43 protein-coding genes and 1 pseudogene are annotated in these 50,989 nt (G+C 71.4%); 24 read left to right on the top strand and 20 right to left on the bottom strand.

All coding sequences use genetic code 11. The annotated features are described in order from the left end of the window. A partial coding sequence (locus ABT297_RS31830; protein ID WP_350556106.1) for a diflavin oxidoreductase occupies nt 1–1,653 on the top strand: 1,653 nt, incomplete at its 5' end. Between the two features lie 38 nt (nt 1,654–1,691). Here ABT297_RS31830 and ABT297_RS31825 read toward each other — a convergent pair. From ABT297_RS31825 to ABT297_RS31800, 6 genes are all read right to left on the bottom strand, one after another. Continuing rightward, nucleotides 1,692–2,084: an RrF2 family transcriptional regulator gene (locus ABT297_RS31825; RefSeq protein WP_350556105.1), complete on the bottom strand. Its 393-nt coding sequence runs from the start codon at nt 2,082–2,084 to the stop codon at nt 1,692–1,694. Between the two features lie 11 nt (nt 2,085–2,095). Beyond that, nucleotides 2,096–3,055 carry a sulfate/molybdate ABC transporter ATP-binding protein gene (locus tag ABT297_RS31820; RefSeq protein WP_350556104.1) on the bottom strand — a complete coding sequence of 320 codons (960 nt, stop codon included), beginning with the start codon at nt 3,053–3,055 and terminating at the stop codon, nt 2,096–2,098. After that, the gene (locus ABT297_RS31815; protein ID WP_350556103.1) at nt 3,055–3,843 is read right to left on the bottom strand and encodes a sulfate ABC transporter permease; all 789 of its coding nucleotides are present in this window, start codon (nt 3,841–3,843) and stop codon (nt 3,055–3,057) included. The genes ABT297_RS31820 and ABT297_RS31815 overlap by 1 nt, the downstream gene beginning before the upstream one ends. Further along, nucleotides 3,836–4,693, bottom strand: a complete 858-nt coding sequence (gene cysT, locus ABT297_RS31810) for a sulfate ABC transporter permease subunit CysT (RefSeq protein ID WP_350556102.1) — start codon at nt 4,691–4,693, stop codon at nt 3,836–3,838. The genes ABT297_RS31815 and cysT overlap by 8 nt, the downstream gene beginning before the upstream one ends. Next, nucleotides 4,690–5,739, bottom strand: a complete 1,050-nt coding sequence (locus ABT297_RS31805; RefSeq protein ID WP_350556101.1) for a sulfate ABC transporter substrate-binding protein — start codon at nt 5,737–5,739, stop codon at nt 4,690–4,692. The genes cysT and ABT297_RS31805 overlap by 4 nt, the downstream gene beginning before the upstream one ends. Before the next feature lie 98 nt (nt 5,740–5,837). Further along, nucleotides 5,838–7,439 (bottom strand): Na+/H+ antiporter, encoded by a 1,602-nt coding sequence (locus ABT297_RS31800; protein ID WP_350556100.1) that lies wholly within the window; start codon nt 7,437–7,439, stop codon nt 5,838–5,840. 390 nt (nt 7,440–7,829) lie between these two features. On the opposite strand from ABT297_RS31800, the gene ABT297_RS31795 reads away from it, so the two are divergent. Further along, the gene (locus tag ABT297_RS31795) at nt 7,830–8,450 is read left to right on the top strand and encodes an adenylate kinase (protein WP_350556099.1); all 621 of its coding nucleotides are present in this window, start codon (nt 7,830–7,832) and stop codon (nt 8,448–8,450) included. Between the two features lie 22 nt (nt 8,451–8,472). Next, a complete protein-coding gene (locus tag ABT297_RS31790) occupies nt 8,473–9,456 on the top strand; it encodes a Gfo/Idh/MocA family protein (RefSeq protein ID WP_350556098.1) in 984 nt (327 codons plus the stop codon). Between the two features lie 61 nt (nt 9,457–9,517). Here the strand turns inward: ABT297_RS31790 and ABT297_RS31785 are convergent, their stop codons facing one another. Next, nucleotides 9,518–10,381 carry a flagellin N-terminal helical domain-containing protein gene (locus tag ABT297_RS31785; protein ID WP_350556097.1) on the bottom strand — a complete coding sequence of 288 codons (864 nt, stop codon included), beginning with the start codon at nt 10,379–10,381 and terminating at the stop codon, nt 9,518–9,520. A 235-nt stretch (nt 10,382–10,616) separates the two neighbouring features. Between ABT297_RS31785 and ABT297_RS31780 the strand changes: the two genes are divergently transcribed. After that, a complete protein-coding gene (locus ABT297_RS31780) occupies nt 10,617–11,372 on the top strand; it encodes a PP2C family protein-serine/threonine phosphatase (protein WP_350556096.1) in 756 nt (251 codons plus the stop codon). Here the strand turns inward: ABT297_RS31780 and ABT297_RS31775 are convergent. Further along, nucleotides 11,365–12,534, bottom strand: coding sequence for an MFS transporter (locus ABT297_RS31775; protein ID WP_350556095.1), 1,170 nt, complete (start codon nt 12,532–12,534; stop codon nt 11,365–11,367). The genes ABT297_RS31780 and ABT297_RS31775 overlap by 8 nt on opposite strands. A gap of 296 nt (nt 12,535–12,830) precedes the next feature. On the opposite strand from ABT297_RS31775, the gene lon reads away from it, so the two are divergent. Together lon and ABT297_RS31765 are read left to right on the top strand one after the other, a co-directional pair. Continuing rightward, entirely contained in the window at nt 12,831–15,209 is a 2,379-nt protein-coding gene (lon, locus tag ABT297_RS31770) for an endopeptidase La (protein WP_350556094.1), read from the top strand. Between the two features lie 84 nt (nt 15,210–15,293). Continuing rightward, on the top strand, nt 15,294–16,403 hold the full coding sequence (locus ABT297_RS31765) for a DNA glycosylase AlkZ-like family protein (protein ID WP_350556093.1): 1,110 nt from the start codon (nt 15,294–15,296) through the stop codon (nt 16,401–16,403). On the opposite strand, the gene nth is transcribed toward ABT297_RS31765, so the two are convergent. Both nth and ABT297_RS31755 read right to left on the bottom strand, forming a co-directional pair. After that, nucleotides 16,396–17,094: an endonuclease III gene (gene nth / locus ABT297_RS31760; RefSeq protein WP_350556092.1), complete on the bottom strand. Its 699-nt coding sequence runs from the start codon at nt 17,092–17,094 to the stop codon at nt 16,396–16,398. The two genes, ABT297_RS31765 and nth, sit on opposite strands and share 8 nt — an antisense overlap. Before the next feature lie 71 nt (nt 17,095–17,165). After that, nucleotides 17,166–18,155: a malate dehydrogenase gene (locus ABT297_RS31755; protein WP_350556091.1), complete on the bottom strand. Its 990-nt coding sequence runs from the start codon at nt 18,153–18,155 to the stop codon at nt 17,166–17,168. A 307-nt stretch (nt 18,156–18,462) separates the two neighbouring features. On the opposite strand from ABT297_RS31755, the gene ABT297_RS31750 reads away from it, so the two are divergent. The 11 genes from ABT297_RS31750 to dinB all read left to right on the top strand — a co-directional run bounded on the left by ABT297_RS31750 (nt 18,463) and on the right by dinB (nt 31,397). Further along, nucleotides 18,463–18,723, top strand: coding sequence for a metallothionein (locus ABT297_RS31750; RefSeq protein ID WP_350556090.1), 261 nt, complete (start codon nt 18,463–18,465; stop codon nt 18,721–18,723). Nucleotides 18,724–18,811: 88 nt separating this feature from the next. Further along, nucleotides 18,812–19,573 carry a polyphosphate--glucose phosphotransferase gene (ppgK, locus tag ABT297_RS31745; protein WP_350556089.1) on the top strand — a complete coding sequence of 254 codons (762 nt, stop codon included), beginning with the start codon at nt 18,812–18,814 and terminating at the stop codon, nt 19,571–19,573. A 65-nt stretch (nt 19,574–19,638) separates the two neighbouring features. Then, a complete protein-coding gene (locus tag ABT297_RS31740; protein ID WP_350556088.1) occupies nt 19,639–21,258 on the top strand; it encodes a serine/threonine-protein kinase in 1,620 nt (539 codons plus the stop codon). 377 nt (nt 21,259–21,635) lie between these two features. Continuing rightward, entirely contained in the window at nt 21,636–22,655 is a 1,020-nt protein-coding gene (locus ABT297_RS31735) for a LacI family DNA-binding transcriptional regulator (RefSeq protein WP_350556087.1), read from the top strand. A gap of 145 nt (nt 22,656–22,800) precedes the next feature. Next, on the top strand, nt 22,801–24,456 hold the full coding sequence (locus tag ABT297_RS31730; RefSeq protein WP_350556107.1) for an ABC transporter substrate-binding protein: 1,656 nt from the start codon (nt 22,801–22,803) through the stop codon (nt 24,454–24,456). 97 nt (nt 24,457–24,553) lie between these two features. Next, the gene (locus ABT297_RS31725) at nt 24,554–25,681 is read left to right on the top strand and encodes an ABC transporter ATP-binding protein (protein WP_350556086.1); all 1,128 of its coding nucleotides are present in this window, start codon (nt 24,554–24,556) and stop codon (nt 25,679–25,681) included. Then, the gene (locus tag ABT297_RS31720) at nt 25,678–26,658 is read left to right on the top strand and encodes an ABC transporter permease (protein ID WP_350556085.1); all 981 of its coding nucleotides are present in this window, start codon (nt 25,678–25,680) and stop codon (nt 26,656–26,658) included. Before ABT297_RS31725 ends, ABT297_RS31720 begins: the two co-directional genes overlap by 4 nt. Before the next feature lies 1 nt (nt 26,659). After that, on the top strand, nt 26,660–27,703 hold the full coding sequence (locus ABT297_RS31715) for an ABC transporter permease (protein WP_350556084.1): 1,044 nt from the start codon (nt 26,660–26,662) through the stop codon (nt 27,701–27,703). Then, nucleotides 27,700–28,713 carry an ABC transporter ATP-binding protein gene (locus ABT297_RS31710; RefSeq protein WP_350556083.1) on the top strand — a complete coding sequence of 338 codons (1,014 nt, stop codon included), beginning with the start codon at nt 27,700–27,702 and terminating at the stop codon, nt 28,711–28,713. Before ABT297_RS31715 ends, ABT297_RS31710 begins: the two co-directional genes overlap by 4 nt. A 63-nt stretch (nt 28,714–28,776) precedes the next feature. Continuing rightward, entirely contained in the window at nt 28,777–30,186 is a 1,410-nt protein-coding gene (locus tag ABT297_RS31705; RefSeq protein WP_350556082.1) for a GH1 family beta-glucosidase, read from the top strand. Nucleotides 30,187–30,206: 20 nt separating this feature from the next. Continuing rightward, nucleotides 30,207–31,397 carry a DNA polymerase IV gene (gene dinB, locus ABT297_RS31700; RefSeq protein ID WP_350556081.1) on the top strand — a complete coding sequence of 397 codons (1,191 nt, stop codon included), beginning with the start codon at nt 30,207–30,209 and terminating at the stop codon, nt 31,395–31,397. Between the two features lie 128 nt (nt 31,398–31,525). On the opposite strand, the pseudogene ABT297_RS31695 reads toward dinB, so the two are convergent. Further along, nucleotides 31,526–32,252, bottom strand: a pseudogene (locus tag ABT297_RS31695) (nucleotidyltransferase family protein). Between the two features lie 148 nt (nt 32,253–32,400). Between ABT297_RS31695 and ABT297_RS31690 the strand changes: the two are divergent. The 3 genes from ABT297_RS31690 (at nt 32,401) to ABT297_RS31680 (ending at nt 34,138) form a co-directional block, all read left to right on the top strand. Next, a complete protein-coding gene (locus ABT297_RS31690; protein WP_350556080.1) occupies nt 32,401–32,592 on the top strand; it encodes a hypothetical protein in 192 nt (63 codons plus the stop codon). 10 nt (nt 32,593–32,602) lie between these two features. Further along, a complete protein-coding gene (locus tag ABT297_RS31685) occupies nt 32,603–33,079 on the top strand; it encodes a hypothetical protein (RefSeq protein ID WP_350556079.1) in 477 nt (158 codons plus the stop codon). Between the two features lie 132 nt (nt 33,080–33,211). After that, on the top strand, nt 33,212–34,138 hold the full coding sequence (locus tag ABT297_RS31680) for a hypothetical protein (RefSeq protein ID WP_350556078.1): 927 nt from the start codon (nt 33,212–33,214) through the stop codon (nt 34,136–34,138). A gap of 94 nt (nt 34,139–34,232) precedes the next feature. Here ABT297_RS31680 and ABT297_RS31675 read toward each other — a convergent pair whose 3' ends face one another. Together ABT297_RS31675 and ABT297_RS31670 are read right to left on the bottom strand one after the other, a co-directional pair. Next, the gene (locus ABT297_RS31675) at nt 34,233–35,666 is read right to left on the bottom strand and encodes an ATP-binding protein (protein ID WP_350556077.1); all 1,434 of its coding nucleotides are present in this window, start codon (nt 35,664–35,666) and stop codon (nt 34,233–34,235) included. After that, nucleotides 35,663–37,324, bottom strand: coding sequence for an NAD(P)/FAD-dependent oxidoreductase (locus tag ABT297_RS31670; RefSeq protein ID WP_350556076.1), 1,662 nt, complete (start codon nt 37,322–37,324; stop codon nt 35,663–35,665). The genes ABT297_RS31675 and ABT297_RS31670 overlap by 4 nt, the downstream gene beginning before the upstream one ends. A 125-nt stretch (nt 37,325–37,449) precedes the next feature. Here ABT297_RS31670 and ABT297_RS31665 point away from each other — a divergent pair, with 125 nt between their 5' ends. Further along, on the top strand, nt 37,450–37,713 hold the full coding sequence (locus ABT297_RS31665; RefSeq protein ID WP_350556075.1) for a UBP-type zinc finger domain-containing protein: 264 nt from the start codon (nt 37,450–37,452) through the stop codon (nt 37,711–37,713). Nucleotides 37,714–37,720: 7 nt separating this feature from the next. Here the strand turns inward: ABT297_RS31665 and ABT297_RS31660 are convergent, their stop codons facing one another. Beyond that, on the bottom strand, nt 37,721–38,596 hold the full coding sequence (locus tag ABT297_RS31660) for an NAD(+)/NADH kinase (RefSeq protein ID WP_350556074.1): 876 nt from the start codon (nt 38,594–38,596) through the stop codon (nt 37,721–37,723). Nucleotides 38,597–38,877: 281 nt separating this feature from the next. Here ABT297_RS31660 and ABT297_RS31655 point away from each other — a divergent pair, with 281 nt between their 5' ends. Next, nucleotides 38,878–40,041 carry a methyltransferase gene (locus ABT297_RS31655; protein WP_350556073.1) on the top strand — a complete coding sequence of 388 codons (1,164 nt, stop codon included), beginning with the start codon at nt 38,878–38,880 and terminating at the stop codon, nt 40,039–40,041. Between the two features lie 66 nt (nt 40,042–40,107). Here ABT297_RS31655 and ABT297_RS31650 read toward each other — a convergent pair whose 3' ends face one another. Then, nucleotides 40,108–41,409, bottom strand: coding sequence for an MFS transporter (locus ABT297_RS31650; protein ID WP_350556072.1), 1,302 nt, complete (start codon nt 41,407–41,409; stop codon nt 40,108–40,110). Between the two features lie 110 nt (nt 41,410–41,519). Here ABT297_RS31650 and ABT297_RS31645 point away from each other — a divergent pair, with 110 nt between their 5' ends. After that, the gene (locus ABT297_RS31645; RefSeq protein ID WP_350556071.1) at nt 41,520–42,377 is read left to right on the top strand and encodes an aminopeptidase; all 858 of its coding nucleotides are present in this window, start codon (nt 41,520–41,522) and stop codon (nt 42,375–42,377) included. 110 nt (nt 42,378–42,487) lie between these two features. Here ABT297_RS31645 and ABT297_RS31640 read toward each other — a convergent pair whose 3' ends face one another. The 4 genes from ABT297_RS31640 to ABT297_RS31625 all read right to left on the bottom strand — a co-directional run bounded on the left by ABT297_RS31640 (nt 42,488) and on the right by ABT297_RS31625 (nt 49,438). Further along, the gene (locus ABT297_RS31640) at nt 42,488–43,027 is read right to left on the bottom strand and encodes a dihydrofolate reductase family protein (RefSeq protein WP_350556070.1); all 540 of its coding nucleotides are present in this window, start codon (nt 43,025–43,027) and stop codon (nt 42,488–42,490) included. Nucleotides 43,028–43,357: 330 nt separating this feature from the next. After that, entirely contained in the window at nt 43,358–44,887 is a 1,530-nt protein-coding gene (gene ahcY, locus ABT297_RS31635) for an adenosylhomocysteinase (RefSeq protein ID WP_350556069.1), read from the bottom strand. A gap of 167 nt (nt 44,888–45,054) precedes the next feature. Further along, nucleotides 45,055–45,843: an SWIM zinc finger family protein gene (locus ABT297_RS31630; RefSeq protein ID WP_350556068.1), complete on the bottom strand. Its 789-nt coding sequence runs from the start codon at nt 45,841–45,843 to the stop codon at nt 45,055–45,057. After that, nucleotides 45,836–49,438, bottom strand: a complete 3,603-nt coding sequence (locus tag ABT297_RS31625) for a DEAD/DEAH box helicase (RefSeq protein WP_350556067.1) — start codon at nt 49,436–49,438, stop codon at nt 45,836–45,838. The genes ABT297_RS31630 and ABT297_RS31625 overlap by 8 nt, the downstream gene beginning before the upstream one ends. A 314-nt stretch (nt 49,439–49,752) precedes the next feature. On the opposite strand from ABT297_RS31625, the gene ABT297_RS31620 reads away from it, so the two are divergent. Then, entirely contained in the window at nt 49,753–50,673 is a 921-nt protein-coding gene (locus ABT297_RS31620; protein ID WP_502885679.1) for an SMI1/KNR4 family protein, read from the top strand. 28 nt (nt 50,674–50,701) lie between these two features. On the opposite strand, the gene ABT297_RS31615 is transcribed toward ABT297_RS31620, so the two are convergent. Further along, nucleotides 50,702–50,989: ATP-binding protein (locus ABT297_RS31615; RefSeq protein WP_350556065.1), on the bottom strand; the 288-nt coding region annotated here is incomplete at its 5' end.

Raw genomic sequence — 50,989 nt, 5'->3', positions numbered from 1 at the left:
GCCTCCTGGGTCGACGGCTTCCTCGCGGGCACCTACCACCGCACGGGCACGCCGCCGCCGGCGCCCGCCGGTGGATCCGTGCGCACCATCGAGATCCTCTGGGCGTCGCAGACCGGCAACGCCGAGGAGTTCGCCGCCCACGTCGGCCGCCGCCTGGCGGACGAGGGCTGGCAGGCCAACCTGCGGGACATGACGGCCGCGGCCGGGGAGCTGCTGCGCGGCGGCAACGACCTGCTCGTCGTCACCAGCACCTTCGGCGACGGCGACGCCCCCGACAACGGCATCGCCTTCTGGGAGTCGCTGCAGGGCGACGCGCCGCGCCTCGACGGGCGCCGCTACGCCGTGCTCGCCTTCGGCGACTCCAGCTACGCCGACTTCTGCGGCCACGGCCGGCGCCTCGACGCCCGGCTCGCCGAGCTCGGCGGCGTGCGCCTCGCCCCGCGCGTCGACTGCGAGCCCGACTTCGCCGAGGCCGCCGACGGCTGGCTGGACGCGGTGCTCGCGGCGCTGCGCGAGCCCGCCGCACTGCGGGCCGCGCCGCGCTCCGGCCGCGGCGAGACGGTCACCGCCACGCTGCGCGGCAACCGCCTGCTGAGCCTGCCCGGGTCGGCGAAGGAGGTACGCCAGTTCACCTTCGACGTCGGCGAGGACTTCGGCTACGCGGCCGGCGACGCCCTCGGCGTGTTGCCGCGCAACTGCCCGTCCCTGGTGGAGGAGTGGCTCGAGGCGACCGGCCTCGACCCGCTGTCGACGGTGGACGTCGGCGGCGAGACCGAGCTGCGCGAGGCGCTGCTGCATCGGCTCGACATCACCCGGATCACGCCCGAGCTGCTGCGCTTCGTCGCCGACCGCGGCCACGACTCGCCGCTGCGCGCGCTGCTGCGCCCGGACAACCAGGGGGAGCTGGCGAAGTACACCTGGGGCCGGCAGGCCGTCGACGTCATCGCCGAGCACGCGGTGAAGGCCGGGGCCGGCGAGTGGGTCCCGCTGCTCAAGCGGCTGCAGCCCAGGCAGTACTCGATCTCGTCCTCGCCGCTGCTGGCACCCGCCCAGGTCTCGCTCACCGTGTCCGTGGTCCGCTTCGACAACGGCCACGGCCGCATCCGCAAGGGCGTGTGCTCGACGTTCCTCGCCGACGCCGCCCCGAACGCGCCGGTGCCCGTGTTCCTGCAGCGCTCCCCGAACTTCCGCCCGCCGGCCGACGACTCCGTCCCCATGATCATGGTCGGCCCCGGCACGGGCGTCGCCCCGTTCGTCGCGTTCCTGCAGGAGCGCCACGCCCGCGGCGCCCGCGGCCCCAGCTGGCTGTTCTTCGGCGAGCAGCGCCGCGCCACCGACTTCTACCACGCCGAGGAGCTCGCCGAGCTGCGACGAAAGGGCACGCTGACCCGCCTCGACCTGGCGTTCTCCCGCGACCAGCGGGCCAAGGTGTACGTCCAGGACCGCATGCGCGAGCACGGCGCCCAGCTGTGGTCGTGGCTGCGGGACGGCGCGTACTTCTACGTCTGCGGCGACGCGACCCGCATGGCCAAGGACGTGGACCTGGCCCTGCGGGAGATCGTCGCCGCCCACGGCCACCTGGACGAGGGCGGCGCCGCCGCGTACGTCAAGCAGCTGTCCGCCGAGAAGCGCTACCTCCGCGACGTGTACTGAGCCGCTGGACCCCCGGCGCGGGTCGCCGGGGCCGGCGGTCAGGAGCCGTGGTTCATGATGTCGGCGAGGGTCACCGCGTCCAGGTAGTCGAGGCGGACGCGGTTCGCCCGCTCCCACAGCTGGCGCAGGCGCTCGATGGAGCGGTCGTCGGCGCGGCCGCCCGGGGGTGGCTCGGCACCGGGTCCGTCCAGGCGGCGCACGATCTCGCCGAGGGTCAGCTCGGCGGCCGGGTAGGCGAGCAGGTAGCCGCCGCCCGTGCCGCGGTGGACCTGCACCAGCTCGGCGCGTCGCAGGTCGGCGAGCAGGTCGTACAGGTAGCCGGGAGGGATGTCCTGGGCGTCGGCGACATCCTGAGCCTTGATTGTCTGTGGTGCGGCGCCGGCCAGCACGACCAGGGCCCGCACCGAGTACTCGATGCGCTTGGGCAGCATAGTACGGCGGCTCAGGCGGCCGCGAGGGTCCTGGCGTCGGTCTCCGGGCTGAAGTACACGGTATCGCCGGGCTTGACGTCGATGGCCTTGGCGCCGGCGCGGGTCAGCTGCGCCCACACGTCCACCTCGCCGGCCTTCGCCTCGATCCGCACCTCGAAACCCAGCGGCACGACCCGGGTCACGACCGCGGCGGTGGCACCGGCGCCGGGTTCGCGCGACAGCGCGACGTCGTGCGGGCGGACCAGCTGGCCGTCGAGCTGGGTGACCGGGCCGAGGAAGCTCATCACGAACGGGTTCGCCGGGTTCTCGTAGATCTGGTGCGGGCTGCCGACCTGCTGCACGACGCCGTCGGCGAGCACGACGATCTCGTCGGAGACGTCCATCGCCTCCTCCTGGTCGTGGGTGACGAAGACGGTGGTCACGTGCACCTCGTCGTGCAGGCGGCGCAGCCACGTGCGCAGCTCCTTGCGGACCTGGGCGTCCAACGCGCCGAAGGGCTCGTCGAGCAGGAGCACCTGCGGCTCGGGGGCCAGGGCGCGGGCCAGGGCCATGCGCTGGCGCTGCCCGCCGGACAGCTGCGCGGGGTAGCGGTCGGCGAACTGGTCGAGGTGGACGAGCTCCAGCAGCTCCATGACGCGCTTGCGGATGTCGGCCTTCGGGCGGCGGCGGACCTCGAGGCCGAAGGCGACGTTGCGGTACACCGTCATGTGCTTGAACGCCGCGTAGTGCTGGAACACGAAGCCCACGTTGCGCCGCTGGGGGGTCAGCCGGGTGGCGTCGACCTCGTTGATGCGCACGCTGCCGGTGTCGGGCTGCTCGAGGCCGGCGATGACCCGCAGCAGCGTGGACTTGCCGCCGCCGCTGGGGCCCAGCAGCGCGGTGAGCGACCCGGAGGCGATGTCGATGGAGACGTCGCGCAGCACCGGCGTCTTGCCGAACGACTTGTTCACGTCGCGGACTTCGATGGCCATCAGTCGTTCTCTTTCGGCCGCAGGAGTTTGGTGATGAGCAGGATGAGGATCGCGATGAGGGCCAGGGCGCTGGCGGTGGTGAACGCCGCGGTCTGGTCGTAGTTCTGGTACCGCTCCTCGACGAACAGCGTCGCGGTCTGGGTCTGCCCGACGAGCCGGCCGGAGACCACGGCGACGGCGCCGTACTCGCCCAGGGACCGGGCCAGGCACAGCACCACGCCGTAGCCGAGCGCGGCGCGGATGCCGGGCACCGTGATGCGCCGGAACGTCTGCCAGCGGCTCGCGCCGAGGGTGTGCGCCGCCTGCTCCTGCTCGTCGCCCATCTCCTCCAGCACGGGGACGATGGCCCGCACGACCAGCGGCAGCGACACGAAGATGGTGGCGAGCACCATGCCGGGCAGCGAGAAGATGATCTGGAAGCCGTTGCGCTCCAGCCAGCCGCCGATGGGGGCGAACTTGCCGTACACCAGGATCAGCGCGAGGCCGACGACGACCGGCGACACGGCCAGCGGCAGGTCGATCAGCGCGCCGAGGAGGCGCCTGCCGGGGAAGCGGTGCCGCACGAGCAGCAGCGCGGCGCCGACGCCGAACACGGTGTTGGCCAGCACCGCCCACACCGCCACCGACAGCGTGACGGCGAACGCGTGGGTGAAGTTCTCCGACGTCAGCACGTCGGCGATCGGCTGCAGGCCCTTTTCGAAGGTGCGCCAGACGACCAGGCCGACCGGGAGCACCAGCAGGAACAGCAGGTACACCAGGGCGAGGACGCGCAGCGGGTACTTAGCCACGGCGGGCACTCCAGCGCTGGAAGAGGTCGAGGAGGATGAGCACGATGAAGGCGACGACGAGCAGCACGGTGGAGATGGCCGCCGCGGCGGTGGTGTCGTCACTCTCGATGCGGCCGAAGATGTTCACCGCGGACACCTGGGTCTGGAACGGGATGCTGCCGGTGAGCAGGTTCGTCGAGCCGTACTCCGCGATCGCCCGGGTGAACGCCAGGCCGGCGCCGGAGATCATGGCGGGGGCCAGGTTGGGCAGGATGATGCGCCGGAACGTCGTGATGGGGGAGGCGCCCAGGGAGTAGGCGGCCCGCTCCATGTCCCGGTCCAGCTCACGCAGCACGGGCTGCACCGTTCGCACGACGAACGGCAGGGTGACGAACAGCAGCGCGACGCCGACGCTGACCCGGGTGTAGGCGAGGTTGATGTTCAGGGGGCTGCTGGTGCCGTAGAGCGCGAGCAGCACCAGGCCGGCCACGATCGTCGGCAGCGCGAACGGCAGGTCGATGAGCGTGTCGACGACGCTCTTGCCGGGAAAGTTGTCGCGGACCAGGACCCAGGCGATGACGGTGCCCATGACCACGTTGATCAGCGCGACCAGGAGCGACGCGCCGACGGTGAGCTCCAGCGCCGCCCACGCGTCCGGGGTACGCACCGCCCGCCAGAAGGTGTCCCAGCCGCCCTCGGTGGAGCGCCACACCACCGCGGCGAGCGGGATGAGCACGATGAGGCTCAGGTAGAGCACGGCGGTGCCCAGCCCGAGCGCGGTGCCGACCGGCGGGCGCCGGCGCAGACCGCGCCCCGCCGGGCCCGGCGCGATGCCGGACCCGGCGGGCTTGACGGCGGTGTCCGTCGTCATTTCTTCGACGCGGCGGGGCTGGGAGCGGCGGAGGTGGACACGCCGAGCTTCTGCTCGATCGAGGCCATCACGCTCTGGCTCGGGTCGAACAGCTCCTTGTTCACCTTCGACCAGCCGCCGAGGTCGCCGACGGTGAACAGGCCGGACGGGTTGGGGAACGTCGGGCCGCCGGCGTCCTTGATCACCGGGCGGTAGCCGTTCTCGGCGTAGATCTTCTGCGCCGCCGGCGTGTGCAGGAAGTCCAGGAAGGCCTTGGCCTCGGCCGGGTGGGTGCTGTTGCTGGTCACCGCGATCGGGTTCTCGATGAGGATCGTGTCGTCCGGCACGGTGTAGTCGACGGACTGGCCGTTCTTCTGCGCGAAGAGGGCCTCGTTCTCGTAGGAGATGAACGCGTCACCCTTGCCGCTGGTGAAGGTCTGCAGCGACGCTCGGCCGCTGTTGTCCTGCACCGGCACGTTCTGGAACAGCGCGTCGAGGTAGGCCGCGCCGGCCTCCTTGTCGGTGCCCTTCTTCGACTTGGGGCCGTAGGCGGCCAGGATGTTCCACTTCGCGCCGCCCGACGTGAACGGGTTGGGCGTCAGCACCTGCACGCCCGGCTTGGTCAGGTCGTCCCACGTCTTGAGGTTCTTCGGGTTGCCCTTGCGGGTGCCGATGACCGCGACCGAGTGGGTGATCATGCCCTTGTACTGGTCGGCGTTCCAGCTCGCGTCGACCAGCTTGGCGGTCACCAGGCGGGTGATGTCCGGCTCCAGCGAGAACGCGACAAGGTCGGCCTTGAGGCCGTTGACGACCGCGCGGCTCTGGTCGCCGGAGGCGCCGTACGACTGCGTGAACTTGATCTTCTTGCCGGCGTCGGTCTTCTGGAACGCGGCGATGAGCTGCTCGTACGCGGCCTGCGGGGTCGAGTAGGCCACGAGTGCGAGGGTGACGTCGCCGCCGCTGTCGGAGGAGTCGGAACTCTTCGCGGTGCCGGCGCAGGCGCTCAGCGCGGTCCCGGAGAGGAGGAACGCCGCACTGACAGCGAGCACGCGGTTACGCAGCTTCACGGAACCATCCTTGGAGTGAAAGTCTATGTTGCCTACTTAGTGAGTAGGTAATGTAGTAAAGATGGCACCCGCGCGTCAATCCCACTCAGCCCGTAGGGTTACCCGGGTCGCTCCGGCAGGACCCGCTCCTCGTGATCGAGCTCCCGCTCGAGCCGGCGCAGGCCCTCGTCGGGCAGCGTGCCGGCGTCGCGCCAGCGCAGCAGCTCCTCACGCTGCGCCTCGATCGTCAGCCGCCGGATGCGCAGCGCCGCCTCGTAGCGCTCCGACACCGGAACCTCGTCGGACTCGGCGCTCTGCAACATGTCGAGGCGGTGCTCGTAGCGTCGCAGCTGCTCCTGCATCCGCGTGCGCAGCGACTCGACGGCGGCCGTGTCGGCGGGCTCGTCCTGCTCCAGCTCGTCGAGGCGGTCCAGCGCGGCGCGCACCGACGCGATCCGCGCCTCGTTGCGCAGCCGGGCCTCGTCGACCTCGTTGGCGCGCAGCCCGAGCGCCCGCACCAGCGGCGCGAAGGTGACACCCTGCCCGACCAGCGTGACGAGCACCACCGTGAACGTGCAGAACAGCAGCAGGTCCCGGTCCGGGAACGGCGCGCCCGACGCCGTCGTCAGCGGCAGCGTGAACACCGCGGCGAGACTGATCACGCCGCGGGTCCCGGCCCAGCTCAGCACCACGATCTCGCGGGCGCTGAGGCCCTGGTCCTCGCGCCGCAGCAGCAGGTGCGCCGCCTGCGTCAGGGCCAGCCACACGGGCCGCAGCAGGAGCGTGACCCCGATCGAGACGGCGACCGCGATCACGATGGTCGAGATCTCGTACTGCTTGAGCCCGCGGATCACCGCCGGCAGCTGCTGGCCGATGAGCAGGAAGACGAACCCCTCCAGCAGGAAGTCCACGAGCCGCCACACCGCGGTCGTCTGCAGCCGGCTCGCGCCGGTGCCGGAGCGCGGCGTGTCGTGCCCGACGATGAGGCCGGCGACCACCACCGCCAGCACCCCGGAGACGTGCAGCCGCTCGCCGGCCAGGAACGCGACGAACGGCGTCGCCAGGGAGATCGCGTTGGCCGGCAGCGGGTCGCGGGCAAGGGGGCGCAGCAGCCGTACGGCGAAGGCGACGACGACCCCGACCGCGGTGCCGCCGGCCGCGGCGAGCAGGAACAGCCAGCCCGCCTTCGACTCGGAGAACTGCCCGCCGACGGCCGCGGCGACCGCCACGTTGAGCAGGGTCAGCGCGGTGGCGTCGTTGAGCAGCCCCTCGCCCTGGATGATCGTGATCAGCCGGGGCGGCAGCCCCACCTTCCGCCCGACCGCGAGCGCCGCGACCGGGTCCGGTGGCGCGATCGCGGCCCCGACGGCCACCCCGGCGGCGAAGGTCGCCCCCGCCACGAACAGCGCGAACCCGAGCCCGACCAGCAGCGCGGTGGCGAAGACGAGCAGCACCGACAGCCCGATGACGATGCGCAGGTGGGCCCGGATCGCCAGTAACGAGGAGTCCAGCGCCGCGCTGTACAGCAGCGGCGGCAGCAGGAACGTCAGCACGAAGTGCGGGTCGAGCGCGACATTGGGGCCGGGCAGCAGCGCGTAGAGGATGCCGATCACCGTCAGCAGCGCGGCGGCCGGCAGCCCGGTGCGCCCGCCGATCCACCGTGCCGCCACGACGATCGCCGCGGCCCCGAGCCCCAGCAGCAACCACGTCTCAGGGTTCACTCGTCGACCTTAGAGCGACCGTCACTTGGCTGGCAGCGGCAGCCCGCGAGCAAAGTCTCCGCGGTCATGCGCCTCGGCGCCTACGGTTCACGGGTTCTCCATGATCACGGAGCGAACGTGCTGCTTTTTGTGCATTTTTACTCCGTGTTCATGGAGAACACGATAATCGGTCGACGCAGATCGCGGGCACGGACTGCGCCGCCCGAACTCGGCTTCTCGCGATGCCAAGCGCCCAATCTAAGTCGGACCCGGCGACCATCCGGGGTACCTTCATGATCATCGCTCCCGGACCGGGTCCCGGCCGGGTTCGCGCGGCGCGCGGGTCGACGGCGAGCAGACGGCCGCGCGTCCCGGACGCGCGGTCTCCCGGCGTGGGCTAGCGTGGTGGCCGTGCGGGTGCTGATGGTTGCGCCGCCCGGCGCTGGCAAGGGCACGCAGGGTGCCGCTATCGCCGCGCATTTCCGGATCCAGCACCTGGCCGTCGGTGACCTCCTGCGCCGCCACGTGCTCGAGGGGACCGAGATCGGCCGTGACGTGCGGGGACATCTCGACCGCGGCGAGCTGGTGCCCGACGGGATCGTGCTCGAGCTGCTGCGGCAGGGGCTCACGGAGGCGAAGCGCAACGGCGGCGGGTATGTCCTCGACGGCATCCCGCGCACGATGGACCAGGCCGTGGCCGCATACCGGGTGGCACTGGCGCTGGGGATGACCGCCGACGTCGCGCTGCACCTGGAGGCCGGCGACGAGGAGCTCATGCGGCGGCTGCGCAAGCGGGCCGCGATCGAGCACCGCTCGGACGACGACGAGGCGGTCATCCGCCGGCGCCTGCAGCAGTACCACGAGGTCACCCAGCCGGTCCTGGCGTTCTACGCCCAGCGCGGCATCCTGCTGACCGTCGACGCGACGCCCCCGGCCGACGTGGTGACCCGCGACGTGCTCGCGGCGCTGACGGCCCGCGCGGCCCGGACCGGCGCGGCGGGTCGCGTGCCCGGGACGCATCGACCGGGGTAGGCAGCCGCGGTACAGTCGCGGCATGCTGCGCATCGGCGTGCTCGGCGCCGCCAGGATCGCCCCCGCCGCGCTCGTCAGGCCCGCGCGCGCCGTGCCGTCGGTGCGCGTCACCGCGGTCGCCGCCCGCGACCGCGCCCGGGCCGAGGCGTTCGCGGCGAGACACGGCATCGGCGTCGTGCACGCGGGCTACGCGGAGCTGATCGCTGACCCGGACCTCGACGCGGTGTACGTGCCGCTGCCCAACGGCCTGCACGCGCGGTGGACCCTCGCCGCGCTCGAGGCCGGCAAGCACGTGCTGTGCGAGAAGCCGTTCACCGCCAACGCGGCCGAGGCGCGCGAGGTGGCCGAGGCCGCGCGGCGGACCGGCCTGGTCGTGATGGAGGCCTTCCACTATCGGTACCACCCGTTGCTGGCCCGCGCGCTGGAGCTCCTGCCGACGCTCGGCGAGCCGCGGCGGGTCGAGACCGCGCTGTGCTTCCCGCTGCCGAGGTTCGGCGACATCCGGTACGACTTCGCGCTGGCCGGCGGCGCGATGATGGACGCCGGCTGCTACGCCGCGCACGCCCTGCGCACCCTCGGCGGCGCCGAGCCCGAGGTCGTCAGGGCCGGCGCGCTGCTGCGCTCGCCCCAGGTCGACCGGGCGATGACCGCCGAGTACCGCTTCCCGGGCGGCGCCACCGGCCGCACCGTCGCCAGCCTGTGGTCCCGCCGGCTGCTGAGCCTCTCCGCCAGGTACACCGGCAGCGAGGGATCGCTGAAGATCTTCAACTACCTGCTGCCGGGCGCGTACCACCGCCTGACGTTCACGCGGGCCGGCCGCACCACCCACGAGCGCGTCCCCGGCGAGGCCACGTACACCCACCAGCTGCGCGCCTTCGCCGCCGCGGTCCTCGAGGGCGGCCCCAACCTGACCCCGCCCGAGGATTCGGTGCGCACGATGGAGCTCATCGACGCCGTGTACCGCGCCGCGGGCCTGTCGCCGCGCGGCGCGAGCGGGTCCGAGTAGCCGCTGCCCGGGCCCGGCGGGGAGCGGACCACGTCGTGCGCTCCCCGCCGGTCCCCGTCGCCTACCGCAGCAGTGACAGCACGCTCTGTGGTGCCTGGTTGGCCTGGGCGAGCATGCTGGTGCCCGCCTGGGTCAGGATCTGCGATCGGGTGTACGACACCATCTCCTGCGCCATGTCCGTGTCCCTGATGCGCGACTCGGACGCGGACAGGTTCTCCACCGCGACGTTGAGGTTGTTGATGGTGTGCTCGAATCGGTTCTGGTACGCACCGAGCGTCGCCCGCGCGGTCGAGACCCCCTTGATCGCGGTGTCGATCGCGTCGATCGCCGCCGTGCCGGACGTGGTCAGATCGATGCTGCCCAGGCCGAGCCCGGCCGAGTCGAAGCCGGAGACGCTCGCGCCGCTGCCGAACACCGGTGAGCCGAGGCTGATGGTGATCTGGTCGGCCGCGGCGGTGTTGGCGCCGACCTGGAAGGTGCCGAGGTAGGAGTTGCTGCCCGAGGTGTCGAGCAGCTTCTGCCCGCCGAAGCTGGTGGTCGTCGCGATCCGGTCCAGCTCGGCGCTGAGCTGCGAGAACTCGGTCTGCGCCGCGGTGCGGGCGTCGGAGTCCTGCGAACCGGTCGAGGACGCCTGCACGGACAGGTCGCGCATGCGCTGCAGAATCGAGTGGGTCTCGGTGAGCGCGCCTTCCGCGGTCTGTACCACGGAGATGCCGTCCTGCGCGTTGCGCACCGCGACTTTGAGCCCGCCGATCTGCGAGCGCAGGCCCTCGGAGATGGACAGCCCGGCCGCGTCGTCGGCGGCCCGGTTGATGCGGAACCCGGAGGAGAGCTTCTCCAGCGACTTGCTCATCTGGCCGTCGGTGACCGACAGGTTGCGATACGCGTTCTGGGCGGCGATGTTGTTGTTGATGCGAAGACCCACGTTGTCCTCCTTGGATCGGGTCCGGCGGTCGGCCCTCCCTGGCCGCTTCCGTGCCAACGCCATCGCCCGGCCGGGCGAGCGGATGAGCGGTTCGCGCGGGGTCTTCGCGAAATGCCCGACCGGATGACAGCGCGGAGCTCGGCCCGGGACAGCGACGAAGGTCACTGGTCGACCCTGAACGGTGGGTGAACGCGGGGCCGCGAGGACGCCGCGGCAACCGTTACGCTGTCGGGCGATGACGATGACGATCGAGGTCCACGGCGCCGGGCGGCAGCTCAGCGTCGCGGCCGCCACCGAGGTCGGCCGGCGTTATCCGGCCAACTTCGACGTGGTGTATGCCGCCGAGCTGGAGCGCCGGCCCGGCCTGTGCGCCGTCGTCGCCGACGGCATGGGCGCCGGTGAGGGCAGCCGCACCGCCGGGCGGGTCGCCGTCGAGGTCTTCACCACCGCCGTGCAGCGCCACCGCGGCCCGTTCGAGCCCACGCCCCTGTTCGCGGCGATCGCCGACGCCCAGCGCCTGGTCCGCGCGGCCGGTCGGGAGCTGCGGGAGCTCACCGGCTGCACGCTGACCGCCCTGGTCGCCGACGCGACCGGCGCGTGGGTGACCCAGATCGGCGACTCCCGGGTGTATCGGCTGCGCGGCGGCCTGCTGGAACTGCTCACCGTCGACCACACCGCGGCCTGGCTCGGCGCCGTCCACGGGTGGTATCCGGCGGATTCCCCGCAGGCCGCCGCCGCCCGCTACCAACTGCACCGCTTCATCGGGCATCCCGGCCTGCCCGAGCCCGACGTGCTGAGCGTGACCATGTTCCCCGGTGATGTCTACTGCCTGTGCACCGACGGCATCGCCGAGCAGGTGGAGTATCGGTTCATGGAGCGCACGCTCGGCTCCGGCGCGCCCCCGGACGTGATGGCCTCGGCGCTGGTCTCGGCGTCGCTGGAGGCGGGCGGCCGCGACAACGCCACCACGGTCGTGGTCAAGGTCAACTGACGCCCCGGGCGTCGGGAGGCGGCGGGATCGTGCGGGCGCGGCCGGACAGGATCGCGAAGGGCGCCATCACCGCGGCCAGCCCGCACAGCACCGCGGCCGGCAGCGTCCAGCCGCCGCTCGCGTCGCGCAGCGCGCCGATCAGGACCGGGCCGCCGGCGGCGAGCAGGTAGCCGATCGACTGGGCCATCGCCGACAGCGCGGCGGTCTGCGACTCGTCGCCGGTGCGCAGGCTGAACAGCGACAGGCACACCACGATCGACATGCCGGCGCCGAAGCCGCTCAGCAGGATCGCGGCCAGGGCGAACCCGGCCGTCCACGGCAGCCATTGCAGCCCGGCGGCGCCCGCGCCGATGCAGGCGGCGCAGGCCAGGCCGATCAGGCGCTGGTCGGGCAGGCGGCGGATGAGTACCGGGACCGTCAGGTTGGCGGCCACGGCGGCGGCGAGATACGCGAACAGGTGCCAGCCGGCCACGGCCGCGGGGATACCGTGCTCGCGCTCGAGGGTCGGCAGCCACGCGACCAGCACGTAGAAGCAGAGCGACTGCAGGCCCATGAACAGCGTGACCTGCCAGGCGAGGGCGCTGCGCCAGGGCAGGGCGGCGCGCCGGGCGGCGCGGGCGGGGCCGGGGCCGGTGCGCACCTGGGGCGCCCAGACCGTGGCGGCGGCCAGGACGGGCAGCACCCAGCAGGCCAGCGCGAGGCGCCAGCCGCCGGCCAGGGCGGCGAGCGGGACCGCGGTGCCGGAGGCGACCGCGGCCACGACGCTCTGCGTGGCCGTGTAGCCGCCGGTGAGCTGGGCGACGCGGTCGGGGTAGTCGCGCTTGACGACGCCGGGCAGCAGCACGTTGAAGCAGGCGATGGCGGCGCCGACGGCGACCGTGCCGGTCCACAGCTGGGCCGGTAGGGACCGTACGACGATCCCGGCGGCCAGCAGCGCCAGGGCCAGCCCGAGGCTGCGCTCCAGCCCGACGCGGCCCGCGATGCGCGGCGCGAGCAGCGAGAACCCGGCGAAGGCCAGCAGCGGCAGGGTGGTGAGCAGGCCCGTCGCGGCGGAGGACAGGCCCAGGTCGTGCCGGATGTCGGCGACGAGGGGGCCGACCGAGGTCAGCGGCGCGCGGCCGACGGCGCCGACGAGCAGCACGCCGGCCACGAGGAGCGCCACGGCGCGGCCCGTCACGGTGACGCCGCGCCGCCGTGTGGCGCCGGGTCGTGTCAGGGGGTCCGGAGGGGTGTGCGCGGGGTCCTCCATCAGGGACGGGGCGATCGCGCGCGGCGCGGCGGTGGTCGTATGGGCGCGGCATGGACATCCTACGAGCCGGCGGCCCCGACCCCGGCCCGACGCCGGTCCGGTACCGGTCCAGGTGGCCTGGGTCACACGGGAGGCACCGTTGGGAACATAGGGCACGGTTTGTAACTTAAGCCTGGCACGCTCAACCTACTGATGGCAGGTGTGTCCAGATGGCAACGCTCCCGGTTCTCCCGCTCAACGACGACGTCCTGCTTCCTGGCATGGTCATCCCCGTGACGCTCGACGCCTCCACGCAGGCGGCGGTCGACGCGGCGCGCGCCGCCGGCGACGAGCAGGTCCTCGCGGTACCGCGGGTCGACGGCGAATACGGTTCCTTCGGTGTCGTCGCCGTGCTCGAGAAGGTCGGTCGGCTGCCCAGCGGCCAGCCGGCGGCCGTCATCCGAGGCCTGGACCGGGCCCGCATCGGCGCCGGCGTCCCCGGCCCCGGCGCGGCCCTGTGGGTCGAGGCCACGCCGCTGAGCGAGCCCGCACCGGCCGGCAAGGCCCGGGAGCTGGCGCGCGAGTACAAGGCCCTGGTCATCGGCGTGCTGCAGGAGCGCGGCGCGTGGCAGGTCATCGACACCGTCGAGAAGATCACCGACCTGTCCGAGCTGGCCGACTCCGCGGGCTACGCGCCGTGGCTGACCCTGGTCCAGAAGATCAAGCTCCTCGAGGCGCCGGACGTCACCGCCCGCCTCGAGCTGCTCGTCGAGTGGGCCCGCGCCCACGCCGCCGAGCAGCAGGTCAACGAGAAGATCAACAACGACGTGCGCGAGGGCCTGGAGAAGACCCAGCGCGAGTTCCTCCTGCGCCAGCAGCTGGCCGCGATCCGCAAGGAGCTCGGCGAGGACGAGCCCGACGGCTCCGCCGACTACCGGACCAGGGTCGAGGCCACCGAACTGCCCGAGAAGGTCAAGGAGGCGGCGCTGCGCGAGGTCGGCCGGCTCGAGCGGGCCAGCGACCAGTCGCCGGAGGCCGGCTGGATCCGCACCTGGCTCGACACCGTGCTCGAGATGCCGTGGAGCGTGCGCACCGAGGACAACACCGACCTCGCCGCCGCCCGCGCCGTCCTCGACGCCGACCACGCGGGGCTGGCGGACGTCAAGGACCGCATCCTGGAGTATCTCGCCGTGCGCAACCGCCGCGCGGAGAAGAACCTGCAGGTCGTCGGCGGCCGTGGCTCCGGTGCCGTGCTGGCCCTGGCCGGCCCGCCCGGGGTCGGCAAGACCAGCCTCGGCGAGTCGGTCGCCCGGGCGCTGGGCCGCAAGTTCGTCCGCGTCTCGCTGGGCGGCGTCCGCGACGAGGCCGAGATCCGCGGCCACCGGCGCACCTACGTCGGCGCGCTGCCGGGCCGCATCGTGCGCGCCCTGCGCGAGGCCGGCTCGATGAACCAGGTCGTGCTGCTCGACGAGGTCGACAAGCTCGCCGCCGGCTACGCCGGCGACCCGGCCGCGGCCCTGCTCGAGGTGCTCGACCCGGCGCAGAACCACACGTTCCGCGACCACTACCTCGAGGTCGACCTCGACCTGTCCGACGTGCTGTTCCTGGCCACCGCCAACGTCGTGGAGACCATCCCCGGCCCGCTGCTGGACCGCATGGAACTGGTCACCCTGGACGGGTACACCGAGCAGGAGAAGGTCGCCATCGCCCGCGACCACCTGCTGCCGCGGCAGCAGGAGCGCGCCGGCCTGGAGCCGGCCGACTTCACGATCACCGACGAGGCGCTCGCCCGCATCGCCGGCGAGCACACCCGCGAGGCGGGCGTGCGGCAACTGGAGCGTGCCCTGGCGAAGATCCTGCGCAAGGTCGCGGTCGCGCTGGCGGGCGACCCGGCGCCGGTGCGCGTGGGCGTCGACGAGGTCGCGAAGTACCTCGGCCGGGCCCGGTTCACGCCCGAGTCGGCCGAGCGCACCGCCGTGCCCGGCGTGGCGACCGGCCTGGCGGTGACCGGCGCCGGCGGCGACGTGCTGTTCATCGAGGCCACATCGATGGAGGGCGAGCCCGGCCTGACCCTCACCGGCCAGCTCGGCGACGTCATGAAGGAGTCGGCGCACATCGCGCTGTCCTACCTGCGCTCCAACGGCCGGCGGCTCGGCATCGACCCCAACCGGCTGGCGGGGCGGCGGATCCACCTGCACGTGCCCGCGGGCGCGGTGCCGAAGGACGGCCCGAGCGCCGGCATCACGATGGTCACGGCGCTCGCGTCGCTGGCCACCGGCCGCCCGGTCCGCCCGGAGTTCGGCATGACCGGCGAGGTCACCCTGGCCGGCCGGGTCCTGCCGATCGGCGGCGTGAAGCAGAAGCTGCTCGCCGCCCACCGCGCCGGCCTGACCGAGGTCATCATCCCGAAGCGCAACGAGCCCGACCTGGACGACCTGCCCGAGGAGGTGCGCGGCCGGCTGACCGTGCACGCCCTGTCGGACGTGGCCGACGTCCTGGCCGTGGCCCTGCGCCCGGCCACCGATGTCGCTGACACCACCGACGCCGGCCCCGGCAGCGACGGCGCCGACGGTCCGGCCGTCCCGGACTACGTCCCGGTCGGCATCTGAGCACCTCATCGGCATCACTCCGGCAAACACGCGCGGGGCCCGCACGGGCCCCGCGCTCGTGGCGGTGACCGGTACGGTGGCGGCATGACGCTGTCGATGCGCTGGGATGACGTGCTCGCCTGGCGCTGCCGCCAGCAGCTGCTGCACCGGCCCGCCGAGGCCGCCGACCCCGTCGTCGTGGTGCGGGCGCTCGCCGGGGTGCAGGCCCAGGTTGCCTCCAGCGCCGAGCTGGCCGTCGCGGCGCGGCAGGAGGTCGCCGACCCCGCGTCCGTGCGCGCGGCCGTGCGGGACAGGCGCCTGGTGAAGACGTGGGCGGCGCGCGGCACGCTGCACCTGCTCGACGTCGAGCAGGCCCCCGCCCACCTGGCGCTGCTCGCCGCGGCGCGCACGTGGGAGAAGGGGTCCTGGCAGAAGACGTACGTGACCGCCGGCCAGATGCAGAAGATCGCCGAGGCGGCGCACGAGGCGCTCGACGGGGCCGTGCTGACCCGCGAGCAGCTCACCGAGGCGATCGTCGAGCACGCCGGCGACGCGTCACTGGCCGAGCACCTCGGCTCCGGGTGGGGCGTGCTGCTCAAGCCCCTCGCCTGGCAGGGCGTGCTCGTGTACGGGCCGAGCGGCGACGGCGACAACCGGGTCACGTTCACGCGGCCCGACACCTTCCTGCCGGGGTGGACCGGCCTGCCGGAGCCGGGGGACGCGGCGGGGGTCGTCATCCCGGCGTACCTCGGCGCGTACGGGCCGGCGTCGGCGGAGACGTTCGACCAGTGGCTGTGTCGCGGTGCGTCGAAGAAGGCGGCGCTGCGCGGCTGGTTCGCGCGGCTGCTGGCCGACGGCGTGCTGGCCGAGGTCGACGTCGAGGGGGAGCGGCTGTTCGCGCGGGCCGGCGACCTGGAGTCGCTCGCCGCGGCGGAGCCCTTCTCCGACGTACGCCTGCTGCCCGCCTTCGACCAGTTCGTGCTCGGCCCGGGTACCGCCGACGAGCGGATCGTGCCGAAGGACCGCCGGCCGGCCGTGAGCCGCGCCGCCGGCTGGATCTCGCCCGTGGTCGCCTATCGCGGCCGGGTCGCGGGAGTGTGGGACGGCGAGGACGTCACCCTGTTCGAGGAGCGGGGCCCGGTCCCGGCCGCCGGGATCGCGGCCGAGCTGCGCCGGCTGTCCGCCGTGCGCCTGAGCGGCACGGGAGCTATTTGAGCAGCGCCCGCGCCTTCTCCGGGTCGGTCTCGCCGATGCCGGCGGACGGGCACTCGGCCGCGAGCGGGCAGGCGCCGCACGCGGGCCGGCGGCGGTGGCAGGTGCGCCGCCCGTGCAGGATCAGCAGCAGGTTGACGGTGACCCAGTCCTTCTTGTCGAACAGCGCCTGGATCGCCGCCTCGGTCGCGTCGACGTCCTTCTCCGGGCCCCACCCCAGCCGGTGCGCGACCCGGGACACGTGCGTGTCCACGGAGATGGCCGGCGTGCCGAACGCGTTGCCGAGCACCATGTTCGCGGTCTTGCGCCCCACCCAGGGCAGCGCGACGAGCTCCTCGATGGTGCCGGGCACCTCGCCCTCGTGCCGTTCGACGAGGGTCGCCGCGAGCTTGATGACGTTGCGGGTCTTCTGCCGGTAGTACCCGACCGGGACCAGGATCTGCTCCATCTCGGCCGGGTCGGCGGCGGCGAGGTCGGCCGCCGCCGGATACCGCTCGAAGAGCACCGGGGTGACCGCGTTGACCCGCTCGTCCAGCGTCTGCGCCGCGAGCGTCGCCGCGACGAGCAGCTGCAGCGGCGAGGAGAAGTCGAGCTCGAGGCGGTGGTCGGGGTATCGCGCGGCCAGCAGGCGCAGGGTCCGCCGGGCGCGGCGGACCTCCGCGATGCCGGGCCCGACCGGAGAAGTCTCTGGCACCCGACGAGCCTACGCCGCGAACGACGGGAGGGCGGCCCCCGCGGACCGCCCTCCCGTGTGGATCGTCGACGTCAGATCAGGCCGAGCCGCTCGACCGCCGCGCGCTCCTCCGCGAGCTCCGCGACCGAGGCGTCGATGCGGGCGCGGGAGAACTCGTCGATGTCGAGGCCCTGGACGATCTCCCAGCGGCCGTCCCGCGAGGTGACCGGGAAGGAGGAGATGAGCCCGGCGGGCACGCCGTAGGAGCCGTCGGAGACGATCGCGGCCGAGGTCCAGTCGCCCTCCGGGGTGCCGTTGACCCAGTCGTACACGTGGTCGATCGCGGCGGAGGCGGCCGACGCGGCGGACGAGGCGCCACGGACCTCGATGATCTCCGCGCCGCGCTTGGCGACCCGCGGGATGAACTCGTCGGCCAGCCACTGCTGGTCGTTCACGGTCTCGGCGGCGTTCTTGCCGGCCACCTCGGCGTGGAAGAGGTCCGGGTACTGCGTGGCCGAGTGGTTGCCCCAGATCGTGACCCGGCGGATCTCGGAGACCGGCACGGAGAGCTTGCGGGCCAGCTGCGCGACGGCGCGGTTGTGGTCGAGGCGGGTCATGGCGGTGAACCGCTCGGCCGGGACGTCCGGCGCGTGCCGCTGGGCGATGAGCGCGTTGGTGTTGGCCGGGTTGCCCACGACGAGGACCCTGATGTCGTCGGCGGCGCCGGCGTTGATGGCCTCGCCCTGCGGCTTGAAGATGCCGCCGTTGGCCTCCAGCAGGTCGCCGCGCTCCATGCCCTTGGTGCGGGGTCGCGCGCCGACGAGCAGGGCCACGTTCGCACCCGAGAAGGCCCCCTTGGGGTCGTCGAACACGTCGACGCCGGCCAGCAGCGGGAACGCGCCGTCCTCCAGCTCCAGGGCCGTGCCCTCGGCGGCGCGCACGGCCTGCGGGATCTCCAGCAGCCGTAGCCTGACCCGCGTGTTCGCGCCGAGCAGCTGCCCGGAAGCGATGCGGAACAGCAGCGCGTAACCGATCTGGCCGGCCGCGCCGGTCACGGTGACGTTGACGGACGAGTCGCTCATGAGAGTTCTCCTGGCAGCAACGGCGGGTGTGCTCTTCGCCTCCAAACTATCCTCGCCACCCCGCCGGCCGTTCACCGTCCGGTCACTGCGTGTGGCTTACGGCACTCGATCAGGTAGCGGGGTCGTCGCGGCTACCACCCCGCGGCACGCCAGCTACCCCCTTCAACCTAGTGTCCTAGGATGCCTTGCGGGAAGTGGCCGGGGACACCGCGCGACGGCGATTCGGCGGGGGATTTCCGGCTGAACCGGTTGTGCCGTGCCGCTCGCCCGGCGAGGCTGCGGGTAAGGCAACCACGGGGGGATTGACATGGCGGTCTGCGAGACCTGCGGCAACGAGTACTACATGGCCTTCGAGGTGCGTACCGCCGGCGGTGGCACGCACATGTTCGACTCGTTCGAGTGCGCCATCCAGAAGCTGGCGCCGGTCTGTGAGCACTGCGGCACCCGCATCGTCGGGCATGGTGCGGAGGTGTCGGGCCGGTTCTTCTGCTGCGCGCACTGCGCCCGTTCCGCCGACTCGGTGGCCGGGATGGAGATCCGCGACGCGGTGGGCGCCTATCCGGGGTGACGCGCTTCCCCCGGCGATCATCGCTGGTGCACGCCATGATTGGGTTACCGCTAGCACATTGGAGCCTGACGCGGTGTGAGGAGCAGCTGTGGTCGTCCTGGGAATCGACATCGGTGGTTCGGGCATCAAGGGGGCGCCGGTCGACCTGGCCACCGGTGTGTTCACGGCCGACCGGGTCCGGATCGAGACGCCGCAGCCGGCCGACGTGGCCAGCGTGGTCAGGACCGTCGAGTCGGTCGCCGGTGCGTTCGACCCGGCGGTCAGCATCGGCATCACGTTCCCGGCGGTGGTGCAGCACGGCGTGACGAAGACGGCGGCGAACGTGGACGCGTCGTGGGTCGACGCGCCCGCGGAGCGGCTGTTCACCGAGGCGCTGGGCCGGCCGGTGACGGTGCTCAACGACGCCGACGCGGCCGGGGTGGCGGAGCTGGAGTACGGCGCGGGCAAGGGCGTCGGCGGCCTGGTCGTCATGGTCACGTTCGGCACGGGCATCGGCAGCGCGTTGTTCATCGACGGCCGGCTGGTGCCCAACACCGAGCTCGGCCATGTGCAGATGAGCGGCCTGCACCTGCACGGCGGCGACGCGGAGGACTACGCCTCGGATCGCGTCCGGGAGGCTCACGGCCTGGGCTGGGCGGAGTGGGCGGAGCGGGTCCAGACGTACCTGCGGCACCTGCACGCCCTGCTGTGGCCGGACCTGATCATCATCGGCGGCGGGGTCAGCAAGAAGGCGGACCGGTTCCTGCACCTGGTCGACGTGCCGACGAGGGTGGTGCCGGCGACGCTGCAGAACAACGCCGGCATCGTGGGCGCCGCGCTGCTGGCCGCGCGCAGGGCCGGGGCCGCCTGAGGTTCGTGTGCCGCTTTCGTGCGGTGGTTCCACCCGTTGTGCGCGGGTGAGGCACCATGACATCCATGGGGGACTCGCCCGCGCCGTTGCGCGCCGGTGACCCGGCCACGGTCGGGTCGTACCGGCTGCGCGGCGTGCTCGGGGTCGGCGGGATGGGCACCGTGTATCTGGCCGAGGCGCCCGACGGCCGCCGGGTGGCGCTGAAGGTCATCAACCCGTCGCTGCACGGCGACGCGATGTTCCGGCACCGCTTCGCCGCCGAGGCCGAGGCCGCGTCGCGGGTCGCCGGGTTCTGCACGGCGCGGGTGCTCGACGTCGACCTCGACGGGTCGGTGCCGCACCTGGTCACCGAGTATGTCGCCGGCCCGTCGCTGCACGACTACGCCACCGCGAACGGGCCCCTGGCGGGGCAGGTGGAGGCGGTCGCGGTGGGGGTGGCCGCGGCGCTGACCGCGATCCACGCCGTCGGGCTGGTGCACGCCGACCTGAGCCCTCGCAATGTGCTGCTGTCGCCGTTCGGGCCGAAGGTCATCGACTTCGGGGTGGCGCGGCTGCTGGGGCAGGTGGCCGAGTCTGGTCCGAGCTCCGGTCCGAGCTTCGGCACACCGGGCTGGCTCGCGCCGGAGCAGGTGCGTGGGTGGCCGCCCAGCCAGGCCAGCGACGTGTACGCCTGGGGCCTGCTCGTGTCCTGGGCGGGCACCGGGCGCATGCCGGTCGGCGAGCACGGCGGCGGTGAGCCGGACCTGGCCGGCCTCGACGAGTCCCTGGCGGGGGTGGTGCGCCGGGCGCTGCACGCGGATCCGCGGGACCGGCCGACCGCGCGGCAGGTGCTGCTGGCGCTGGTCGGCCAGGACGACCCGGCGGCGGCGCGGGTGGCCGCGACCGTCCGTACCACCGCGGCCGCGGCGAAGCCGCCTGCGAAGGTCGTCGCCAGGGGCGCCGATGGCCGAACGTTCGCGCCCGGGTCGGCCGCGATTCCGTCGCCGCCGACCCAGCGCTTCGAGGTGGCCGGTCCGGTCTCCGGGACGCGGATCGACCCGACCGGCGCCGGCTGGCCGGTGCCGCTGTCCCCACAACCCCCTCAGCCGGCCGCGCTGCTCTCTCGGCCGCCGCGGCGCCGCTCGCGGCGGGCCGGGAGCGGGGTCGTCGCCGGCGTCGGTCTGGTAGCGCTGCTGGCGTGCCTGCTGGGCGGGCTGATGCTGGCCGAGAACGCGGGCCGGGGCGGGTCGGGCGCGCAGCAGCAGAAGCCGCCGTCGCCGCCGTCGCCGTCGCGCTCGCCGTCACCGTCGCCGAAGTCGAGCCCGGTCGCCGCCGAAGGCAAGCTGCGTTTCACCCTCGCGAGCTTCTCGTGTGGCGCGAAGCAGCTGGGGGACTGGCCGCTGGTCAGGAAGCCGAAGGGGCAGTTCTGCCTGGCCGAGCTGAAGGTGGAGAACACCGGCGACGGCACGGGCCGGCTGTGGATCGGCAATCAGAAGCTGCGCGACTCCGGTGGCACCGAGTACGGGCCGGACGAGTGGTCGTTGCTCTACTACGACAGGACCCGGCCGCTGGCCAACGACATCGCGCCGGGGGCGTCGGTGACGGGCACGCTCGTCTTCGACGTGCCGGCCGGGCTCACGTTCACGGAGCTGCGGGTCAAGTCGGGTCTCGTGGGCGGCGACAGCAGCGCGCTCAGGCTGCGCTGACGCCGGGTTCTTGGCACCGCGGACCCGGCAGGAAGGCGCTCCGGCGCCGACCGGTGTCTGACGGGAGCGACGGTCGTGCCTTGCACGGACCGGAGTCGGGAATGGAAACTTCGACGGCCGTGAGAGCGCTCTATGGGAGCGATTCCAGATAATCCTTCGTGGGGGCCGCCGGTGCGGCCGCACTCGCATCGACGGTGGTCCCGAGCAAACACCATGGACAGCCGCTTGGCAAGGGTTTCGACACCGTTAAGTTTCGTTACATCCGTGTTATTGACACCACTGTCCGCGATCCGATTTAGTGTGCCGGAACCGGTTGCGGAACCGGTTCCAGAACACGCTCTCTTGCCAGAAAGCGCTCTCACCGGAAGGATCGCGGCGTGCCGATGACCATCGCCGATGTCGCGGCGCGAGCGGGGGTCAGCAAGACCACCGTCTCGCGGGTGCTCAACGGCAAAGGAGAGGTCGACGAGGCGACCGCGGCACGGGTGCGCAGGGTCATCGACGAACTGGGCTACGTGCCCAGCGCCCGGGCGGTCAACCTGGCCCGGGGCCACACCCGGGTGATCGGGATGCTCGTGCCGTCGCTGACCTGGCCGTGGATGGGAGACATAGTGCAGGGCGCGGTGGACGTCGTGGAGTCGGAGGGATACGGGTTGCTGCTGTTCACGTGCAACCGCGGCGCCGAGTCCATGCGCCAGTTCTCCGCGCAGGTGTCCGGCAAGGCGTTCGACGGCCTGCTGGCCATCGAGCCCGAGGGGACCCTGGACTACCTGGCCGACCTCTACGCCGGCGGCCTGCCGGTGGTGCTCATCGACGACCGCGGCGACAAGCCGCTCATGCCGTCGGTGGCCACCACCAACCGGGCGGGCGGATCGCTCGCCGCCCGGCACCTGCTGGAGATCGGCCGGCGGCGGCCCCTGGTCATCACCGGCTCCGAGAAGTTCGGTTGCACACAGGATCGGCTCGGCGGCTTCGCGGACGTGTTCGCGGCGGCCGGCGCGCCGATCGACCCCCGGCTCGTCATCGAGGGGGACTTCACCTACGAATGCGGCGTCCTCGCCGTCCGGCGCGCGCTGGACGAGGGCCTGGAGTTCGACGCCGTGTTCGCGCACAACGACCTGTCCGCCGCCGGCGCCCTGCAGGCGCTGCGGATCGCGGGCCGATCGGTTCCGCGGGACGTCGCCCTGGTGGGTTTCGACGACATCCTGCACGCGGGGCACACCGAGCCGCCCCTGACCACCGTCCGCCAGCCCATGCGCCAGATGGGTGAGATGGCGGCCCGCCGGCTCATCGCGCATTTCGACGGCACGCCGTTGACGGTCGAGCCGAACATCCTGTCCACCACGCTCGTCGTGCGCGGTTCCACCGTGCCGGCGCAGCCCGAGCGCACCACCTGAAGTCACGTCACGTCGCACCACTGGGCGGGACCGGTCGCAAAGGTCCCGTCGTCATACCCCGATTTGTTTACTGTCCGCCCCACCTGTCGATCCAGGTCCAAAAGGAGACACCCCCGTGTTGACCAGACGCTCAGTACTGCTCGGCATGGCCGGGTTGCTGGCCACGACGACCACCCTGGCCGCGTGCGGCGACTCGCCGAACGAGCAGAACAAGAACAACGGTGCCAAGACGACGGTCCTGACCATCGGCATGCCGAACGGTCCGCTGACCGAGAACGAGAACCCGTTCCTCACCACGTCGGCCGGCGCCAAGGACGGCTACCGCTGGGTGCTCTATGAGCCGCTGATGATGTGGAACCCGGTCAAGCCGGCCGACGAGATGAAGCCGTGGCTGGCGACGGCGGCGAAGTGGAACCAGGACTACACCTCGGTCGTCGTGACCATCCGGGACAACGCCACCTGGTCCGACGGCCAGAAGGTCACCGCCGAGGACGTCGCGTTCACCTACAAGCTGATTCGTGACAACGAGGCGCTCAACGAGCAGGGCGTGCCGATCGTCGACGCCACGGTGAACGGCTCCGACGTCACCATCACGTTCAAGATCTCGCAGTTCGTCAGCAAGCAGAAGGCGATCGCGAAGATCCCGATCGTGCCCAAGCACATCTGGGACAAGATCTCCGACCCGAAGGCCGAGGCCAACAAGAACCCGATCGGCTCCGGGCCGTACAAGCTGAAGTCGTTCACGCCGCAGACCACGACCCTGGTGGCCCGCGAGAGCGGATACTGGCAGGCGGCGCCGCAGGTCAAGGAGCTGCGGTACACCTCCTACAACGACAACGGCGCGCAGACCACGGCGCTGGCCAACGGCGAGTGCGAGTGGAGCTTCGTCTTCATCCCCAACGTGAAGACGGTCTTCATCGACAAGGACGCGGCCAACCACAAGATCTGGGCGCCGCCGGTGCTGGGCATCCACGGTCTGTACATCAACACCACCAAGGCCCCGTTCAACGACCCGAAGCTGCGCGTCGCGATGAGCATGGTCATCAACCGCGAGGACATCTTCAACACCGCCGAGGCCGGCTACTTCCACCCGCTGATCAAGAGTGTGACGGGCCTGCCCTCGCCCGCCGGTGACGCGTACATCGCCGACGAGTACAAGGGCAAGGAGTTCAAGATCGACGTCGAGGGCGCGAAGACGCTGCTCGCCAGCGCCGGGTACAAGCTCGAGGGCACCACGCTGAAGGACCCGTCCGGCAAGCCGGTCACCCTGACGCTCACCGACCCGGCCGGCTGGTCGGACTACCAGACGTCGCTGGAGATCGTGAAGGCCAACCTGGCCCAGATCGGCATCGCGGCCACGGTCGACAAGGCCAACCAGGACGCGTGGTTCAAGAACGTCGAGGCCGGCCAGTTCGACGCGACGTTCCGCTGGACCGAGGGCGGCTCGACCCCGTACGACATCTACCGCACGGTGATGGACGGCGAGCAGCTCAAGCCGATCGGCACCGCGTCGCCGGCCGGTAACTTCGGCCGCTTCGACAGCAAGGAGGCCACGGAAGCGCTGCGTGCCTACGCCAGCGCGACCGACGACGCCGCCCGCAAGGCCGCGCTCGCGACCCTGCAGAAGGTCTTCGTCGAGCAGGCCCCGATGCTCCCGGTCGGTGCCGACAACATCGGCGGCGCCTACAGCACCAAGCACTGGACGGGCTGGCCGGACGACTCCAACCCGTACACCGCCGGGCAGCCGACCCAGCCGAACTCGCTGGAAGTCATCCTGAACCTCAAGTCGGCCGGCGCCTGACAACCGGATCGCACCGACACCGCTCCCCGGGCGACGCTCGCGCCGCCCGGGGAGCGGTACCCCGTCACGACGCCATTCCCAAGACAGGATCATCGGCATGACGTTGAGCGAGAGCCCGGCGGCGCCGGTCGGCGAGGTGGTGCTGGAGGCCGAGGGCCTGACCAAGCACTTCCCAGTCCGGCGGAAGCTGAGCGACATCTTCACCGGCAAACGGGCCGTTGTTCACGCCGTGGACGACGTGTCCTTCACCCTGCGCCGCGGCAGGGTCACCGCCCTGGTCGGCGAGTCCGGCTCCGGCAAGTCCACGGTCGCCCGCCTGCTGACGCAGCTGTACCCGCGAACCGGCGGTGACATCCGGCTGCACGGCGAGACCACCCGGGTGCGGGGCGGGCGACGGTTCCGCGAGTACGTCAGCCGGGTGCAGCTCATCTTCCAGGACCCGTTCGGCTCGCTCAACCCCGTGCACACGGTCCGCTACCACCTGACCCGCGCGTTGAAGATCCACGGCAACGCCGGCAAGAACGCCGAGGAGCTCGAGGCCGCCCTGGCCGCGCTGCTCACCCGGGTGGCGCTCACCCCGCCCGAGCGCTACGTCGACAAGTTCCCCCATGAGCTGTCCGGCGGCCAGCGCCAGCGTGTCGCGATCGCGCGTGCGCTCGGCGCGGACCCGGAGGCGCTGCTGGCCGACGAGCCAGTGTCGATGCTGGACGTGTCGATCCGCCTCGGCATCCTCAACCTGCTGCGCGACCTCAAGGAGCGGCTCAACCTCGCCATCCTGTACATCACGCACGACATCGCCTCGGCGCGGTACTTCGCCGACGAGACGCTGGTGATGTACGCCGGGCGCATGGTCGAGGGCGGCGACTCCGAGTCGGTCACGCAGAACCCCGCGCACCCGTACACCCGCCTGCTCATCGACTCGGCCCCCGACCCGGACCGCATCGCGGGCGTCGCCGAGGCGTCCACGAAGGACCGCGGCAACGGCGAGCCGCCGAGCCTGATCCGGCCCCCGGCCGGCTGCCGGTTCCACCCCCGCTGCCCGCACGCGATGCCGCGCTGCAGCGTCGACCTGCCGCCGCGCCTCGAGGTCGGCGGTGAGCCCGGGCACTGGGCGGCCTGCTGGCTCTACGACGCGCAGACCGTCGCCAAGGAGGGCGTCGGCTCCGTCGCCGATCCGTCGATCCCCACGCCGCCGGCCCTGACCGCGCCGGAGGAGGCACGATGAGATTCCTGCTGCAACGCCTGGCGTTCTACCTGTTCACGGCGTGGGCCGCGATCACGATCAACTTCTTCGTGCCGCGGATGATCCCCGGCGACCCGATCAGCTCCTTCCTCGCGCGCAACCAGGGCCAGGTGTCCGCCGATTCGATCCAGTCGCTGAAGGTGCTGTTCGGCCTCGACCAGGAAAAGAGCCTGTGGGATCAGTACCTCACGTACTGGAACCAGCTCTTCCACGGCGACCTCGGCCTGTCCTTCACGTTCTTCCCGTCGACGGTCTCCGAGGTGATCGGGCACAGCCTGCCGTGGACCATCGGGCTGGTCGGCATCACCACCGTGCTGAGCTTCATCATCGGTACGACGCTGGGCATCGGCGCCGGCTGGAGGCGCGGGACCTGGATCGACGGCCTGCTGCCGGCGACCACGTTCCTGTCGTCGGTGCCGTACTTCTGGCTCGGCCTCGTCGCCATCGCCGTGTTCACCGGCCCGGGCAGCTACTTCCCGTCCTCCGGCGGCTTCACGCCGGGCCTGGTGCCGGCCTGGGACCAGTACTTCATCGGCTCGGCGATCAACCACAGCGTGCTGCCCGCGGCCACGATCCTCGTCTCGTCGATGAGCGGCTGGATCCTCGGCATGCGCAACATGATGGTCACCGTCTCGGCGGAGGACTACATCACGGTCGCCCACGCCAAGGGCCTGTCGGAGCGGCGGGTCGCGTTCAGCTACGCCGCCCGCAACGCGCTGCTGCCCAACGTGTCGGCGTTCGCGCTGTCGCTGGGCTTCATCGTCGGCGGCACCCTACTGGTCGAGATCGTGTTCTCGTACCCCGGCGTCGGCTTCCAGCTCTTCCAGGCCGTCGGCGCGCATGACTACCCGCTGATGCAGGGCATCTTCCTCGTCATCACCATCTCGGTGCTGGTGGCCAACCTGCTGGCCGATGTCGCATACCTGCTGCTCGACCCGCGCACCCGAAAGGCTGGTTGAGATGACCGTCACTCCCTCCAGCATCGAGCAGGTCATCCCTGGACAGGGCTCGATGGCGCAGCCGGAGTCCGCGCCGGGCAAGAAGGCCAAGCGCAAGCGGTTCCAGTTCATCGCCAACGGCAAGGCCGCCACCGGCCTGGTGATCCTCGCCATCTACGTGCTGTTCGCGATCATCGGGCCGTGGGTCGCGCCGTACGACCCCGACAAGATCACTCCGGACGCGCTGCAGTCGCCGTCGGCGCAGCACTGGTTCGGCACCTCGCACCTCGGCCAGGACATCTTCAGCCAGATCCTGGCCGGCACCCGCAGCGTGGTGATGGTCGGCGCGGTCGCCGGCATCGTGGCCACAATCCTGTCGGTGCTCGTCGGCGTCACCGCCGGATACCTCGGCGGCATCGTCGACGAGATCCTGTCGGTCCTGTCCAACGTGTTCCTGGTCATCCCGGGCCTGCTGCTGATCATCATCATCTGCACCTCGCTGCCGCGCGTGAACGACCTCACCGTGGCCCTGGTGATCGGCTGCACGAGCTGGTCGTGGGGATCGCGGGTGCTGCGGGCGCAGACGCTGTCGCTGCGCGGCCGCGACTACGTCGAGGCCGCCCGGGCCACCGGCGAGAAGACCTGGCGGGTCATCTTCTTCGAGGTCATGCCGAACCTGACCGCGATCATCGCGTCCGGCTTCGTCGGTACCGTCATCTTCGCCGTGCTGTCGGAGATCACGCTGGCGTTCATCGGCATCTCGTCGGTGTCGTCGTGGAACTGGGGCACGATCCTGTTCTGGGCGCAGGGCCAGCAGGCCCTCGCGCAGGGCGCCTGGTGGTGGTTCGTCCCGGCGGGCCTGGCCATCGCCATCCTGGGCACGGCCCTGAGCCTGGTGAACTTCGGCATCGACGAGTTCGTCAGCCCGCGGCTGCGCACCTCCGGCACCGGCCGGGCCCGCACCGCCAACGGCGACAAGGTCCGGATGAAGGTCGGCTTCACCCCCGTCGTGCGCCCCGCCGAGCCGCCGGCGAAGATCGAGATCAGGGACGGTGCCAAGCAATGACGCAGGTCCTCACCCGGCCGCTGCTGGAGATCAAGAACCTCAACGTCGACTACGGTCTCGGCGAGGCGTCCGTGCGGGCGGTCCGCGACGTCAACCTCACCATCCACCGCGGCGAGGTCGTGGGCCTGGCGGGGGAGAGCGGCAGCGGCAAGTCGACGCTGGCCTACGGCGTCACCCGGCTGCTGCCGCCGCCCGGCGTCGTCACCGGCGGCACGGTCACCTACCACCCGCCGACCGGCGACCCGTACGACGTGCTCAACCTCTCCGACGCCGAGCTGCGCAAGTTCCGCTGGGCGGAGACGTCGATCGTGTTCCAGGGCGCGATGAACTCGCTCAACCCGGTGCACAAGATCGACGTGCAGATGATGGACGCGATCAAGGCGCACGAGCCCAGCCTGAGCCGTGCCGCCCGCCTCGACCGGGCCAAGGAGATGCTGCGTCTGGTCGGCATCGCCGAGGACCGCCTCGACGCGTTCCCGCACCAGCTCTCCGGCGGCATGCGCCAGCGCGTCATGATCGGCATGGCGCTGGCGCTGGAGCCGCAACTGGTCATCATGGACGAGCCCACGACCGCGCTGGACGTGGTCATGCAGCGGCAGATCCTCGGCCAGCTCGTCGAGCTGCGCGAGCGGCTGGGCTTCTCGGTGCTGTTCATCACCCACGACCTGTCGCTGCTGGTGGAGTTCAGCGACCGGATCGCGATCATGTACGGCGGGCGCATCGTCGAGGAGGCGCCGTCCGCCGACATCTACCGTGAGCCGCTGCACCCCTACAGCACCGGCCTGCTCCGCTCGTTCCCGGCGCTGCGCGGCGCCCGGCGGGAGCTGGCCGGCATCCCCGGCTCCCCGCCGGACCTGCGCGGCATGCCGAGCGGTTGCGCGTTCCACCCGCGCTGCCCGAAGCGGCTCGAGCAGTGCGACAAGGAGATCCCCGTTCTGGGCAAACCCGACGACCACGTCGGGCGGGCCCGCACAGTGGCCTGCTGGCTGCATCCGGTGACCGCCGGATAGCCCGCACCGCGCACCATCCGACCCAGCCGGTACACGATCCGGCTGACAGCACCCGGGAGAACCATGGACACGACCGCGACGCCCCTCGATCGAGCGAACCCGATCGCCACGCTTCCACCCTCGTTCCGCTGGGGTGTGGCGACCTCGGCCTACCAGATCGAGGGCGCGGTCGGCGAGGGCGGGCGGACCCGGTCCATCTGGGACACCTTCTGCGAGGTTCCCGACGCGATCGACAAGGGCGACACCGGCGAGGTCGCGTGCGACCACTACCATCGCATGCCGCAGGACGTGGCCCTCATCCGCGACCTGGGGGTCGACCTGTACCGCTTCTCGGTGGCCTGGCCGCGCGTGCAGCCGCGCGGCCGGGGCCCGGTCAACCCGGAGGGGATCGGCTTCTACGACCGGCTCACCGACGAACTGCTGGCCGGCGGCGTGGAGCCGTGGGTGACGCTGTACCACTGGGACCTGCCCCAGGAGCTCGAGGACGCCGGCGGCTGGCCCAACCGCGACACCGCCTACCGCTTCGCGGACTACAGCATGCTGGTCTTCGACGCGCTGCGGGACCGGATCAAGACCTGGACCACGCTCAACGAGCCGTGGTGCTCGGCGATGCTCGGCTACGCCTACGGCGCGCACGCCCCGGGCCGGCGCGACTTCGCGGCCAGCATGCGCGCCGTGCACCACCTGCTGCTCGGCCACGGACTGGCCACCGAGCGGATGCGCGCGGCCGGCCAGGACACCGAAGGGCGGGCCGGGCACGAGTTCGGCATCACCCTGAACATGGGCGTGTCGACGCCGCAGACCGACTCCGCGGCCGACCGTGACGCGGCCCGCCGCGCCGACGCCCTCAGCACCCGCATCTACCTCGACCCGCTGGTGCACGGCCGCTACCCGGCCGACCTCGTCGACGACCTGGCCCGGCAGGGCATCACGCTGCCGGTCGAGGACGGCGACCTCGAGCTCATCCGCACTCCGCTGGACGTGCTCGGCGTGAACTACTACTTCTCCGAGACCGTCTCCGGCGTCGACGAGGACGGCAACGACACCGACCCCGACGGCCTGCCGGTCACCCGGGCCATCCCGACCGGGCGGCCGATCACCGCGATGGGCTGGGAGATCGTCCCCGAGGGCTTCACCCAGCTGCTGGTGCGCCTATACAACGACTACCGCCTGCCGATCTACGTCACCGAGAACGGGTCAGCGTTCGACGACGTGCCCGACGAGACCGGCTACGTCGACGACGAGGACCGGGTGGCGTACTTCGACTCGCACATCGGCGCCGTCGCCCTCGCACGCCAGCAGGGCGCCGACATCCGCGGCTACTTCGCCTGGTCGCTGATGGACAACTTCGAGTGGGCGTACGGCTACGACAAGCGCTTCGGCATCGTCCGCGTCGACTACGACACGCAGGAGCGCACCCCGAAGCGGTCGGCGTACTGGTACCGCGACACGATCCGCTCCCTGCGCGGGTAACTTCGTGCGAACATATGTTCGTGTCGGGTGGCGCGAACATCCTGCACGCTGACCTCGACGCGTTCTACGCCTCGGTCGAGCAGCGTGACGACCCCCGCCTGCGTGGCCGCCCGGTCATCGTGGGCGGGGGAGTGGTGCTGGCCTGCAGCTACGAGGCGAAGCGCCGCGGCGTGCGCACCGCGATGGGCGGCCGGCAGGCCCGTGCCCTGTGCCCGGAGGCGGTCGTGGTGCCGCCGCGCATGTCGGCATACATGGCCGCCTCGAAGGCCGTCTTCGAGATCTTCCGCGACACCACCCCGGTGGTCGAGGGCCTGTCGATCGACGAGGCGTTCCTGGACGTCGGCGGCCTGCACCGCATCGCCGGCGCCCCGGTAGGCATCGCCGAACGGCTGCGCGAGCGGGTCCGCCGGGACGTCGGCTTGGCCATCACTGTGGGCGTGGCCCGCACCAAGTTCCTGGCCAAGGTCGCCAGCGGCGTCGCCAAGCCCGACGGCCTGCTGCTCGTGCCGCCCGCGGACGAGCTGGACTTCCTGCACCGCCTTCCGGTCGAGCGCCTGTGGGGCGTCGGCACCGTGACCGCGGCCAAGCTGCACGCCCATCGGGTGAGCACGGTCGGGCAGGTCGCCCGCCTCGGCGAGGCGACGCTGATCTCGATGCTGGGCGAGGGGCAGGGCCGCCACCTGCACGCGCTGGCGCACAACCGCGACCCGCGCCCGGTCGTCGTGGGCCGCCGGCGCCGCTCGATCGGCGCCCAGCGCGCCCTGGGCCGGGGCCCGCACCCGCGGCCGTTCCAGGAGGCGGTCCTCGCCGAGTTCGTCGACCGGGTCTCGCGGCGGATGCGCGCGGCCGGCCGCACGGGCCGCACCGTCGTGCTGCGGCTGCGCTTCGCCGATTTCAGCCGGGCGACGCGCTCGCACACCCTGGCGCGGCCCACGTCGCACACGCAGACCCTCCTGGACGCGGTACGCCGCCTGCACGCCGCCTCGGCCTCGGACATCGCCAACCGGGGCCTGACCCTGATCGGCGTCGCCGTGGCCAACCTGGACGACGACGGCTCGCGGCAGCTGGAGCTGCCGTTCGACGTGACCTCGGGCGCCGAGCTGGACACCGCGCTGGACCTGGTCCGGGACCGGTTCGGCGCCTCGGCGCTGACGCGGGCGTCCCTGCTGGGCCGCCGCCAGGGCCCGACAGTCCCGCTGCTGCCCGACTGACCCGCTGTCAGGGGCGCCGTGCGGGCCGGAGGATGGCCTCCATGTCTTCGAGGGCGGCCAGGTGCTCGGCGACCTTGCCACCGGCAGCCTCGGGCCCACCCGGGCTATCACGAGTGCGGACTCCGGGATCAGAGGGCGCGTCTGGCGTGAGCGACTGTCCGGCGGGCGTCGCGCCAGGCGACGAAGGCCATCCGTATTCGGGGTGAGGAGATGGCTTCGCCTCGCCGTCTGGCGCTGAGTTGGTTGATCAGCCGGGTAGGGGCGTGCGCTTGTTTGATGGCCTGCGTCTTGGTGAGGAGTTCGCCCTTGTCGAGTGCGTGGCGGCCCCGGGCCATGGATGTAAGACCGAGTTCAGCGATGGTGGGGTCCAGCCATAGCCATGGACGTCGAGCGGCCCAGGCCCAGTAGCCGGTCAGCTCGGCGTGGGGCCGCCGCTCGTATGTCGTCCGCCGAGACTTCGGGGAAGACGTCGCGCGGCGAGCGCCCGAAGACTTCGTATCCGTGTCGCGCCAATTCTGCTCTTGTGACCCTGGAGAGGATGCGTTGAAAGAGTTGGCCGTGAGTCCAGGTCGGATGCTGCATCTCGATGTGGGAGATGGTGGCGGCGTCGACGTATACGCAGCCGAGCTTGAACCCCGCGCCGCTTTCGCTGTCGAGGCGACGATGGATGGCTGCGAGTGCTGCCTGCCGGCCGGTGTCGACGCGCCCATCGACGAGCGCAACCAGGTCAAGGTCGCTGATGCGGGGGATGTAATCGCCGGTGGCCAACGACCCTGCCACCATCAAGTCGCTGACCCATCCGAGCTCTTGCAGTTCAAGGCCAAGGTCTCGAACGGCAGCGGGTGATGTCGCCATCCTGGCGAGTATAGGGAGCGCTCGCAGCGGCCGGCATGGATGCCCATGCTCGACCGTCTCGCTCAACCGGTGTCTGGCAGTCCGAGGGTGGCCTCGCGCTGTTTGAGATGACGAACGCTTCACGCAGCGCCGCGGAGACCCTCGGCACGTGGTAACGCGGATGTCGGTATCCGGCCTGCTCACAGGCGCGCTGAGTCGCAGCGAAAGCCGCCGCATCGTTTCTGTCCAAACCTTTAAAAATTGGCAAGCGTTTATTAATGTATTTGTCCACATTTGGTCATTGACCCGTCAATTGGCGATTGAAAGCATCGGCGGAGGTGAAGCTGCAACATCATTCTAAGGAGGGAAACGTGCGCCTGCTCAGAATCGCCATCGGAATGTCCACTCTCGTGGCGGTCGCCGTGGCGACGCCCGGGGTGGCCGGCGCGGCGCCGTCCGCGGCCGCGACGGCCGGGAGCGTCGCCGTCGGATCCGACCTCGTGCCAGTGTTCGACCCGGCCACCCGCCAGGCCCGGACGGCGACATCGACCACCGCGGCGGCGGTCATCGGGTACCCGAGCAATGTCGCCGGCGGTGAGCAGCAGGCCAGTTGCCAGGGTCAGCTCAGCCGGCGCAGCATCACCAACTCCGACCAGCAGCTCAACTGCAACCTGGGCAAAGGCTCCAGCGGCGGCCCGTGGCTGCGGGACTACGCCAACGGCCTGGGCATCGCGGTCAGCAACACCTCGTACGGCATCAACCCGGACCCGCAGGGTCCCGTGTTCGGTCCGTACTACGACGGCGACACCCTCACGCTGTACAACGCCGCCGAGAACGCCTCGCCCTGACGCCGTGACCGCCGCACATCTCGAGGTGGTGCCGGTCGTCGCGATCGGCACCACCCTGCGCGCCGGCCCGGGAACCGGGGCCGTGCCCGGCTGCGTCCAAGCGTCATGTCTCATGCCAGGACCGTCACCGCCATGCTGCTCGCCGGATGCCTGACTCTTGCCGGGTGCGCCGCGTCGGATCGTTCGCCGGCCGAATCGGAGACCGCCTTCAACGCCCGCGCACTGCAGGTCGCGGACCTGTGGCAGGCGGCGCTCACGGGTGCCTCCGGCACGTGGCGTGCCGGGTTCGTACCGTTGCAGGAGCTGACCATTCCGCCCGGCGGCCTCACCGATGAGCTGAGGGTGGCGTCGGCCGCCGGCTGGTTCCGCACCAACGTCGCGCTCCCGGCGCGAGTACCACCGGCCGGGCTGATCGCGTACCCCGACGGGACGACGGCCTCAGTCCCGCTCATCGGCGCGCAGGCGGCGTACGAGCGGCTGGCCAAAGGCGAGCCGCCGTGCGAGCCGCCGGCCGCGCCCGCGCCGACCAACCCGGCCAACTCGAGCGACCCGAGCGGCTCGGTCGGCGTGCCCGCGCCGCACACTTGTGCGCAGCTCACCGTCACCGGCGCCGAACTGGGCAGCACCACGATCCGCACCAGCCGAGGCGCGGCGACGGTGCCGGCGTGGCTGTTCACCGTCGCCGAGCTACCGTCGCCGGTGGCCCGCGTCGCCGTCGCGGACACCGAGATTTCGCCGGTGCCGCATCCTTCGGTACCGCCGATGGACGCTGAACTCCTCGTCGGGCTCGCGTCGGCTAGCCGGCTCACCGGTACGCAGGATCTGGAACTGACCTACACCGTCGACATCGGCGCATGTGAGGATGCGCCGAGCGGGCTCGTGTACCAGACGCCGGACGTGGTGGTTGTCGCCGCCCTCCGGGGCGCCCGCACCAGCCGTGAGTGCGTGGCGCTACTGAAGCGGCAGCCGGTCACCGTTCGGCTCGACGCACCGCTGGGGGCTGCGGTGGTGGTGGATGCGGTCTTCGGCGCGCCACTGCAGGGTGGCGTCTCGTCCTAGCATCCTAGGACGCCTTACGGGGTGTGCCTGACGGCACACTTCCTCAACAGCGATCGGCGCTTCGCGCCGAACTGCACCTACAGAAGCGGCGCCGTCAGGCGGTTTCGTGGAGGGGGAGCAGCACGACGAAACGGGTGTCGCCGGGCTCCGAGGTGACGCGGATGTCGCCGTGGTGCTTCTTCACGACGATGCGGTAGCTGATGTCCAGGCCGAGGCCGGTGCCCTCGCCGACGGGCTTGGTGGTGAAGAACGGCTCGAAGATGCGGGGCCGCACGTCGGGCGGGATGCCGGGGCCGGTGTCGGCGATCTCGACGGCGAGGCAACCGCCGGTCGGGTCCAGCGAGGTGGTGATGGTGAGGGTGCCGTTGCCCTGCATGGCGGACACGGCGTTGTCGATGAGGTTGGTCCAGACCTGGTTGAGCTCGGCGCCGTACGCCGGGATGTTCGGCAGGTCGCGGTCGTACTTCGTGATGACGCGGACGCCATTGGGGATCTTGGCGTTGAGCATGACGAGGGTGGCGTCGAGCAGTTCGTGGACGTTGACGACCTGGAACGGGCCGCGGTCGAGCTGTGAGTACTGCTTGGCGGCGCCGACGAGGCCAGAGATGCGGGCGACGGCGTCGTCGATCTCGCCCATGAGCAGTTCGGTCTCGATGGTGTAGGAGAGCCAGCGGATGGCGGGTTCGAGGTCGAGGTCGCCGATGCAGTCGGCGATGGCCTGCAGCCAGGGGACGTCGACGCCGCCGGCGACGAGGGTGGGTGCGAGGTCCCAGGCTCCGGTGACGTCGTGCTCGTCGAGCCAGTCGCCGATGGTGTCCTCGGCGTCGCTGGTCTGCAGGGCGGAGCGTTTGGTGGCGTTGCCGGCCTTTTTGACGGCGGCTTCCTGGAGTTCGACGAGGCTGTGGAGTTTCTCGCCGTCGAGGCGGCCGTCGGCGATCATGGCGAGCTTGTGGCGCATGCCGGCGACCTTGTCGCGCAGGATGGCGGTGGCGCGTACGGCCGCGGCGGCGGGGTTGTTGAGCTCGTGGGTGAGGCCGGCGGACAGGGAGCCGAGGGCGAGGAGGCGTTCGCGTTCGGCGGTGACGTTGTTGATGTTGCGCATGCCGAAGAAGAGGCCTTCGAGCAGGTGCATGGCCATGGGGAACCATTGGCGGATGGTGGGGCCGAACTCGGCGGCGGGCAGTTCGTAGACCTCGACGTCGGTGATGGCGTGCATGGTGTTGTTGTAGAGCTGGGGTACCTGGTCGCCGAGGTATGCCTGGGTGGCGCCGCCGTAGACGCCGATCTGGTCGGTGCGGGAGACCTCGACGTCGTCGCCGCGGACGTTGCGGCTGAGTGAGACGGTGCCGGAGAGCAGGACGACGAAGCAGGTGGCGGGTTCGCCTTCGACGTAGACGGGTTCGCCGGCGGGGTGGGTGACGACCCAGCCGCGGGCGGCGAGCCAGTCGAGTTGGGCGTCGTCGAGTTTTTCGAAGAGGAAGAGGTGGCGCAGTTCGGCGGGGGCGAGGCGGCGTCCGGGGGTGGTCATTGTCCCTCCAGGAGGTACCGGTGGACGAGTGAGACGGCCATGGCGCCCTCGCCGACGGCGGAGGCGACGCGTTTGACGGAGTCGGCGCGTACGTCCCCGGCGGCGAAGACGCCGGGGATGCTGGATTCGAGGTGGTAGGGGTCGCGGCCGAGCAGCCAGCCGGGTGGTGGGGCGTCGCCGGTGAGGAGGTCGGGGCCGGTGAGGACGAAGCCGCGGGAGTCGCGCTGGACGATGCCATCGAGCCAGTCGGTGCGGGGTTCGGCGCCGATGAAGATGAAGAGCCAGGAGGCGTCGACGGTGCGGGTGGGGCCGCCGTCGACGGGGCGGAGTTCGAGGTGTTCGAGGTGTTCGTCGCCGTGGGCGGCGGCGATTTCGGTGCAGGGGTGGATGGTGATGGTGGGGACGGCGGCGATCTGGTCGATGAGGTATTGGGACATGGAGGCGCTGAGGTTGGGGGCGCGGATGATGAGGTGGACGTTGCGGGCGTAGCGGGAGAAGAACATGGCGGCCTGGCCGGCGGAGTTGGCGCCGCCGACGATGTAGACGTCCTGGTCGGCGCAGCTGGGGGCTTCGGTGGCGGCGGAGCCGTAGTAGACGCCGCGGCCGTGGAGGTTGGCGAGGCCGGGTGCGGTGAGGCGGCGGTAGGAGACGCCGGTGGCGAGGATGACGGCGTGGGCGGCGATGGTGGTGCCGTCTTCGAAGTGGAGGATTCTGGTGTTGCCTTGGACGTCGAGGCGGGTGGCGCGGCAGGCGGTGAGGAGTTCGGCGCCGAATTTGACGGCTTGGCGGCGGGCGCGGTCGGTGAGTTGGGCGCCGGAGACGCCGTCGGGGAAGCCGAGGTAGTTTTCGATGCGGCTGGATTGGCCGGCTTGGCCGCCGGTGGCGCGTTGCTCGAGCAGGACGGTGCGGAGGCCTTCGGAGGCTCCGTAGACGGCGGCGCCGAGGCCGGCGGGGCCGCCGCCGACGACGACGAGGTCGTAGAAGTCGGTGGTGGGGGTGGTGGTGAGGCCGACTTGGGTGGCGAGTTCGGCTTCGGTGGGGTTGAGGAGGGTTTTGCCTTCGGTGGTGATGACGAGGGGTACTTCGTTGGGGGTGAGGCCGGCGGCGGTGAGGAGGCGTTGGCCTTCGGCGTCGTCGGTGGTGTACCAGCGGTAGGAGACCATGTTGCGGGCGAGGAAGTCGCGGACTCTGAATGATGGTGCGGACCAGCGGTGCCCGACGATCTTGACGTCGGCGGCGGGGCGGTCGGGGGCGGCTTTCCAGGCTTCGAGCATGGCGTCGATGACGGGGTAGAGCTTCTCCTCTGGCGGGTGCCAGGGTTTGAGGAGGTAGTGGTCGAGGTCGACGATGTTGATGGCCTGGATGGCGGCGTCGGTGTCGGCGTATGCGGTGAGCAGGACGCGGCGGGCGCGGGGGAAGAGGTCCATGGCGGCTTCGAGGAACTGCAGGCCGTTCACGCCGGGCATACGGTAGTCGGCGAGGAGGACGGCGACCTGTTCGCCGCGGAGTTTGAGTTCTTTGAGGGTGTCGAGGGCCTCTTGGCCGGAGTCGGCGCGGACGATGCGGTATTCCTCGCCGTATTGCCTGCGCAGGTCGCGGGAGACTGCGCGGGAAACGGCGGGGTCGTCGTCGACCGTCAAGATCGCTGGCTTGGCCATGCGGTCAATCCAACCACGGGTTTCGGCGTGCGACGAATGCGTTATGCGCTCTGCGAGGCGGGGCCGCGGGAGGGGCTGGTGCGGGCTACGGTGGTGGCGTGAGCAATGGTTGTGACCATCTGGAAATGATCAATGATGTCGAGCCGTCGGCGGATGGTTGTGAGGACTGTCTGGCGGTGGGTGGCCGGTGGGTGCATCTGCGGTTGTGCCTGACGTGTGGGCATGTGGGGTGTTGTGATTCGTCGCCGGCGAAGCATGCGACGGCGCATTTTCACGGTGCGGGGCATCCGTTGGTGCAGTCGTTCGAGCCGGGTGAGGGCTGGGTGTGGTGTTACGCCGATGAGGCGTTGCTGCGGGTGTCCGGTCTGCCGGAGCGTGCCCACAGTTAGTGGTGGGTCAGGACAGTGGCAGTTCGACTTCGAGGCTGCCGTTGACTTGGAGCTTTCTGCGGGCTCGTTCGTAGAAGGTGGTGTAGCCGAGGCGCACCACCTTCGCGGCGGCGGGGGCAGCGGAGACGGTGAGGGTGTCGCCGGGGTTGAGTTCGCCGAGGACTTCGCCGTCGACTTCGACGACGAGGCGGCCGCTGGAGGGCAGCAGTTCGAGGTCGAGGTCTTCGTCGGGTGACAGGACGAGGGCGCGGTTGAAGGCGGAGTGGGCGGCGGCGGGGACGACGAGGATGCCTTCGACGGTGGGGGAGACGATGGGGCCGCCGGCGGAGAAGCTGTAGGCGGTGGAGCCGGTGGAGGTGGCGACGATGAGGGCGTCGGCGGCGTACCGGACGAATGGGTAGCCCTGCATGGAGATGGCGACGGCGGCGAGGCCGTGGCCGGGGGTGCGGACGAGGGCGATGTCGTTGAAGGCGGTGACGCTGGTGCCGTCGGGTAGTTGGGTGCGCACGGCCATGCGGGGTTCGACGGTGTAGCGGTGGGCGTCGATGGCGGTGAGGGCTTGGGGGAGTTCGTCGACGCTGATTTCGGCGAGGAATCCGAGGCGGCCGAGGTTGACGCCGAGGACGGGGGTGGGTTTGCCGGACAGCAGGCGCATGCTGCGCAGCATGGTGCCGTCGCCGCCGAGGCTGACGACGAGGGAGGCGCGGCCGACGAGTTCGTCGGCGTTGACGGCGACGGCGCTGCAGTCGATGCGGTCGACCTCGTCGGGCAGGCCGAGGACGGTGGCCTCGTGTGTCCTGGCCCAGTCGATGATGGCGTCGATGGCCGGTTTGGAGTCGCGGCGTGGGTGCAGGACCAGCCCGACGGTGTGCACCATCCCCATTGCTGGAAGTCTACGGGGTGGATGTGGCCCGGCGTTGCGGGGCCGGTGAGGGCGGGGGTCCATCCGGCAGTGTGCGGTCAGGTTCGGTGCGAGGTTGCGGTTGAACTGCACAGGGGGACTGTGCGAGTCTCGTACGTCGTCTCTCTGAAAGGGCTTGGTCGTGACGCTCGGCATGGTTCTCGGCGACTTCTCCTCTCGCGCTTCGACGCGGGAGCGGTAGCCCTGCCTGCCTGACAGCGCCCGTGCTGTAGCACGGGCTGTTTCTCCTGCTCCTCGTCGAAGTGCTCTTCGTGCCCTGCACGTTCGATCACGAGGAGTACGTGGTGTCCACGATCCGCTGGACCGAGACGAACATGCCCCGTTCCGCCCACTGGCATTCCGAAAGCGCGACCCCGCCTCCCCGTGAGGTCATCAGCGTGAGCGACCGCATGAAGGCCGACGCTGCTTACCGTCTGGCCTGCGAAGGCGCTGCCTTGCTGTGGCGGGGCGACTTCTACAACGCACGTCAGCTTCTGCGAGCGATGAGCCGCCGCATCGACCGGAAACCCTTTCGGCACGGTGACAGTCCGGCAGAGTCCTTCCACCTGTACCGCCGGGCCCGCGGCCACCGTGCCCGCGTGTTGGGCAGGCTCGTCGTTGTGCTGGAAGACGACTACCGCTTGAACCTGCGCAGGGCCCCGGATGTGCGACAAGCATGCGTCGAGGCATACGGTCGGCCGTCTGCGCCGGTGGCTGTCTCGCTCACCGAGCTGCTGGGCGTCATCGGAGCGCATCAGTGGCGTGTGAAGGGTGTGGAGGTACCGGCTCTCGGCGCTCGCATTCATCCGCACTACGGTGTGTTCTCCCCGGTCAGGGGCGAGTATGTCGACCTTGTCGCGCATACGCCGCTGCCGGCGCTGGCGGGTCGTCGCACCGCATTCGATCTCGGTACGGGGACGGGAGTGCTCGCAGCCGTGCTGGCTCATCGGGGAATCGACCACATCGTGGCCACCGATGTCAGTGCGCGGGCTCTGGCCTGCGCCTGCGAAAACGTCCGCCGACTGCGTCTCGCCGGGCGCGTCGACGTCGTGGGTCCCTGCCTCTTTCCCGAGGGTCGGGCGAACCTTGTGGTGTGCAACCCGCCTTGGATTCCTGGCCGGCCGACCTCCGCCGTGGAGCACGGCGTCTACGACTCGGGCGGCGGTATGCTCCGCAGCTTTTTGGCGGGACTCACCTCGCATCTTGAACCGGGAGGTGAAGGATGGCTCATCCTGTCCGATCTGGCCGAGCGCCTCGGGCTCAGGACGCGCGGCGAGTTGCTGGCCGGCGTCGAGGCGGCGGGCCTGCGGGTGGTGGACAGGTTTGACACCAGGCCGCGACACCCACGAGTGAGGGAGATCGCTGATCCTCTCCACGCTGCCCGGGCTGCGGAAGTCACGTCGCTTTGGCGCCTGGCCGGCAGATGAGCCTCCTGTCCGACCGCCCGGGTCCGGCCGTCTGTTCTGTTGCCGGCCGTTTCGTGCTGGTCCGGATCAGGCGCCGTGGCTGGCCGGATTGCCGAGAGCGCCGATCCGCCCGAGCGCGTCGACGGTGAGCGCGGCCGCCGCACCCGCCACCGCGACGAGCACCGCGGCGCGCGCCGAGCTGTGCTCGATGACGGTCCCGGCGATGGCGGTGCCGAGTGCGGTACCGGCCATCGTCGCCGTGCTCGTCCACATCCGGGCCTCGGTCGCGGTCCCGGCGGGCGCGGCGCGCTCCGTCACCTCGTACGCGACCGCGTTCAGCGGCGCCAGCGGCGCCCCCGCCACCGCGAACAGCGCGGCCAGCCACCACAACCCGACCGGCAGGAGCAGTGGTGTCAGCGCGACGCACATGAGCGCCGCGAGCACCGTTGGTCGCAGTCGTAGCGTCCCGCTGCCGATCAGGCTGCCGACGGCGAATCCGCCGAGCAGGACTCCGGCGAACCCGGCCCGTCCCTGCCCGGCGGCGAACCCGGCCGCCGCGACCTGCATCGCCCCGATCGTCATCCCGAGCGCGGTGCGCGACACGACCAGTGTCCGGATGGTGCTGGACCGCAATGCGCCGAGCACGTCCCGCGATCCGCCGGCCCGTGTCCGCGTCTGTGACGGTGCCGTGACTCGCGGCGTGGTGTCCGATGCGGTTCCCGGCAGCGGCGTCGTCGACGATGCGGCTCCTGGCCGCGCTGCTGCCGGGAGTGTCGTCGCGTTTGGTGACGGTGCCTCGGCCGGGCGGTGTTGGGCGGTGGTACGGGCGGGTGGTAGCAGCGCGAACACGGTTGTGGCCGAGGCGGCGATGAGGGCGGTGAGCACGAGGCCGAGCGCCGGTCGGCCGAGGGCTGCGACGAGACCGGCGATCAGGGGTCCGGCGATGAAGCCGATTTCCAGCAGTGCGCTTTCGAAGCGGTACGACGCGCGACGATCCCGTTCGTTGTCCAGGATCGCGACCCAGATTCCGCGCATCCAGGCGGCGACCGGTGGCCGGGCCGCGCCGGCCAGCACCGCCACGGCGGCGACCGTGCCGAGCGGGGCGTGCGGCAGGCCGGCGATCGCCAGCAGTGCCCCGGCGTGGGTGGCGGCGGTGCCGAGCAGTACCGGGGTGGCGCCGAGCCGGTCGACGAGCCGCCCGGTGAGGGGCGCGCCGCATGCGGTACCGACGGCGAAACAGCCTGCGACGAGGCCTGCCGCCGCGAACGAGTCCCGGGTTGCCTCGGCGAACAGCACCAGCGCGAGGGCCACGGCCCCGCCGGCGAGGCGGACGAGCAGGTTCGTTGCCGCCAGGCCGGCCGCGTATGGCTTGCGCAGAATCGTGAACACCCGGGGAGTTGTACGCCCGGCCGCGCCGGTTGCCTGCCACCGGTTTTCGCCAGTCTGGTTTCGCCAGTCTGGGGAGCAAGGGCGTCGGCGGCTGTGGCAGGATTTCGGCCGTGCGTCTCGTGCGCGTCCTCGTGGTGGTGTCCGGTGGGGCGGGCGTGCTGGCTGTGATAGCGGCGCTGTTCTCCGCCTGGCAGGTGTCACTGCAGTGTGGCTCGGTCGCGCTGGCCACGCTCGTCGGATACGTGTTGGTCGCCGGCCGCGCGGCGCATCCACGCGTGCGGTGGGCGATCGCCGCTGGTGTCGGGCTGCTCGCCGCGGTCCTGGCCATGCGGCTGTTCTGGTTCCGTGAACCGTCGGGCGGCCTTGTCGTTGACGACGTTCTTTCCGCGTCCATCGATGAACGCGGCGCACCTTGGCGGCGCGGTGTTGACCAGGAGCGGATAGCCGCGGTGGGACAACTGCTCGGCGTCCTGTGCCTCGCGGCTGGTGTGCTCGGGTTGCCTCGACGGCGATGGCCGAAGCGGGGGGTGCTGACCACGGTCCTCGCGGTGCTGCTGCTGGTTGTGGTCGGCGCGGATGTCGCGGGCCGGGTCGACGGAGGCGCTGTGTTGGATCTGCTCGGGATCGTGTGGCCGGCGCTGCTGGCGACCTTGGTGGCTGTGGCGGTACTGGCGCTGGCTGGCCGGCGTGGCGACCGGGGCTGGCTGTTGCCGGGCGGGGCGTTGCTGGTGGCCGTGGCGCAGGCTATCGCATTCAGCAACCTCATGGGCACCGCGTCGGCCTGGTTGGTGTTTTCGGACTTCGACGGGGTCGCTTCGGTGGCGACCGGGCTGACTGTCGCGGTTGGCGGCTCGCCCGACGCGTCTGCGGCGGTGGAGGTGGCGGTGGCACTCGCGGGGCCGGTGCTGCTCGCCATTGGCGCTCTGCGCGCTGCCCGCGAGTCCCGCCCGGTGGAGCCAGTTGCCTAGCGGACGGTGTTTGGATCTGGTGTGGGGCCCTCGGTGGGTAGGCCACCGAGGGCCGCGACGACCGGTCACGCACCATGCCGAATTACTGAATTACGGTTACCGGATTGCGGTTATTTGATAATCCGCATCCAGGCGTTGATGGCCTTGGGTGTGTGGCTCACGTGCAACTGTTCCATGCGCACCTCGGTGCCGCCGGGGTGGTCGAACAGTGGGGTGCCGTCGCCGAGCAGGACGGGGGCGATCAGGGTCAGGACCTCGTCGAGTTCGCCGGCCTCGAGGCATTGGCGGGCGATGTCGGCGCCGAGGACGTTGACGTAGCGGTCGCCGGCCGCGGCCCTCGCCTCGCGCAGGGCGGTCGGGATGTCGGGCACGAACGTGATGCCGTTCGCGTTCGGGCGGGGGCGGTGCGTGACGATGAACTGGGGGCCGTCCCAGCCGCCGCCGAAGGGCTTGCCGGCCTTGTCGGTGTCCTTGTGCGGGTCGTCGCCGCCGAACGTGCGGTTGCCGACGATCAGCGCGCCGATGCGGGGGATCAGGTCGTCGATGAGCTGGTTCGGGGCGAGGTGGGGTGTCAGCCAGCCCATGTCGCCGCCGGGGCCGGCGATGAATCCGTCCAGGGACATCGTCGCGGAGTACAGGATTGTCGCCATTGCGCGTACCTCCATATGCGGAATCCTCGGTCCTGATCCTCGGTCCTGAGACGAGCCGGCGGTGCCGGATTCATCGGTCGCCGGGCCCGCAGTGCCGAGTCCTCCCCGGCTGCGCGTGGTCTCGGGGCCGGCGTGTCACTCCTCGGCCAGGGTGGCTTCCCCGACCACGGTGAAGTCCTCTCCGTGGCGGGCGGGCGGCACCTGACACGCTAGACGTCGTGATCCCTGATCGGCAGTCGTGACGCCGTACATGAGTACGCCCCCGGGCCGTGGACGCTGCGGTGAGCGATCGCGGCCCGGGGGCGTGATGTCCGGTTTGCCGGGTGGCGGTCAGTAGCGGTAGTGCTCCGGTTTGTACGGGCCGGCGACGTCGACGCCGATGTACTCGGCCTGCTCCTTCGTCAGCTCCGTCAGGCGCACGCCCAGCGCCTCGAGATGCAGCGCGGCGACCTTCTCGTCGAGGTGTTTCGGCAGCCGGTACACCTGCCTGCCGTACGACTCGGGCTTCGTGAACAGCTCGATCTGGGCGATCGTCTGGTTGGTGAAGGAGTTGGACATGACGAAGCTCGGGTGGCCGGTGGCGTTGCCGAGGTTGAGCAGGCGGCCCTCCGACAGGACGATGATCGACCGGCCGTCGGGGAACGTCCACTCGTGGACCTGGGGCTTGACCTCGGACTTCGTCACGCCGGGCAGCTTGGCCAGGCCGGCCATGTCGATCTCGTTGTCGAAGTGGCCGACGTTGCCGACGATCGCGTTGTGCTTCATCCGGGCCAGCTGAGCGGCGCTGATGATGTCCTTGTTGCCGGTCGTGGTGATGAAGACGTCGCCGGTGGTGACGACGTCGTCGAGGCGTACGACGGGCAGGCCGTGCATCGAGGCCTGCAGCGCGCAGATCGGGTCGATCTCGGTGACGACGACGCGGGCGCCCATGCCGCGCAGCGCCTCCGCGGCGCCCTTGCCGACGTCGCCGTAGCCGCACACGACGGCGAGCTTCCCGGCGAGCATGACGTCCGTGGCCCGGTTGAGGCCGTCGAGCAGCGAGTGCCGGATGCCGTACGTGTTGTCGAACTTCGACTTCGTCACGGAGTCGTTGACGTTGATCGCCGGGAACAGCAGTTCGCCGGATTCGGCGAGCTTGTAGAGCCGCTTCACGCCGTTGGTGGTCTCCTCGGTGACGCCCTGCACGCCGGCGGCGATGCGGGTGAAGCGCTGCGGGTCCCGGGCCAGGCCGGCGGCGAGGGTCTCCAGGACGATGCGGTACTCCGCGTCGTCGTCCGGGCCGGGCTGTGGCACCGCGCCGCGGGTCTCGAACTCGACGCCCTTGTGCACGAGGAGGGTCGCGTCGCCGCCGTCGTCGACGATCATGTTCGGGCCGAGGATCTCGCCGTTGTCGCCGGAGAACTGGAACAGCTGGTCGGTGCACCACCAGTACTCCTGCAGCGTCTCACCCTTCCAGGCGAACACCGGGGTGCCGGCGGGCTGCTCGACGGTGCCGTGCGGGCCGACGATGACCGCGGCGGCGGCCTCGTCCTGGGTGGAGAAGATGTTGCACGACACCCACCGCACCTGGGCGCCGAGCGCGACGAGGGTTTCGATGAGCACGGCGGTCTGCACCGTCATGTGCAGGCTCCCGGCGATGCGGGCGCCGCGCAGCGGCTGGGTTGCGGCGTACTCACGGCGGGTGGCCATCAGCCCCGGCATCTCGTGCTCGGCGAGGCGGATCTGGGTGCGGCCGGCCGCGGCGAGCGACAGGTCGGCGACGGCGAAGTCGACGCCGCCCAGCCGCTGCAGGTACGGGTGGCCGTCCGCGATGTGCGCGGGAGCCGTCGTGGTGGAGTCGTTGGACCGGATTTCGGACATACCTGAGGTCACCTCCCGGTGACAGGAGGCGCCCTTGGGTCAAGGGAGTCAGTAGTGGCCGAGCGTGGCGGACCCCGGATGGCGATGGTGGTGCGTGGCGATTGCCCGGGTCCGTCGCAGCGCCTCTCGGCCCTGACCGCGGCGCCGTCGCGCCACTGGTTGTGAAGCTACCGGCCGGCGCGGCGGTCTGGCAACTCGACGTTGCTGTCCGTGAAGGTGTGGTATGCGCCACGTAGCAGGTCGGTGACGTCGAACCGGCCGGCGGTGAGCGGCAGCGGATCGAGCTGTTCGAGGATCGCGTCGCCGCGGTGGACGGACCCGGGGACGGCCGGCTCGGGGGCGCCGAGCCGGGGGCCGGACTGCCAGAAGCTGCCGGATCCGCTGCTTTCGGGCCCGGCTGAGCGCGATGCCGGGTGCGTCGATCCAGCGACGTGCCCCAGGGCGGACACACGGTGGGCGCGCAGCGACTCCAGCAGTTCGTCGCGGCCACGGCCACGCCACGCGAGAATGCCGAACGGGTCGGCGTCGAACTCCTCGGCCAGGACGTAGCAGGCCGCGGTCAGGTGCCGGCACGGCTTCTGCCAGCCGGGACAGGAGCAGTCCAGGACGATCTCGGACAGGCTCTGCGGGAACAGCGACAGACCGAACCCGGCCAGGATCGTGTCGAGGTCGTCGGGCAGGTGCCCGGCCAGGAGCTTCGCGGCGTGGATCGCCTCACCGGCCAGGGCGCGCTCGACACGGGCCCAGTCGGCGGCGGTGAACGCCTTGACACCGATCCTCGCACGGTACGTCTCGCCGTCGTCGTCCACGACGAGCGCCGTCACGATACTGGTCGAGATCGTCACGGAGCGTACCTGCCCGGAGCGGGCGTAGCGGCGGCCCTGAGAAAATGTCGTACCCATCCGCAACGATTCCAGCATGACGATGAACTGGTGGGACCAGCTGCGCTCAGGCATCCTCGACCGCCTCCGGGGACAGCGTCACAAGGTCGAGCAGGTCGTCGGTCGACAGGCCGGTGAGCCAGCCCTCCCCGCTGCCGACCGCGACCCCGGCGAGGTCACGCTTGCCCGCCATGATGTGCTCGACCCGCTCCTCGATCGTGCCGATACACACGAACGTGTGGACCTGCACGTCGCGGCGCTGACCGATGCGGAATGCCCGGTCGGTGGCCTGCGCCTCCGCGGCGGGGTTCCACCACCGGTCCACGTGCACGACATGGTTCGCGGCGGTGAGGTTCAGGCCGGTCCCGCCCGCCTTCAGCGACACCAGCAGCACACCCGGGCCGTCGCCGCCCTGGAACCGTTCAACCATCCGGTCGCGGGCGCCTTTCGCGGTGCCGCCGTGCAGGAACTCCACGCCCGTGCCGAGCCGGTCGGCCAGGTGCGGCACGAGCATGTGACCGAACCGGGCGAACTGCGTGAACACCAGCGCCCGGTCGCCGGCCGCCAGCGCCGCGGACAGGATCTCCTCCAGCCGGGCGAGCTTGCCGGAGCGGCCCGGCAGCGGGGTGCCGTCGCCCATCAGGTGCGCCGGATGGTTGCACACCTGCTTGAGCTTCGTCATCGCCGACAGCACCAGACCCTTGCGTTGCGGCCCGGCCCGGCCCTCCCGCAGCTTCACGAACAGCTCGTCGACCACGGCCCGGTAGAGCGTCGCCTGCTCCAGCGTCAGGTTGCACCACTGCCGCCGCTCGAGCTTCTCCGGCAGGTCGGCGATCACCGCCCGGTCCGTCTTCACCCGCCGCAGCAGAAACGGGCGCGTCACCCGGCGCAGCCGCCGCGCCGCGTCGGCGTCGCCCCACCGCTCGATCGGCACCGAGTATCGGGCCCGGAAGATACTCGCCTCGCCCAGCAGGCCCGGGTTGAGGAAGTCCGCGATCGACCACAGCTCGGTGAGCCGGTTCTCCACCGGGGTGCCGGTCAGCGCGACCCGGTGCCGGGCCGGCAGCCGCCGCATCGCCCGCGCGGTGACCCCGGCCGCGTTCTTCACCTGCTGCGCCTCGTCGAGCACCACCCGGTCCCAGGCGATCGCCGCCAGGACGTCCACGTCGCGGGTCGCCACCTGATACGTCGTGAGGACCAGGTCGGCGCCGGGCAGATCGGTGAGACCGGCCGGATCGGACGGATTGGACGAGCCGGCCCGGCCCGGGCGGGCGCTGCCGTGATGCACGCGCAGCGTCAGGCCCGGCGTGAACCGCTCGATCTCGCGGCGCCAGTTGCCCAGCACCGACAGCGGGCACACGATCAGCGTCGGCGGCCGCGGCCCCTGCCCACGCAGCTGCGCCTCCAACGCCAGCACCTGCACCGTCTTGCCCAGCCCCATGTCGTCGGCGAGCAGCGCACCGACGCCGAGCGAGTCCAGGAACGCCAGCCACGACAGGCCCCGCCGCTGGTAGGGGCGCAGCCGCGCGGCCAGCGACGGCGGCTCGGCAAGCAACTCCAGGCGCTCCACGGCGCGGCCGGTCAGCAGGTCGGCGAGCCAACCCGAACCGTCCACGCCGGTCACCGGCAACGGCAGGTCCCCTTCCGGGACCAGCCGGGTCAGGCGCATCGCCTCGCCCGCGGTCATCTCACCGCGACCGCCGCGGCGCAGGAACGCCAGCCCCGCCCGCAGCCGCTCCTGGTCCAGATGCACCCAGCGGCCCCGCAGCCGCACCAGCGGCACCTTCGCCCGGGACAGCTCGGCCAGGTCGGCCTCGCTGAGAAACTCGTCGCCGATCGCCAGCCCCCACCGGTAGGCGACGATCGCGTCCCGGTTCGCGGTTGTGTCGCGCAGCACCGGCGCCGCCGGCTGCCGGCTGCGGACCGTCAACGTCAGGCCCAGTTCCTGGCGGCGCTGCCACTGCGCCGGCAGCAGCACCCCGAAGCCGGCGTCGTGCAGCAGGGTCGCGTAGGTCAGGAAACGGTACGCGCCGGCGGTGTCCAGCCGCAGCGACACCGGCCGCGGCACCCGCAACGCGTCGTCGAGGTCCGGCCACAGGCGGCTCGCCCGGCCGAGATCCGCCAGCAGCACGTCCTGCGGGTAGTCCACCCACCGGAACAGCGGCGACGCCGCGTCGTGCCACACGTCTTCGGCCGGCACGAGCAGCCCCGGCTCATCGGCGGGCTGCAGCAGAAACTCCACCAACCACACCCCGTCGTCCTGCGCCGCCGTGGCCGCCGCCTCGTCGTCGGGGTCCTCGACGTAGGTGAGGCGGAAGCACGTCCGCACGGGCGCGGGCCGCCCGCTGCCCGACCACCGCTCGACGACCTCGCGCAGGCGCGCCACCTCGGGCCCTTCGGGGATCGCCACCGAGGACCCGCCAGCGGCGGCTTCCGCCGCCCCGACGGCTTTCGCTGCCGCAGGGACCTGCGCGGCGACGGGGGTTTGCGCGGCGGCGGTCGTGACTGCTGCGGGTGGCGTCGCGCTGCCGCCGGCCGATCCCTGCGGCGCGCGATGGGAAGCGGCACGCGGTCCGGGGGCGCCGGTCGGGGCTTCGCCGGTGCGTTCGCCGTGCTCGGCGGGGCCGGCCCGGTCAGCGCGGTCAGTCCGGTCCAGGGTGGGACGATCTGCGGGACCCGTCGCCGTCACGGCCGCGCGGAGGCGGGCGTCGGGGGCGGTGAGGGCCGCGAGCCAGGCGCGTACGACCGTGTCGTGGCGGACCTGGCCGTCCGTGAGCAGGGGGCGGTTGCGCAGGCGGGCCCGGACCAGGGCGTCGACCGTCACGTCGAGGGCGGTCCGAGTCGCTGCATCGACCGGCCACGGAGCCGCCGCCCGGACCACGCCGGGCATGGCGCGGCACAGGGCCTCGAACGTCGCGGCGTCGGCGCCCCACAGCGCCGGGCGCCAACGCGCCGCCGGGCCGGCGACGGGCCGTGAACGTTCGGCGCCGGCCGTGGACCGGACCGCCGCGCCGCGCCCTGTGGACCCACCGCCGGCCGGAGCATCGGTGGCCGCCGTGGGCGCGAGCTCGGTGGTGAGCGTGGGCAGGACGCGGCCGCGGTCGACCAGGCTCGCGGCGAAGGATGCCACGTCGGCCAGGTAGCCGATCGACGAGCCGGGGCGGAGGTCCGGGGTGGTCGTCAGGATGGCCTCGGGGTCGGTTCCGGTGGGCAGTACGACGATCGGGACCGTCCACGTCGTCTGGCGGCGGGTGGCCGGCTGGGCGTGCGAGCGGGTCGTGGGCAAGTGCTCGGCGAGTTCCGGGGACGCGGCCGGGCGGGTGGGGGTCGACGGCAGCAACAGGTCGGCGGTCGTGACGGTGCCGGGGAGCGCAGGGAGGACGGCGAACGGGTGCGGGGCGGGGACGTCCCGGTGGGAGCGGCGTGGTCCAGGGTGTGCGCCGCCGCCGTCGATGGGCGCGGCCAGCTCGTCGGTGCTGTCTGCGGTGGAGGTCGGCGCGAGAGAAGCGGCCGAAGATACCGGCGCGAGAGGAGTGGTGGAGTCCGGGGGAGCGGTCCGGGGGGCTTGGCCGGCCGGCGTGGGGACGCGCTGGAGGATCGGTGCGTCAGTGGTCTCGGCCCAGCAGGCCAGCCTTCCGTCCGGGGTCACCAGGCCGTGCACGACGATCACCGGTCCAACCCTACTGGGCCGCGCGCTTGGTGCATCACCGTCGAACTGGCCAAGCTGACGAGCACGCCTGCGCCCACTACGGGCATCCGAGGCCGACCAGCGGGGACAGCAGGCCATGCGACGGCTCACCGAGGTGACCGGCCTCGGGTGGTCGGATACCCGACCACCCGAAAGGTGGGTGCGACACCGGGAGCGCGGGCGGCCCGCCGGTCTCGGATTTCACGCCGACCCTCAGCCGCAGACCGCGACACGGTCTGCGAGGTGGTGACCCGCTACAACCCGGCCGTCATCTGTGTCGGCGGCGAACTCTGATCGTGGTCGACGAGTGGCACCGTCTGCCGATCGGCCGGCCGTACCTGACGACGGCGATCGACGTGTTCAGCCGGCTGCGTGGACGGCCTGGTGGTGACCCTGGAAGCCCCGTCGTAACCTCTAGCCGGTGTCGCGCGCCTGAACGTCGCGACAATAGACTCGCCCGAAGGTCTCTCCTTGCAGATCAGCGGCCCAGCCATCAGCGGTCCCGGATAGGAACTGACCGGCAGGAGTACGGGAGCCCCGACATGGACATCCAACGCCTGGCGGACATCGCCGCCGAGCTTCGTCGCCGGGACCTCGATGCGCAGGCGCGGGGCCGCCCCATCGGCGGCGGCGGATACGGCCCGCCGTCGACGCCGGTCACGGTCAAGAACCTCGATGCGGTGGAGGCCCAGTTGGGGGTGGCGCTCCCGGCGGAATACCGCGCGTTCATGCTCGCCTTCGGCGCGGACCTCGGGCAGGGATGGGGCGGCTTGGTAGAACCGCGGCGCCTGCCGGGCCTCAATTTCGCCAGGGATGAGTTCGCGTACGTCCGTCGACCGTTCACGATGGTCGACGGTGCGTGCGCCGGCAGGTACGAGCATGAGGATGCATCCGACTCGCTGGTCGACGGTGCGTTGATCATCGCCGAGCACGGCTGCACGTTCCGCACCATCATGGTGGTCACCGGCGACCGTGTCGGAACCGTGTGGGACAACGACTGGTCCCGCCAAGGAGGCCCGCACGAGTACAGATGGCTGCCGGCAGGCAACGGGTCCAGCTATCCACGCTCTCGTGAACTCGTTGGGGCACCGGTCATGTTCCTGGACTGGGTCGAACCATGGGTCAATGCGTCGGTGGCCAGAAGGGCATCCGCAGCGAGGCGGTCGACAAGGCCGGGACTACTCGGCCGGCTACGACGGCTGCAGGGATCACGCTGAGCGGCACGCACAGCTCTCAACCGAAGCGTCACCCGGAAGCAGGGGCCTGCAGGTGCACGGCGATGTCCATGCCGCCGGTCGGCTGGGCGGTGGCGGAGATCTCTCCGTCGTGTGCGGTGACGACCGCGCGGACGATGGACAGGCCGAGCCCGGCCCCGCGGGTGCCGTTGGCGGTGGGAAGATCCCGGTCCAGGACGACCACGTCATACGGAGCGATGTCACATCTGTCCAGCGCCTGCCGACCGTCGTGGGCCACATCCACGGCGCAGCCGTGCTTACGCAGCCCGGCTGCGATGTACGCGGCCAGCGGCTCCTC

It is taken from the genome of Dactylosporangium sp. NPDC000555 (genome assembly GCF_040300025.1).
Lineage (GTDB): Bacteria > Actinomycetota > Actinomycetes > Mycobacteriales > Micromonosporaceae > Dactylosporangium.
The sequence above is the reverse complement of the archived record's forward strand: the minus strand, read 5'-3'. Positions and strand labels throughout refer to the sequence as shown.

Bases quoted from the DNA above. Each gene is read 5' to 3' on its own strand.
- ABT297_RS31825 (WP_350556105.1), bottom strand. From the start codon at position 2,084: ATGCTGCCCAAGCGCATCGAGTACTCGGTGCGGGCCCTGGTCGTGCTG.
- ABT297_RS31820 (WP_350556104.1), bottom strand. From the start codon at position 3,055: ATGGCCATCGAAGTCCGCGACGTGAACAAGTCGTTCGGCAAGACGCCG.
- cysT (WP_350556102.1), bottom strand. From the start codon at position 4,693: ATGACGACGGACACCGCCGTCAAGCCCGCCGGGTCCGGCATCGCGCCG.
- ABT297_RS31790 (WP_350556098.1), top strand. From the start codon at position 8,473: ATGCTGCGCATCGGCGTGCTCGGCGCCGCCAGGATCGCCCCCGCCGCG.
- ABT297_RS31780 (WP_350556096.1), top strand. From the start codon at position 10,617: ATGACGATGACGATCGAGGTCCACGGCGCCGGGCGGCAGCTCAGCGTC.
- lon (WP_350556094.1), top strand. From the start codon at position 12,831: ATGGCAACGCTCCCGGTTCTCCCGCTCAACGACGACGTCCTGCTTCCT.
- ABT297_RS31765 (WP_350556093.1), top strand. From the start codon at position 15,294: ATGACGCTGTCGATGCGCTGGGATGACGTGCTCGCCTGGCGCTGCCGC.
- ABT297_RS31755 (WP_350556091.1), bottom strand. From the start codon at position 18,155: ATGAGCGACTCGTCCGTCAACGTCACCGTGACCGGCGCGGCCGGCCAG.
- ABT297_RS31750 (WP_350556090.1), top strand. From the start codon at position 18,463: ATGGCGGTCTGCGAGACCTGCGGCAACGAGTACTACATGGCCTTCGAG.
- ABT297_RS31740 (WP_350556088.1), top strand. From the start codon at position 19,639: ATGGGGGACTCGCCCGCGCCGTTGCGCGCCGGTGACCCGGCCACGGTC.
- ABT297_RS31730 (WP_350556107.1), top strand. From the start codon at position 22,801: ATGGCCGGGTTGCTGGCCACGACGACCACCCTGGCCGCGTGCGGCGAC.
- ABT297_RS31725 (WP_350556086.1), top strand. From the start codon at position 24,554: ATGACGTTGAGCGAGAGCCCGGCGGCGCCGGTCGGCGAGGTGGTGCTG.
- ABT297_RS31720 (WP_350556085.1), top strand. From the start codon at position 25,678: ATGAGATTCCTGCTGCAACGCCTGGCGTTCTACCTGTTCACGGCGTGG.
- ABT297_RS31715 (WP_350556084.1), top strand. From the start codon at position 26,660: ATGACCGTCACTCCCTCCAGCATCGAGCAGGTCATCCCTGGACAGGGC.
- ABT297_RS31710 (WP_350556083.1), top strand. From the start codon at position 27,700: ATGACGCAGGTCCTCACCCGGCCGCTGCTGGAGATCAAGAACCTCAAC.
- ABT297_RS31705 (WP_350556082.1), top strand. From the start codon at position 28,777: ATGGACACGACCGCGACGCCCCTCGATCGAGCGAACCCGATCGCCACG.
- ABT297_RS31680 (WP_350556078.1), top strand. From the start codon at position 33,212: ATGCTGCTCGCCGGATGCCTGACTCTTGCCGGGTGCGCCGCGTCGGAT.
- ABT297_RS31675 (WP_350556077.1), bottom strand. From the start codon at position 35,666: ATGACCACCCCCGGACGCCGCCTCGCCCCCGCCGAACTGCGCCACCTC.
- ABT297_RS31670 (WP_350556076.1), bottom strand. From the start codon at position 37,324: ATGGCCAAGCCAGCGATCTTGACGGTCGACGACGACCCCGCCGTTTCC.
- ABT297_RS31665 (WP_350556075.1), top strand. From the start codon at position 37,450: ATGATCAATGATGTCGAGCCGTCGGCGGATGGTTGTGAGGACTGTCTG.
- ABT297_RS31660 (WP_350556074.1), bottom strand. From the start codon at position 38,596: ATGGGGATGGTGCACACCGTCGGGCTGGTCCTGCACCCACGCCGCGAC.
- ABT297_RS31640 (WP_350556070.1), bottom strand. From the start codon at position 43,027: ATGGCGACAATCCTGTACTCCGCGACGATGTCCCTGGACGGATTCATC.
- ahcY (WP_350556069.1), bottom strand. From the start codon at position 44,887: ATGTCCGAAATCCGGTCCAACGACTCCACCACGACGGCTCCCGCGCAC.
- ABT297_RS31630 (WP_350556068.1), bottom strand. From the start codon at position 45,843: ATGCCTGAGCGCAGCTGGTCCCACCAGTTCATCGTCATGCTGGAATCG.